Origin of the sequence: Myceligenerans crystallogenes, from assembly GCF_039529775.1 — a bacterium.
GTDB lineage: Bacteria > Actinomycetota > Actinomycetes > Actinomycetales > Cellulomonadaceae > Myceligenerans > Myceligenerans crystallogenes.
Genome location: NZ_BAAANL010000010.1, coordinates 1 through 57,286 on the forward strand (window position 1 = coordinate 1; position 57,286 = coordinate 57,286).

The 57,286-nt window shown below is 73.7% G+C and carries 51 protein-coding genes (1 of these 51 cut by a window edge); 25 read left to right on the forward strand and 26 right to left on the reverse strand.

The features are described from left to right. Positions 1–238 precede the first annotated feature (238 nt). From gatC to ABD208_RS18935, 4 genes are read left to right on the forward strand one after another with little or no spacing between them, the layout of a single operon-like run. A complete protein-coding gene (gatC, locus tag ABD208_RS18920) occupies positions 239–535 on the forward strand; it encodes an Asp-tRNA(Asn)/Glu-tRNA(Gln) amidotransferase subunit GatC (RefSeq protein ID WP_344106037.1) in 297 nt (98 codons plus the stop codon). Between the two features lie 3 nt (positions 536–538). Beyond that, complete coding sequence (gene gatA / locus ABD208_RS18925; protein WP_344106038.1) at positions 539–2,068, forward strand: Asp-tRNA(Asn)/Glu-tRNA(Gln) amidotransferase subunit GatA; 1,530 nt, start codon at positions 539–541, stop codon at positions 2,066–2,068. Then, complete coding sequence (gene gatB, locus ABD208_RS18930; RefSeq protein WP_344106041.1) at positions 2,065–3,576, forward strand: Asp-tRNA(Asn)/Glu-tRNA(Gln) amidotransferase subunit GatB; 1,512 nt, start codon at positions 2,065–2,067, stop codon at positions 3,574–3,576. The genes gatA and gatB overlap by 4 nt, the downstream gene beginning before the upstream one ends. Further along, entirely contained in the window at positions 3,573–4,151 is a 579-nt protein-coding gene (locus ABD208_RS18935; RefSeq protein WP_344106043.1) for a GNAT family N-acetyltransferase, read from the forward strand. Before gatB ends, ABD208_RS18935 begins: the two co-directional genes overlap by 4 nt. Before the next feature lie 96 nt (positions 4,152–4,247). Here the strand turns inward: ABD208_RS18935 and ABD208_RS18940 are convergent, their stop codons facing one another. From ABD208_RS18940 to ABD208_RS18955, 4 genes are all read right to left on the reverse strand, one after another. Beyond that, positions 4,248–4,781: a DoxX family protein gene (locus ABD208_RS18940; RefSeq protein ID WP_344106045.1), complete on the reverse strand. Its 534-nt coding sequence runs from the start codon at positions 4,779–4,781 to the stop codon at positions 4,248–4,250. Between the two features lie 64 nt (positions 4,782–4,845). Beyond that, the gene (locus ABD208_RS18945; RefSeq protein WP_344106047.1) at positions 4,846–5,658 is read right to left on the reverse strand and encodes an energy-coupling factor transporter transmembrane component T family protein; all 813 of its coding nucleotides are present in this window, start codon (positions 5,656–5,658) and stop codon (positions 4,846–4,848) included. Then, the gene (locus ABD208_RS18950) at positions 5,655–7,592 is read right to left on the reverse strand and encodes an ABC transporter ATP-binding protein (RefSeq protein ID WP_344106049.1); all 1,938 of its coding nucleotides are present in this window, start codon (positions 7,590–7,592) and stop codon (positions 5,655–5,657) included. The genes ABD208_RS18945 and ABD208_RS18950 overlap by 4 nt, the downstream gene beginning before the upstream one ends. Continuing rightward, entirely contained in the window at positions 7,589–8,191 is a 603-nt protein-coding gene (locus ABD208_RS18955; RefSeq protein ID WP_344106052.1) for an ECF transporter S component, read from the reverse strand. Before ABD208_RS18955 ends, ABD208_RS18950 begins: the two co-directional genes overlap by 4 nt. Positions 8,192–8,346: 155 nt before the next feature. Between ABD208_RS18955 and ilvD the strand changes: the two genes are divergently transcribed. Beyond that, on the forward strand, positions 8,347–10,203 hold the full coding sequence (gene ilvD / locus ABD208_RS18960) for a dihydroxy-acid dehydratase (protein WP_344106054.1): 1,857 nt from the start codon (positions 8,347–8,349) through the stop codon (positions 10,201–10,203). A 15-nt stretch (positions 10,204–10,218) separates the two neighbouring features. Here ilvD and ABD208_RS18965 read toward each other — a convergent pair whose 3' ends face one another. From ABD208_RS18965 to ABD208_RS18985, 5 genes are all read right to left on the reverse strand, one after another. Then, complete coding sequence (locus tag ABD208_RS18965; protein ID WP_344106056.1) at positions 10,219–11,313, reverse strand: ABC transporter ATP-binding protein; 1,095 nt, start codon at positions 11,311–11,313, stop codon at positions 10,219–10,221. Further along, complete coding sequence (locus ABD208_RS18970) at positions 11,310–12,137, reverse strand: ABC transporter permease (RefSeq protein ID WP_344106058.1); 828 nt, start codon at positions 12,135–12,137, stop codon at positions 11,310–11,312. Before ABD208_RS18970 ends, ABD208_RS18965 begins: the two co-directional genes overlap by 4 nt. Continuing rightward, positions 12,134–12,928: an ABC transporter permease gene (locus tag ABD208_RS18975; RefSeq protein WP_344106060.1), complete on the reverse strand. Its 795-nt coding sequence runs from the start codon at positions 12,926–12,928 to the stop codon at positions 12,134–12,136. Before ABD208_RS18975 ends, ABD208_RS18970 begins: the two co-directional genes overlap by 4 nt. A 37-nt stretch (positions 12,929–12,965) precedes the next feature. Next, positions 12,966–14,369 carry a cytochrome P450 gene (locus tag ABD208_RS18980; RefSeq protein ID WP_344106063.1) on the reverse strand — a complete coding sequence of 468 codons (1,404 nt, stop codon included), beginning with the start codon at positions 14,367–14,369 and terminating at the stop codon, positions 12,966–12,968. A gap of 172 nt (positions 14,370–14,541) precedes the next feature. Next, positions 14,542–15,396 (reverse strand): SDR family oxidoreductase, encoded by an 855-nt coding sequence (locus tag ABD208_RS18985; protein WP_344106066.1) that lies wholly within the window; start codon positions 15,394–15,396, stop codon positions 14,542–14,544. Between the two features lie 103 nt (positions 15,397–15,499). On the opposite strand from ABD208_RS18985, the gene ABD208_RS18990 reads away from it, so the two are divergent. The 12 genes from ABD208_RS18990 (at position 15,500) to ilvC (ending at position 28,521) form a co-directional block, all read left to right on the forward strand. Next, entirely contained in the window at positions 15,500–15,859 is a 360-nt protein-coding gene (locus ABD208_RS18990; protein WP_425561133.1) for a winged helix-turn-helix transcriptional regulator, read from the forward strand. 117 nt (positions 15,860–15,976) lie between these two features. Further along, positions 15,977–17,098 carry a 3-oxoacyl-ACP synthase III family protein gene (locus tag ABD208_RS18995; protein WP_344106068.1) on the forward strand — a complete coding sequence of 374 codons (1,122 nt, stop codon included), beginning with the start codon at positions 15,977–15,979 and terminating at the stop codon, positions 17,096–17,098. Then, a complete protein-coding gene (locus ABD208_RS19000) occupies positions 17,092–17,892 on the forward strand; it encodes a glycosyltransferase family 2 protein (RefSeq protein WP_344106070.1) in 801 nt (266 codons plus the stop codon). Before ABD208_RS18995 ends, ABD208_RS19000 begins: the two co-directional genes overlap by 7 nt. 104 nt (positions 17,893–17,996) lie before the next feature. Beyond that, complete coding sequence (locus tag ABD208_RS19005) at positions 17,997–19,247, forward strand: cytochrome P450 (RefSeq protein WP_344106072.1); 1,251 nt, start codon at positions 17,997–17,999, stop codon at positions 19,245–19,247. A gap of 42 nt (positions 19,248–19,289) precedes the next feature. Continuing rightward, positions 19,290–19,844, forward strand: a complete 555-nt coding sequence (yidD, locus tag ABD208_RS19010; protein ID WP_344106075.1) for a membrane protein insertion efficiency factor YidD — start codon at positions 19,290–19,292, stop codon at positions 19,842–19,844. A 128-nt stretch (positions 19,845–19,972) separates the two neighbouring features. Beyond that, positions 19,973–21,928 (forward strand): class I adenylate-forming enzyme family protein, encoded by a 1,956-nt coding sequence (locus ABD208_RS19015; RefSeq protein ID WP_344106078.1) that lies wholly within the window; start codon positions 19,973–19,975, stop codon positions 21,926–21,928. 169 nt (positions 21,929–22,097) lie between these two features. Further along, on the forward strand, positions 22,098–23,087 hold the full coding sequence (locus tag ABD208_RS19020; protein WP_344106080.1) for an NAD-dependent epimerase/dehydratase family protein: 990 nt from the start codon (positions 22,098–22,100) through the stop codon (positions 23,085–23,087). A 20-nt stretch (positions 23,088–23,107) separates the two neighbouring features. Further along, entirely contained in the window at positions 23,108–23,794 is a 687-nt protein-coding gene (locus ABD208_RS19025; RefSeq protein ID WP_344106083.1) for a RibD family protein, read from the forward strand. Between the two features lie 116 nt (positions 23,795–23,910). Next, on the forward strand, positions 23,911–24,669 hold the full coding sequence (locus ABD208_RS19030) for a hypothetical protein (protein WP_344106085.1): 759 nt from the start codon (positions 23,911–23,913) through the stop codon (positions 24,667–24,669). A 265-nt stretch (positions 24,670–24,934) separates the two neighbouring features. Continuing rightward, entirely contained in the window at positions 24,935–26,776 is a 1,842-nt protein-coding gene (locus ABD208_RS19035) for an acetolactate synthase large subunit (protein WP_344106087.1), read from the forward strand. 7 nt (positions 26,777–26,783) lie between these two features. Continuing rightward, on the forward strand, positions 26,784–27,308 hold the full coding sequence (gene ilvN / locus ABD208_RS19040; protein ID WP_344106089.1) for an acetolactate synthase small subunit: 525 nt from the start codon (positions 26,784–26,786) through the stop codon (positions 27,306–27,308). A 184-nt stretch (positions 27,309–27,492) separates the two neighbouring features. Next, entirely contained in the window at positions 27,493–28,521 is a 1,029-nt protein-coding gene (gene ilvC, locus ABD208_RS19045; RefSeq protein WP_344106091.1) for a ketol-acid reductoisomerase, read from the forward strand. A 36-nt stretch (positions 28,522–28,557) separates the two neighbouring features. On the opposite strand, the gene ABD208_RS19050 is transcribed toward ilvC, so the two are convergent. Continuing rightward, positions 28,558–29,544, reverse strand: a complete 987-nt coding sequence (locus tag ABD208_RS19050) for a DMT family transporter (RefSeq protein WP_344106093.1) — start codon at positions 29,542–29,544, stop codon at positions 28,558–28,560. A 126-nt stretch (positions 29,545–29,670) separates the two neighbouring features. On the opposite strand from ABD208_RS19050, the gene ABD208_RS19055 reads away from it, so the two are divergent. From ABD208_RS19055 to ABD208_RS19070, 4 genes are all read left to right on the forward strand, one after another. Then, positions 29,671–30,402 carry an ASCH domain-containing protein gene (locus tag ABD208_RS19055; protein WP_344106095.1) on the forward strand — a complete coding sequence of 244 codons (732 nt, stop codon included), beginning with the start codon at positions 29,671–29,673 and terminating at the stop codon, positions 30,400–30,402. A gap of 224 nt (positions 30,403–30,626) precedes the next feature. Beyond that, a complete protein-coding gene (locus ABD208_RS19060; RefSeq protein WP_344106097.1) occupies positions 30,627–31,205 on the forward strand; it encodes a PadR family transcriptional regulator in 579 nt (192 codons plus the stop codon). Next, positions 31,202–31,918 carry an ABC transporter ATP-binding protein gene (locus tag ABD208_RS19065; protein ID WP_344106099.1) on the forward strand — a complete coding sequence of 239 codons (717 nt, stop codon included), beginning with the start codon at positions 31,202–31,204 and terminating at the stop codon, positions 31,916–31,918. The genes ABD208_RS19060 and ABD208_RS19065 overlap by 4 nt, the downstream gene beginning before the upstream one ends. Next, positions 31,915–34,620: an FtsX-like permease family protein gene (locus ABD208_RS19070; protein ID WP_344106101.1), complete on the forward strand. Its 2,706-nt coding sequence runs from the start codon at positions 31,915–31,917 to the stop codon at positions 34,618–34,620. The genes ABD208_RS19065 and ABD208_RS19070 overlap by 4 nt, the downstream gene beginning before the upstream one ends. A gap of 159 nt (positions 34,621–34,779) precedes the next feature. Here the strand turns inward: ABD208_RS19070 and ABD208_RS19075 are convergent, their stop codons facing one another. From ABD208_RS19075 to ABD208_RS19115, 9 genes are all read right to left on the reverse strand, one after another. Next, positions 34,780–35,913: a branched-chain amino acid aminotransferase gene (locus ABD208_RS19075; RefSeq protein ID WP_344106103.1), complete on the reverse strand. Its 1,134-nt coding sequence runs from the start codon at positions 35,911–35,913 to the stop codon at positions 34,780–34,782. 114 nt (positions 35,914–36,027) lie between these two features. Then, the gene (locus ABD208_RS19080) at positions 36,028–37,092 is read right to left on the reverse strand and encodes a 3-isopropylmalate dehydrogenase (RefSeq protein WP_344106105.1); all 1,065 of its coding nucleotides are present in this window, start codon (positions 37,090–37,092) and stop codon (positions 36,028–36,030) included. Between the two features lie 62 nt (positions 37,093–37,154). Beyond that, entirely contained in the window at positions 37,155–38,555 is a 1,401-nt protein-coding gene (locus ABD208_RS19085) for an alkaline phosphatase family protein (RefSeq protein ID WP_344106107.1), read from the reverse strand. Further along, positions 38,552–39,787 carry a metabolite traffic protein EboE gene (gene eboE / locus ABD208_RS19090; protein ID WP_344106109.1) on the reverse strand — a complete coding sequence of 412 codons (1,236 nt, stop codon included), beginning with the start codon at positions 39,785–39,787 and terminating at the stop codon, positions 38,552–38,554. The genes ABD208_RS19085 and eboE overlap by 4 nt, the downstream gene beginning before the upstream one ends. A gap of 9 nt (positions 39,788–39,796) precedes the next feature. Further along, complete coding sequence (locus ABD208_RS19095; protein ID WP_344106111.1) at positions 39,797–40,675, reverse strand: TatD family hydrolase; 879 nt, start codon at positions 40,673–40,675, stop codon at positions 39,797–39,799. Between the two features lie 2 nt (positions 40,676–40,677). Next, positions 40,678–41,490, reverse strand: a complete 813-nt coding sequence (locus ABD208_RS19100; protein WP_344106113.1) for an EboA domain-containing protein — start codon at positions 41,488–41,490, stop codon at positions 40,678–40,680. Continuing rightward, complete coding sequence (locus ABD208_RS19105; protein WP_344106115.1) at positions 41,487–42,344, reverse strand: sugar phosphate isomerase/epimerase family protein; 858 nt, start codon at positions 42,342–42,344, stop codon at positions 41,487–41,489. The genes ABD208_RS19100 and ABD208_RS19105 overlap by 4 nt, the downstream gene beginning before the upstream one ends. Further along, positions 42,341–43,351, reverse strand: coding sequence for an SCO3242 family prenyltransferase (locus tag ABD208_RS19110; RefSeq protein ID WP_344106117.1), 1,011 nt, complete (start codon positions 43,349–43,351; stop codon positions 42,341–42,343). Before ABD208_RS19110 ends, ABD208_RS19105 begins: the two co-directional genes overlap by 4 nt. Beyond that, on the reverse strand, positions 43,348–44,610 hold the full coding sequence (locus ABD208_RS19115; RefSeq protein ID WP_344106120.1) for an inositol-3-phosphate synthase: 1,263 nt from the start codon (positions 44,608–44,610) through the stop codon (positions 43,348–43,350). The genes ABD208_RS19110 and ABD208_RS19115 overlap by 4 nt, the downstream gene beginning before the upstream one ends. 344 nt (positions 44,611–44,954) lie before the next feature. Between ABD208_RS19115 and cimA the strand changes: the two genes are divergently transcribed. Further along, entirely contained in the window at positions 44,955–46,661 is a 1,707-nt protein-coding gene (gene cimA, locus ABD208_RS19120) for a citramalate synthase (RefSeq protein ID WP_344106123.1), read from the forward strand. Between the two features lie 51 nt (positions 46,662–46,712). Here cimA and ABD208_RS19125 read toward each other — a convergent pair whose 3' ends face one another. Next, on the reverse strand, positions 46,713–47,603 hold the full coding sequence (locus ABD208_RS19125) for a MurR/RpiR family transcriptional regulator (protein ID WP_344106125.1): 891 nt from the start codon (positions 47,601–47,603) through the stop codon (positions 46,713–46,715). Between the two features lie 36 nt (positions 47,604–47,639). Next, a complete protein-coding gene (locus ABD208_RS19130; RefSeq protein WP_344106127.1) occupies positions 47,640–48,803 on the reverse strand; it encodes an N-acetylglucosamine kinase in 1,164 nt (387 codons plus the stop codon). A gap of 301 nt (positions 48,804–49,104) precedes the next feature. Here ABD208_RS19130 and murQ point away from each other — a divergent pair, with 301 nt between their 5' ends. Together murQ and ybaK are read left to right on the forward strand one after the other, a co-directional pair. Next, positions 49,105–50,043, forward strand: coding sequence for an N-acetylmuramic acid 6-phosphate etherase (gene murQ / locus ABD208_RS19135; protein WP_344106129.1), 939 nt, complete (start codon positions 49,105–49,107; stop codon positions 50,041–50,043). Positions 50,044–50,098: 55 nt separating this feature from the next. Further along, entirely contained in the window at positions 50,099–50,590 is a 492-nt protein-coding gene (gene ybaK / locus ABD208_RS19140; RefSeq protein WP_344106131.1) for a Cys-tRNA(Pro) deacylase, read from the forward strand. A gap of 19 nt (positions 50,591–50,609) precedes the next feature. Here the strand turns inward: ybaK and ABD208_RS19145 are convergent, their stop codons facing one another. Continuing rightward, complete coding sequence (locus ABD208_RS19145; RefSeq protein WP_344106133.1) at positions 50,610–51,383, reverse strand: YggS family pyridoxal phosphate-dependent enzyme; 774 nt, start codon at positions 51,381–51,383, stop codon at positions 50,610–50,612. Positions 51,384–51,517: 134 nt separating this feature from the next. Here ABD208_RS19145 and ABD208_RS19150 point away from each other — a divergent pair, with 134 nt between their 5' ends. Then, a complete protein-coding gene (locus ABD208_RS19150; RefSeq protein ID WP_344106135.1) occupies positions 51,518–51,934 on the forward strand; it encodes a YccF domain-containing protein in 417 nt (138 codons plus the stop codon). 34 nt (positions 51,935–51,968) lie between these two features. Here the strand turns inward: ABD208_RS19150 and ABD208_RS19155 are convergent, their stop codons facing one another. The 4 genes from ABD208_RS19155 to ABD208_RS19170 form a co-directional block, all read right to left on the reverse strand. Beyond that, the gene (locus ABD208_RS19155; RefSeq protein WP_344106137.1) at positions 51,969–54,653 is read right to left on the reverse strand and encodes a DEAD/DEAH box helicase; all 2,685 of its coding nucleotides are present in this window, start codon (positions 54,651–54,653) and stop codon (positions 51,969–51,971) included. A gap of 39 nt (positions 54,654–54,692) precedes the next feature. Beyond that, the gene (locus ABD208_RS19160) at positions 54,693–55,508 is read right to left on the reverse strand and encodes a phosphotransferase (protein WP_344106272.1); all 816 of its coding nucleotides are present in this window, start codon (positions 55,506–55,508) and stop codon (positions 54,693–54,695) included. Positions 55,509–55,695: 187 nt separating this feature from the next. Further along, positions 55,696–56,460, reverse strand: coding sequence for a lytic polysaccharide monooxygenase (locus tag ABD208_RS19165; RefSeq protein ID WP_344106139.1), 765 nt, complete (start codon positions 56,458–56,460; stop codon positions 55,696–55,698). A gap of 134 nt (positions 56,461–56,594) precedes the next feature. Beyond that, positions 56,595–57,286, reverse strand: partial view of a class I SAM-dependent methyltransferase gene (locus ABD208_RS19170; protein ID WP_344106141.1) — the 3' portion only. The gene runs 220 nt beyond the window's last position; 692 of the gene's 912 nt are visible here — the last part of the coding sequence; its start codon lies beyond the right edge, outside the window; its stop codon occupies positions 56,595–56,597.

Genomic DNA, 57,286 nt, shown 5'->3' on the forward strand with positions numbered 1-57,286 from the left:
GGGAGAGTAGGACGCCGCCGGACTTCTTTTCAGACAGGAACCCCCTTGAGCCCACCAGCCCAAGGGGGTTCCTGCATTCCCGCACACCGCAAGCCCCCGAGCCACCCGGCCCGAGGGCTTTCTCCGTTCCCGGGACACGCGTCGCCTTGGTCGGCGTAGGCCGGGACCCCGCCACCACGGGCAGAATCCCGCCGTTCCGCGAGCGTCGTCGGCTCCCACCGGCACTAGACTGGCGTCTATGTCCACCATCTCCCGAGACGAGGTCGCGCGCGTCGCCGGCCTGGCCCGGATCGACCTGCGTCCTGACGAGGTCGACCGTCTCGCCGGTGAGCTCGACGTGATCGTCGAGTCGATCGCCCGCGTCAGCCAGGTCGCCACCGCCGATGTGCCCGCGACCAGCCACCCGCTCCCGCTCACCAACGTGTTCCGCGACGACGTCCCGCAGCAGCCGCTCTCGCAGCAGGACGTCCTGGCTTCGGCACCGGAGCAGGAGGACGGCCGGTTCCTCGTCCCGCAGATCCTCGGGGAGGAATGAGAGATGACCAGTGACATCACGCGCCTGAGCGCGGCGGAGCTCGCCGCCGCCCTCGCGGACGGCTCCGTCACCAGCGTCGAGGCCACGCAGGCCCACCTGGACCGCATCGCCGCCGTCGACGGCGACCTGAACTCCTTCCTGCACGTCAGCGACGCCGACGCCCTCGCCACGGCGGCCGAGGTCGACGCCCGGCGGGCCGCCGGCGAGGACCTGCACGTCCTGGCCGGCGTCCCGATCGCGGTGAAGGACGTCGTCGTCACCAAGGGCATGCCGACCACCGCGGGGTCGAAGATCCTGGAGGGCTGGATCCCGCCGTACGACGCGACGCTCGTCGAGCGCCTCAAGGCGGCCGGCCTGCCCATCCTCGGCAAGACCAACATGGACGAGTTCGCCATGGGCTCCTCCACCGAGCACTCGGCCTACGGCAACACGAGGAACCCGTGGGACCTGGAGCGCATCCCCGGCGGCTCCGGCGGCGGGTCCGCCGCCGCGGTCGCGGCGTTCGAGGCGCCGCTCGCGATCGGCACGGACACCGGCGGTTCGATCCGCCAGCCCGGCGCCGTCACCGGCACCGTCGGCGTGAAGCCGACCTACGGCGGGGTCTCCCGCTACGGGCTCATCGCCATGGCGAGCAGCCTCGACCAGGCGGGCCCCGTCACCCGCACGGTGGCCGACGCCGCCCTGCTCCACGAGCTCATCGGCGGCCACGACCCGCGTGACTCCACCTCGATCGACGAGCCGATGCCCGGCCTCGTCGAGGCCGCCCGCCAGGGTGCCGCCGGCGACCTGTCCGGCCTGCGGGTGGGCGTCGTCAAGGAGCTCTCGGGCGAGGGCTACCAGGCGGGCGTGAGCGCCCGCTTCGAGGAGTCGCTCGAGCAGCTGCGGAGCCTGGGCGCCGAGATCGTCGAGGTCTCCTGTCCGCACTTCACCTACGCCCTGGACGCGTACTACCTGATCATGCCGTCGGAGGCGTCGAGCAACCTCGCCAAGTTCGACGGCATGCGGTTCGGCCTGCGCGTCGAGCCGGCCGACGGCCCGGTCACCGCCGAGCGCGTCATGGCCGCCACCCGCGGCGCCGGGTTCGGCGACGAGGTCAAGCGCCGCATCATCCTCGGCACCTACGCGCTCAGCGCCGGGTACTACGACGCCTACTACGGCAGCGCCCAGAAGATCCGCACGCTGATCCAGCGCGACTTCGACGCGGCGTTCACCCGGGCGGACGTCCTTGTCTCGCCGACGGCGCCCACCACGGCCTTCAAGTTCGGCGAGAAGTTGGACGACCCGCTGGCGATGTACCTGAACGACGTCGCGACGATCCCGGCCAACCTCGCCGGCGTGCCGGGCATGTCCGTGCCGAACGGCCTGTCCGACGACGGTCTCCCGGTCGGGTTCCAGATCCTGGCCCCCGCCAAGGCGGACGACCGCATGTACCGGGTGGGCGCCGCCCTCGAGGCCGCGCTCGAGAAGACCTGGGGCGCGCCTCTCCTGACCAGGGCCCCTGAGCTGAAGACGATGACGGAGCTGAGCCGATGACCGCCGCAACGACGACCGACCTCGTGGCCTACGACGACGCCGTCCGCCGGTACGACCCGGTGCTCGGCATCGAGGTGCACGTCGAGCTCGGCACGAGGACCAAGATGTTCTGCGCGGCCGAGGTCGAGTTCGGCGGCGAGCCGAACACGCAGACCACGCCCGTCTCGATGGGCCTGCCGGGTGCGCTGCCCGTCGTCAACGGCAAGGCCGTCGAGTACGCGATCCGCATCGGCCTCGCGCTGAACTGCCGGATCGCGGAGTCCTGCCGGTTCGCGCGGAAGAACTACTTCTACCCCGACGTCCCGAAGAACTTCCAGACCTCCCAGTACGACGAGCCCATCGCCTACGACGGCTGGATCGACGTCGAGCTGGAGGACGGCGAGGTCTTCCGCGTCGAGATCGAGCGCGCCCACATGGAGGAGGACGCGGGCAAGAACACGCACGTCGGCGGTTCGACCGGCCGGATCCACGGTGCCGAGTACAGCCTCGTCGACTACAACCGTGCGGGCATCCCGCTGGTGGAGATCGTGACCCGCCCGATCGAGGGTGCGGGCGAGCGCGCCCCCGAGGTCGCCCGCGCGTACGTGCAGACCCTGCGCGACATCTTCCGCGCGCTGGACGTGTCCGAGGCCCGCATGGAGCGCGGCAACGTCCGCGCGGACGTGAACCTCTCCCTGCGTCCCACCCCGGAGTCGCCGCTGGGCACCCGCACCGAGACGAAGAACGTCAACTCGTTCCGCTCGGTCGAGCGGTCCGTGCGGTACGAGATCTCGCGGCAGGCCGCGGTGCTGGACGCCGGCGACATCGTCGTCCAGGAGACGCGGCACTGGCACGAGGACACCGGCATCACGACGTCGGGCCGCGTGAAGTCGGACGCCGAGGACTACCGCTACTTCCCCGAGCCGGACCTCGTGCCGGTCGCCCCGAGCCGCGATTGGATCGAGGAGATCCGGTCGTCGCTGCCGGAGATGCCGGTCGCGCGGCGCCGCCGGCTGCAGGGCGAGTGGGGCTACGCCGACGCCGAGATGCGCGATGTCGTCAACGCCGGCGCGCTCGACCTCATCGAGGCCACCGTCGCGGGCGGCACCACGCCCGCCGGGGCCCGCAAGTGGTGGATGGGCGAGCTGGCCCGCCGCGCCAAGCAGGACGAGGTGTCCCTCGAGTCGCTGTCCGTCACGCCCGCGCAGATCGCCGAGCTCGAGCAGCTCATCGCGGACGGCAAGATCAACGACAAGCTGGCGCGCCAGGTGCTCGAGGGCGTGCTCGCGGGCGAGGGCGACCCGGGCGCCGTCGTCGACGCGCGCGGCCTCGCGGTCGTGTCCGACGACGGCGCGCTGCTGGCCGCCGTCGACGAGGCGCTGGCCGCGCAGCCCGACGTCGCCGAGAAGGTGCGGGGCGGGAACCAGGGCCCGGTCGGCGCGATCATCGGCGCGGTGATGAAGACGACCAAGGGGCAGGCGGACGCGAAGCGCGTGCGTGAGCTCATCCTGGAGCGGATCGGTCAGTGACCAGGGGCCCGGTGCTGCAGGGCGAGCTGGTGCGCCTGCGGCCGATGGAGGCACGGGACGCGGCGCGCCTGTGGGAGGCGGTCCAGGACCCGGAGGGCCGCCGCCTGACGGGGACCACCCGGCCTCTCGGGCGCGAGGAGATCGACGAGTGGGCGGCGACGGTCGCGGGGCGGCCGGGGCGGTTCGACTGGGCGATCGTCCCCGCGGCGACCCGCAACGGGGTGCCGGTCAGCGACGAGCTGATCGGCGAGATCGTGCTGAACGACGTCGACGACGCCGCGCGGTCGGCGACCCTGCGGCTCCAGATGCTGCCCAACTACCGTGGCCGGGGCTACGGCCGGGAGGCCATCGAGGGGGTGCTCCGGTTCGCCTTCGCGGGCGTGCCGGACCACCCCGGCCCGGGCCTGCACCGCGTGAGCCTGCACGTGCTGAGCATCAACCCGCGGGCGAAGGCGCTGTACGAGTCGCTGGGCTTCCGCGAGGAGGGGCGCCTCCGGGACGTGTACCCGGACGGTGGCACCTGGGCCGACGCCCATGTCATGAGCATCCTGGAGGACGAGTTCACGGTGTCGTAGACGCCGGTGCCTCGAGGCCGGGCGGCACGACGGCGGCATGTCATCCCGTCGTCGTGCCGCCCGGCCCCGGACCGCGGTCCCGGGCCGGCCCTCGGATCAGCGGAGCCAGGTGCGGGTGCCGGGGATCGGGGAGTTCGCCCAGGCGCGGCCGAGGCCCCAGGTGTCGCCGGCGTTGGTGACCGCGAAGGTGACGACCAGCGCGAGGTAGATCACGTGGTTGTCGACGATCGGGTTGGTCGAGCCCGCGGCGAACGGCCAGGCCGCGAGCCACAGCAGGAGCATGATGAGCCCGCCGGCGAACGCCGCGACGCGCAGGCCGATACCGAGGATGAGGGCGACGCCCGTCCCGAACATGCCAAGGATGAACAGGACGTCGCTCACCGGGCCGGCGAGGCCCGCGAAGAGCCCGGCGAGCGGGCCCTCGATGTGGCTGAGATATCCGGCGGCGGGGGACTGGCCCGCCACCCATGCGCCCTCCGGCGGCGTGGCGTAACCGAGCCCGAACGTCTTGTCGAGTGCCGGCCACAGGAAGACGAAGCCGAGGAGGATGCGGCACACCGCGAGCAGCCGTGCAGCGGTGCCGCTGACGGTGATGTCACCGCTGATGGGAGCGATCTCAGTTTTGGTCATGGGCGGCAGCTTAGGGGGTCAATGAGGTCATATCGGCAGGCCGCGAAACGTTTACGCGGCACTTTCAGGCAGGTCGCACGTCCGGGACAGACAACGGCAGCCAAAGCGCCGCCGCGATGAGGGCCCACGTCACCGCGACGAGCACGATGTCGCCGCCGCGGAACGGCAGCAGGATCCGCTCCGTGCGGGCCGGGTGGGCACCGAACGCGCGGGCGTCCATCGCCAGCGCCACACGTTCGGCATGGCGCAGCGCGCCCGCCAGGAGCGGCACCAGGTAGCCGGTCCCGCGCCGGATCGCGGCCAGCGGGCCGCGGCCGCGCGCGGTGCCGCGCACGCGATGGGCGGCCCGGATCTGGGCGAGCTCGCGGGAGAACCGCGGCACGAACCGGAACGAGGCCAGCGCCGTGTACCCGATCCGGTACGGCACGCGGAGGTTCTGCACGGCGGCGCGGACGACGTCGGGCCCGGTCGACGCGACCCCGGGGACCAGCGCGAGGGCGAGGACGGCGCCGAGCCGCAGGGAGATCGCGAGTCCCGCGAGCCAGGTGCCCAGGCGGTACTCGAACGGGCCGGCGGCCAGGAGCAGGGGCGTGCCGGCGACGTCGTCGGCCGGCGTCCACAGGCCGAGCGTGAGCGAGGCGAACAGCGTGAACAGCACCGGCCCGGCGAACACCAGGACCCGGTGGCGCGTGGGCACCCGGACGCCGGCGGCGACGGCGAGGGTCGCGAGCACGAGCAGCGCACAGGGCGTGGCCGGGCCGGGTGCGGTGAACGCCACGACGATGCCCGGGGCGACGGCGGCTGCCACCGCGAGCGGGTTGGCGCGCTGGAGCAGCCGCGGGCGCTCGACGCGCGCGTACGGGCTGGTGGCGGTCATGCGCGGGCTCCCGGGTTCGGGTGACGGGCGGCGTCAGGCTCGGGCAGGGTTGCGACGCCGGCCGTCGGCGGGCCTGCGGTGCCGGGGTCCGCCAGGGCTGTGGCGTCCGGCTCGGTGTGGCCCGCGGGGTCAGGCCCCGGTAGGTCCGCGAGGCGGGTGACGCCGGACCACCGGGTGCCGTGCAGGGCCTCGGCGAGCGGCGGGCGGCGCAGCCCGGCGTCGTCGAGCGTGCCCGACGCGATGACCTGCGCGGCGGGGCCGTGAGCGGCGACGCGGCCCCCGGCCAGGACCAGGACGTGGGTGGCGTGCTCCGCCACGAGCTGCAGGTCGTGCGTCGCGACGACGACGGCGGTTCCCGCGGCCACGAGGTCGTCCAGGAGGGTGAGCAGTTCCGCGGCCCGCTCCCGGTCCTGGCCGAAGGTCGGCTCGTCGAGCACGAGGATCCGGGCCCCGCCGATCAGCGCCGTGCCCACCGACAGCCGGCGCTTCTGCCCGCCCGACAGCAGGAACGGGTGCGCGGCGCGATGGGTGCGCAGGCCGAACCGGCCGAGCATGTCGTCCACCCGGGCGTCGGTCCCGGCGCGGTCCAGGCCGCGCAGCTCGAGCGCGTGGGCGAGCTCCTCGGCGACCGTGTGCCGGACGAACTGGTGCTCCGGGTTCTGGAAGACGTAACCGACGCGGGACGCGAGGTCCCGCAGGTCCGCGCGGGCCGGATCGAGCCCGGCGACGCGCACGGCGCCAGGAGGTGGTGGCTCGACGCCGGCGATCGCCCGCAGCAGCGTGGACTTCCCGGCCCCGTTCACGCCGACGACGGCGTGCAGTTCCCCGGCCCGCACGCGCAGCGACACCCGGTCGAGGACGACGGTGCCCGTGGCCTCCCGCCGGCGCCGGGTCAGCCCGTGCCCGCCGCGCCGCACGACGAGGTCGTCGACCTGCACGACCGGTGGCGCGGCGTCCGGCTCCGGCGTTCCGGCGATGCCGGCTGCCGGGGCCGAGGAGGTCTCGGACCAAGGTTCCGGGTCGGCGTCCTCGCCGGTGAGCAGCGCGTTGAGCTCGCCGGGCGTCAGCGGCAGCGGGGACGACGGCGGGAGCACGCCCGCGTCCCGGAGCCGGCGGCCGGCGAGGGTCGCCGTCGGGAGCCAGACGCCGAGCTCGGCCAGCTCGTCGGCGTGGCCCGCCAGGATGTCCCGTGCCGGGCCGTCGAGGACCACCCGCCCGCGGCGGTCCAGGGCGACCACGCGGGTGACCAGGTCCGCGCAGGCGTCGAGGTTGTGCTCGACGAGCAGCACGGCGCGGTCGCCGTCGGCCACGACCTCGGTGAGGGTCGCGTAGAACTCCTCGATGCCGGCGGGATCGAGGTTCGCCGTCGGCTCGTCCAGGACCAGCACGGGCGACGCCTGCGCGAGCGCGCACGCGACCGCGAGCCGTTGCCGGCCGCCGCCGGACAGGATGCCCGGGTCGTCGTCGCGGCGCTCCCAGAGGCCCACGCGGCGTAGCGCGTCCTCGGCGCGGCGCAGGATCTCGTCCGGCGCCAGGAGCAGGTTCTCCGGCCCGAAGCAGACCTCGTCCAGCACCGAGCCGGTGACGACGCTCGCGTCCGGGTCCTGGAACACCATGGCCACGTGCTCCGCGAGCCGGCCCACCGGCGTCGTCGTCGCGTCGAGATGGTCGGGTCCGACGACGACGGCGCCGCGCAGCTCCGCGGGGACGGACTGCGGCACCAGGCCGTTCAGGGTGAGCGCGAAGGTCGACTTGCCGCAGCCCGACGGGCCGAGCAGCAGCACCACCTCGCCGGCCGAGAGCGTCAGCGAGACGGCGGCCGGGGTGAAGCCGGCGTGGCCCTGATGGCGCACGCCGACGTCGTCGGCCCTGATCAGAACCGTGCCGGACGGCCCCGTCCGGACCGGGCCGCTCGTGGCCGGCCGCGTGCTCACGCCTCGGTGACCGTGACGACCGTGTCCGTGCTGCGGCGGCCCAGGCCCTGCCGCTCGAGCTGCCGCGCCACGTTCTGCGCGAGCAGGGTCACCGCGACGGCCACGACGACGGCGCCCGCCAGCGAGATCACGACGCCCCAGGGGTAGAACCCGGCGGGCAGGAACGCGGAGCCGTCCGTGTTCACCGCCGTCACGAGGGTCGCGAAGTAGGCGGCGCTCGCCACCACGAGCGCCACGACCGAGCCGGTGCGCACGTACCCGTCGGACCAGCGGCGGTACAGCGTGACCAGGAACGGCAGCTCGATGATGATCCCGGCGGCCAGGAAGTTCACCAGCATCGCGAACCCGTTGGGCGTGACGAGGTTGACCACCCCCGCGAAGACCATGGTCAGCAGGCCGACGCCGGGCGCGCGGAACAGCGCGAGCGAGATCAGGGCGGGCAGGGCCCAGATGCCCAGGCTGATCGTGTACAGCGTGTAGGCGAACCAGGTCTGCGGCAGGAGCAGCAGGCTCCAGTTGAGCGCCGCGATGACGATGCCGCCGGCCGCGCCGATGGCGGCGCAGCTGAGCAAGAGGCGGGTGGAGTGCCGTGTGGCCATGTCGTGCTCCTGGAGGGGGTGCCGGGACGTGCAGTGTGGCGGCGCCGGAACGGCGCCGCGCTGTGAGGGCAGCCTAACCTTATGGCAGGGTGCTCCGGGCGTCCGCACTGTGGCCGCGGCTTCCGAGGGATGGACGGCGGACGTAGTGTGGGTTCATGAGTCGTCCGCTGCGCTCCCGTACCTCCACGCACGGCAGGAACATGGCCGGTGCCCGCGCCCTCTGGCGCGCCACCGGCATGGGTTCCGAGGACTTCGGCAAGCCGATCATCGCGATCGCGAACTCGTACACGCAGTTCGTGCCGGGTCACGTGCACCTCAAGGACATGGGCGACCTCGTCGCGGGCGCGATCCGCGAGGCGGGTGGCGTCGCCAAGGAGTTCAACACGATCGCCGTCGACGACGGCATCGCGATGGGCCACGGCGGCATGCTCTACTCGCTCCCGAGCCGCGACCTGATCGCCGACTCGGTCGAGTACATGGTCAACGCGCACACGGCCGACGCGATCGTGTGCATCTCGAACTGCGACAAGATCACCCCGGGCATGCTCAACGCGGCGTTGCGGCTGAACATCCCGGCGATCTTCGTCTCCGGCGGCCCGATGGAGGCCGGCAAGGCGGTCGTGGCCGACGGCGTCGCCAGGACGCACCTGAACCTGATCAACGCGATCAACTACTCGGCCGACGAGAACGTCGACGACCAGGCCCTCGGCCTGGTCGAGGAGAACGCCTGCCCGACATGCGGCTCGTGCTCGGGCATGTTCACCGCGAACTCGATGAACTGCCTCACCGAGGCGCTCGGGCTGTCGCTGCCGGGCAACGGTTCCACGCTCGCGACGCACTCGGCCCGCAAGGAGCTGTTCCTGGAGGCCGGCCGCACGATCGTCGACCTGACGCGCCGGTTCTACGACGGCGAGGACGACACCGCGGCCCCGCGCGGCATCGCCACCAAGAACGCCTTCATGAACGCGATGGCGCTCGACGTCGCGATGGGCGGCTCCACCAACACGGTGCTGCACATCCTTGCCGCGGCCCAGGAGGCCGAGATCGACTTCACGCTGGCGGACATCGAGGAGCTCAGCCGCCGCGTGCCGTGCCTGAGCAAGGTGGCGCCCAACCACCCGGACTACCACATGGAGGACGTGCACCGGGCGGGCGGCATCCCCGCGCTGCTCGGCGAGCTGGACCGGGCGGGGCTGCTGTCCCGCGAGGTCACCACCGTGCACACCCCGACCATGCGGGAGTGGCTGGACGACTGGGACATCCGCAGCGGCAAGGCGACCGAGCAGGCCAAGGCCCTGTTCCACGCCGCGCCCGGCGGCGTGCGCACCACGAAGGCGTTCTCGACGTCGAACGTCTGGGAGTCGCTGGACACGGACGCGGCCGGCGGCTGCATCCGCGACGTCGAGCACGCGTACACGGTCGAGGGCGGCCTGGCGGTGCTGCGCGGCAACATCGCGCCGGACGGCGCCGTGTTCAAGACGGCCGGGGTGGACCCCGACGTGTTCCGGTTCACCGGGCGCGCGCTGGTGTGCGAGTCGCAGGAAGAGGCCGTCGAGAAGATCCTGTCGAAGCAGGTCGAGCCGGGGCACGTCGTCGTCGTGCGGTACGAGGGGCCCGCCGGCGGGCCGGGCATGCAGGAGATGCTGTACCCGACCTCGTACATCAAGGGGCGGGGCCTGGGCAAGCAGGTCGCGCTCATCACGGACGGGCGGTTCTCCGGCGGGTCCAGCGGCATCTCCGTGGGGCACGTGTCCCCGGAGGCCGCCGCGGGCGGCACGATCGGGCTGGTCGAGGACGGCGACGAGATCTCGATCGACGTCGAGGCGCGGTCCCTCGTGCTGAACGTGCCGGACGACGTCCTGGCCGAGCGCCGCGCGAAGATGGAGTCGTCGGAGCGGCCCTGGCAGCCCGTCGCGCGCGACCGGTACGTGTCGGCCGCCCTCAAGGCGTACGCGGCGCTGGCCACGAGCGCCGACAAGGGCGCGGTCCGCGACCTGTCGAAGCTGGGCTGACCGCGGTCCGGGGCCTCAGTTCCCGGGGGAGCCGGCGCCTCGCTCGTAGATGCGGCGCACCACGTCCTCGATGTCCGGCTCCGCGATGGTGAGGTCCAGCACCTCGGCGTGTTCGGCGACCGAGGCAAGCACGCGGGCCGCCGTCGTCGTCCCCGGGTCGAACGCGAGGTGCTGGCGGAGGCCGTCGCCCTCGCTGGCGAGGTGCCGCGCGCCCGGGACCGTGAGATCCGGGCACGGCTCCGCGAGGTCCACGACGAGGACTCGTTCGGCCCCGACCGTCCGGCTCAGGCCGTCCAGGGTCCCGTCGTAGGCCAGCGTGCCGTGGTCCACCACGAGGATCCGGTCGCACAGCCGCTCGACGTCGCCCATGTCGTGCGTCGTGAGCAGCAGCGTCGTGCCGTGCTCGCGCCGCTCGCGGATCAGGAACTCGCGCAGCCGCTGCTTGGACAGCACGTCCAGCCCGATGGTCGGCTCGTCGAGGATCAGCAGCTCCGGGCGGTGCAGCAGCGCGGCGGCCACCTCGGCCCGCATCCGCTGCCCGAGCGACAGCTGCCGGACGGGCGTGGCGAGGTAGCTGCCCATGTCGAGCATGCCGACGAGCTCCGCGGTCCGCGCCCGTTCCTCGTCCCGCGGCAGCGAGTGGATGGCCGCCAGGATGCCGAACGACTCCCGGACCGGAAGGTCCCACCACAGCTGCGAGCGCTGCCCGAACACCACCCCGATCCGCCGCGCGAGCCGCCGGCGATCCTGCACGGGCCGCAGCCCGCACGTCAGCACCTCGCCGCCGGTCGGCACGAGGATCCCCGCCAGCATCTTGATCGTGGTGGACTTCCCGGCGCCGTTGGCGCCGATGTACCCGACCGCCTCCCCACGCGTCACGGACCAGGTCATGTGGTCGACGGCGGTCACCCGCCGCACCTTCGGCCCGTTCCGCACGCGGAAGTCGCGCGTCAGGTCACGCACCTCGATGATCGTGTCCGACGACGGACCGTGGCCCGCCGGCCCGGATCGCGCGGTCTCCGGCCGTGTCGTGCCCGACGACGACGGGCGGCCCGTCGATCCAGGCTCTTCGACTCCCCGCCGGTCCGTGTCCGGCGTCGTTCCGTTCATCCTCCGCCTCCCTGGTAGTGCCGTATCCCGAAGCGCCACGCGAGCAGCGCCGTCGTCCACGCCCACAGCGCCGCGACCGGCGCGAACCAGCCCAGCCACGCGGGGAGCCATTCCGCACCCGGTTCCCCGAGCAGGAGCATCGCCGGGAGGTACGCGCAGAACGCCATCGGGAAGACGAACCCGAAGATCACCGTGACGCTGCGCAGCCACACCGTGGCGGGCTGGGTGGACGCGTGCCGCCCGCCGTAGACGAACGCGTTGGTCACCTCGTGCGCGTTGAGCAGGAAGAACTGCAGGCCGCCCGCCGTGACGAAGTTCGCCCCGAAGATCGCGACCCCGCACACGAGGGAGATCACGAGCAGCGGGACCGAGGTCGCGCCCCAGTCGATGTCGTTCGCCACGAGCGCCCAGGCGAGGACGACGACGGCGAGCGACGCGCGGCCGATCCGTCTCAGGCTGATGTCCATGGTCACGACCTGGGCGAGCAGCGGCTGCGGGCGGAGGTAGAAGACGTCGACCTGGCCCTCGCGCACGAGCACGGCGAGCTCGTCCACGTGCCCGAACACCATGTCCGCGAGGGAGTACGCGAGCTCCGACAGGGCGAACACGAGCAGCGCCTGCCTCAGGTCGAGCCCGCCGAGGGTGCCGTTCGCGGCCGAGAAGAGCACGAGCACCTCCGCCACCTCGGTCAGGCCGACGACCGCCGTGCCGACCAGGTCCGCCCGGAAGCTGGTGCGGTACGAGCGCTGCGCCCGGATCCGGGAGGCCAGCACGGCGCGGTAGGGCTGCGACGCCTCGCGCAGTCCGCTGAGGGTCCGGTTCATCCGCCCTGCACCTCCAGCCTGCGCCGCCCGAGCCGGGTGGTGACCTGCCCCGCCGCGAGCACCACGACCAGCCAGCCGGCCTGCGCGGCGAGCAGCCCGGCGGCGGCGGCCCCCGTCGTGCGGCCGCTGAGGACGTCGATCGGGAACATCATCACGGCGGGGAACGGCGTCGCGAGGGCGACGGCGACCAGCCAGTCCGGGAACAGCCAGATCGGCGTGATGAGCCCGGTGAGCAACCCGGCCACGCCCATGTACAGGATCTGCAGCCCGCGCACCTCGACCAGCCAGAACGCCGCCGTGGCGACCAGGTAGCCGAGCGCGTGCGACAGCGTGATCCCGAGCAGCAGGCTGACGGCGCCGAGCGCGTACGGCAGCACCTCGGCCGGCATCGTCATCCCCACCAGGAGCACCCCGACGGCCACGCTCGGCAGCCCGCGCGGGATCAGCGCGAAGAGCCCCCGCCCGACGTCGTCGGCGATGCTCGCGAACTGCACGTCCACGGGCCGGAGGAAGTCGACGGCGATGTCCCCGGACTTGATGCGCCGGGCCGTTCCGGCGAGCGAGTAGATGTTGACGGACCCGAGCACGCCCTGGCTGAGCCACGCGTAGGCCGCCATCGTCCCGGCGGTGTAGCCGGCGACGGCGCCGCCGTGCCCGTCCACGAGTGCGAGCAGGATCCCGGACTTGAGCAGCCCGAACGTCGCGTTCGCGAGCAGTCCTGCGAACGCGGCGGGTAGGTAACGGGTCTGGGTCCGGAACCCGGCGGCGAGGATGCGGGCGTAGACACGCACAAGCCCAGGACCCTACCGGGCCGGGGCCCTCGGGCGGTTACCGGGAGACCACAAGCTTCTCGTAGCCGGGGACGATGACCTCGCGCGAGGCCTCGCGGCGGACGACGCGGAGCGGGCCTGCCGGGGCGCCGTCCGGGGTGGTCCACAGGGTGCGCAGGAGCGCGGCGACCTCCGCCTTGGCGAGGGCCGCGCCCAGGCAGAGGTGGCGGCCCGCGCCGAACCAGAGCTGGCGGGTCTCGCGGACGTACTCGCGGTCGATCCGGAACGGGCCCGCCGCCGCGTTCGCCGACCAGACCAGGAGCATGATGCGGTCGCCGGTGCGCAGGCGGGCGCCGCCGATCTCGACGTCGGCCGACACGCCGCGGCCGATGACCGACGCCGGGCTGGTGACGCGCAGGCCCTCGCGGACCACGGCGTCCCAGGGACCGTCGGACGGCGGGTGGGGGCCGGGCGCCGCGCCCGCCGGCGAGCCCGCGGCGCCGGGCCGCGACTCCTGAGCGCCCAGCGCGGCGAGCAGCCGGTGCTGCTCGCCCGTGTCGGCCAGCAGCGCCGTCGTGCGCATCATGGCGCTCGCAGAGGTCTCCGTGCCCGCGACCATGAGGAGGCTCGCCAGGCCCGTCGCCTCCTCCAGCGTCAGGCCGAGCTCGCGGGCGCGGCCGAGCAGCCGGGACGGCGGCGCGGTGCGGAAGGCGTACGGGACCCCGGCGGTGAGCTCGTCGGTGATGAGCTTGGCCTCGGCGATCTTCTCGGGCGGCAGGGTGGTGGAACCCTCGGTGCCCAGGGCGAGCTTCGCCAGGCGCTCGCCGGTGCGGAAGGCCGCGAGCGCGCCGTCGTCGTCGGGCCACGAGCGGACGGGGCCCGAGGGGGCGGCGCCTGAGGGGACGACGACGCCGTCGCCCCAGGGCGGGGCGTCCGGCCCGGCGCCCGGGGCGACGGCGTCGCCGGGGCGGCCGGACTGCGGGCCGTCCGGCGCCGGGATGCCCAGCAGCTCGATCATCATGCGGCCCACCAGGACGCGGGACGTATGCGCGACGTCGACCGGCTCGCCCGCCGCGAGGCGCTCGCCGGCGTCGCGGAGCGTGGGGCCCCAGGTCCCGGCCACGAGGGCGCCGGCGGTGCGCTCGGTGAACAGGTCGCGGGCGCGGGTGCGCAGGTCGTGGTGGCCGGGGCCGTCGAACAGGTCGCGCACCCATTCGCCGAGGATCTGCGCCCACAGGTCGCCGACGCCGCCCTCGCCGACCATCGTGAACGACCGGTGGTCCTTGAGCACCTCGCGCGCGACCACGGGATCCCCGGTCACCCAGCCGATGCCGGGCACCTTGCGGATCGCGGGCCCGGGCAGGCGCGCGAGCCCCTGCCCGGCGAGCAGCAGCCCGGCCATCCCGGGCCGTGCCCGCCAGAGCAGGCCGATCTCATGACGCGTGGTGGGCAGCAGGTGCATGCGACGAGTCTGCCGGGTTCGCGGGGCGCGAGTACAGCGCCCGGGCGGGCCGCCACCCGCGACCCCGGATCGTGTCCGCGACCCGCCGCACCCCGGGCCGGGTCGGTGCGGCGGAGCCCGGACACGATCCGGAGCGGTGGAGCGGCCAGGGGCAGGCGAGCGCGGTCGAGGGTCAGACGAGGGTTGCCAGGGCGTCCGGGAGGGTCGCCGTCGGGCGGCCCAGGAGGACGGAGAGGTCGTGGGTGCCGCCTTCGAGGGCGCCCTCGCGGATGTTGCCGTCGACGGCGACGACGAAGCCGGCGGTTCCTTCGTCGAGACCGGCGGCGGTCAGCCGGGCCAGGTGCTCCTCGGCGGAGAGCTGCTCGACCGTCACCTCGCGGCCCAGCACCGTGCCGAGCGCCGCGCCGAACTCGGCGAACGTCCACGCCTCGTCGCCGCCCAGCTCGATCGTGCGGCCACGGTGCTCCTCGGTCGTCAGGACGACGGCCGCCGCCTCGGCCAGCTCGGACCGCAGGGCGCTCGCGACCCGGCCGTCGCCGGCGCTGGTCAGCAGGACGCCGGTCTCGCGGACCTGGGCCACGGTCGCGGCGTAGTTCTCGAGGTACCAGTTGTTGCGCAGGATCGTCGCGGTCAGGCCGCTGTCGGCCAGCAGCCGTTCCGTCGCGGCGTGCTCGGGCACGATGACGAGCGACGTGTCGTCCGCCCGGGGCGCGCTCGTGTACACGAGGTGGCCGACGCCGGCCTTGGCCGCCGCGGTGATCACCACGGCGTGCTGCGCGACCCGCTTGCCCAGCTCGTTGCCCGAGACCAGGAGGACCTGGTCCGCGCCCTCGACCGCGGAGGCGACCGAGGCGTCGTCGTCGTAGTCCAGGGGGACGACGGCGACGCCGCGAGCGGACAGCGAGGCGAGTTCGTGCGGGCGCCGGGTACCGGCGCGGAGCTCACCCGGGGCGACACCCCGTGCGAGCAGGGCCTCGATCGTGAGGCGGCCGAAGTGGCCCGACGCGCCGGTGACAAGTGTGGTCATGGGAGAGGTTCCTTACCGGTAGGGGATCAGTCTCCCAGCCGAACCCGGCCGCCGCACGGTAACTTCCCGGTCGCAGGTACCCACTTTCGCGTAGGGTACTGGCGTGAAGGTAAGTCTTGAGGCCATGCGCGCGAGCGATCCCGAGTTCCTGACGGCCGACTGCCCGCATCGGCTGCTCCTGGACCACGTCACCAGCAAATGGGGCGTGCTGATCGTGGCCGCCCTCGCGGACGGCACGATGCGCTGGGGGGAGCTGCGCCGCGCCGTCGACGGCATCAGCGAGAAGATGCTCGCCACGACATTGCGGACCTTCGAGGCCGATGGTCTCGTCTCCCGCCACGCCTACCCCGAGATCCCGCCGCGCGTCGAGTACACGCTCACACCGCTCGGCCAGGAGCTCGCCGAGGCGATGGGACCCCTCATGGAATGGGTGGGGACGAACGCCGCGATCGTGGGCCGCTGACCGGTGCGCCGGCGGCCGGCCGCCGCCCTCCCGCGCGCGACGAGGGCGGCCGGCCGGCGTGGTGTTCGCCCGCTACTTTTCTGGGCACTGCCGGTGTCCGCGGTTACGGTGTGCCAGATGACGCAAGAACTCACGGCCGCCGTCGCGCCGACCGCCGTCGTACCCGAGCCCCCGCAGCCCGTCGCGCGGCTGGCCGGGGTGGCCGTGCACCTGCCCGGCGACGTACGCGAGGTCGCCGGCGCCGAACGGGAGCTGCACCGGCGCAATCCCGGTGCCGTACCCCGGGCCCCGATGGTCGCGCGGCTGACGGGGGTGCGGCGGATCCACGTCGCGGCCGACGACGAGCAGGCGTCCGACCTCGCCGTCGCCGCGTCGCGGAAGGCGCTTCTGGATGCGGGCCTGACGGCGTCGGACCTGGACCTGCTGATCTTCGCCTCGGCGTCGCAGGACATGGTGGAGCCCGCGACGTCGCACATCGTGGCCGCCAAGCTCGGCGCGACCTGCCCCGTGATGGACGTGAAGAACGCCTGCAACTCCGTGCTGAACGGGATCGAGGTGGCCGACGCGCTCATCGGCACCGGGCGGTACCGGCGGGTGCTGGTCGCGTGCGGCGAGATGCCGAGCCGCGCCGTGCGGCACGACATCCCGGACCGGGAGACGTACGCGCTGTCGGTGCCGGGGTACACGATGTCCGACGCCGGTGCCGCGGTGCTCGTCGAGTCGACGGCGCTGCCCGCCGCGGACGACGTCAGCGCGCTCGACGCGGAGCTCGCCACGCTGACGGCCGCGCCGTCCGGGATCCTCTCCTCGGCGTTCTCCGCCGCGTCGCGGCACTGGGACGTCGGGATGCTGCCCGGGGGCGGGACCGCGCACCCGCGCGACGTCGAGCGGAGCTACTTCGAGATCGACGGGACACGGCTGCGCGAGGCGTTCGACGAGCTGGGGCCCGACGTCGCCCTCGAGGCGCTCGCGAAGGCCGGCCTCACCTGGGACGACGTCGCGTTCGTGGCAGTCCACCAGGTCGCCGTCGCGTACCTGGACGACGTCGCGGCGAGCCTCGGGGTGCCGCGCGAGCGGATGCTCGTGACCGTGGCCGACCACGGCAACGTGGCCTCGGCGACGCTGCCGCTGCAGTTGTGCCTGGCGCGGGAGTCCGGGCGGGTCCGGCGCGGGGACGTCGTGCTGCTGTTCGGGCTCGCCGGCGGGGTCAGCATGGGTGCGATGGTGGTGAGGTGGTGAACACGGCACGGCGCGAGGCGGACGCGGGCACGGCGCGGCTCGCCGTCGTCGTCCCCGCGCTGAACGAGGCGCACGACGCCGGGATCGCGCGGACGCTCGAGGCGCTGCACGCGCAGGAGGACGACGACTTCGACCTCGTCGTGGTGGACAACGGGTCCACGGACGGTACCGGGGACCTGGTGCGGAAGGTGATCGCGGGGTCCGGGCGGTCCGGGCGGTGGCGGGTCGTGGACGAGGCGCAGAAGGGGACGGGCGCGGCCGCCGACACGGGGATGCGGGTCGCGATCGCGGGCGGCGCCGGGCTGCTGGCGCGGACCGACGCCGACTGCCTGCCGCCGCCCGGCTGGACGCGCGTGGTGCGGGCGGCGTTCGCGACGGGAGATGAGCTGATCGCGGGGCGGCTCGTGCCGCGCACCGACGACCGGCCGGTGTCCCGCCGGCAGACCGCGGTGCTGAACGGCGCGCTGTGGCTGGCGAGCACCTTCGGGAAGATCCGGCCCGGGAACCAGGACGAGGGGTACCGGGGGCCGTACGTCATGGCCCCCGGCTGCAACATGGCGATCACCGCGGACCTGTACCAGCGCGCGGGCGGCTTCCCGCGCACCCGCATCGAGGACGTGCACGAGGACCGCGCGCTGGTCAACGCGGTGCGGCGGCTGACGTCGTCGTACGGCGAGCACCCCGAGGTGTGGGTGCGGGCCTCCACGCGGCGCGTGCACGCGTGGGGCCTGCTGCGGACCCTGGGCTGGTACGCCGACCACCGCTACCGCCCCGCGGTGGTGGACATCCGGTGACGGCCCCGGGGCAGGTCCCGTCGGCCCCTGGGGGGAGCACGAGGTTCCCGTCCGCCACCACGAGGTTGCGTCGCATCGGCCCAGGAGCGACGGACGGCAAGGTCGTGGGGCGGACGGGAACCTCGTGGGCCTCGCCCGAGGCGCTGTGGGAGGAGCGGGTGCAGCGGGGGGCGCATCCCGTGGCGTACCCGGCGATCCGGGGGCTGCGGGGGAGGGCCGTCGTGCGGGTGCCGCGGGTGGGGGTCGTGGTGAACGACGCCGCCGTGGCGCGCGAGGTGCTGCTGGACACCGAGCGGTTCTCGAAGGTCGGGCCCGGGTCGCCGTCGGACCTGTGGACGCCGGTGCTCGGGCCGTCCGTGCTGCTGAACATGGAGGGCGCGGAGCACGCCGCGATGCGGCGGGCGCTCGGGCCGATCTTCTCGCCGCGGGCGGTGCGCGAGCTGGTCGACGCCGGGCGCGAGCCGGGCGGGCCGCTCGACGAGCTGGCCCTGCGGCTGGACAAGGGGGAGACCGTCGATCTGGCGGCGACGGTCGCGGCGCAGGCCGGGGCCGTGATCTGCGGGCTCGTGGGGCTGCCGCCCACGGACGCGGCGGTGCGGGAGTCGATGGCGGCGGCGCAGGCGGTGACCGGGATGGTGCGGCTGCACCGGCGCCGGCTCACCGCCGCGCAGGCGAGGCACGCCCGGGGTGTGCTGGAGGGGCTGACGGCGCCCGCCCGGATGGCGTACCGGGCCGGCGACGAGGGGACGGTCCCGGGACGGATGCGCGCGCTGGGACTCTCGGAGCGTGAGGCGATGGGCGCGGTGGGGGCGTTCGTGCTGACGGGGACGGAGACGATCCAGTCGTTCGTGCCGCGGCTGCTCGCGATCGCCCACGACACGGGGTGGATGGACCGCCTGCTGGGGGTGCCGGGGCCGGGTGCGGCGACCGGTCCGGCGGCGGCGAACGGCGGCGGAGACTCCGATCTGCGGCGGCGGATGGTCGAGGAAGGGCTCCGGGTGACCGTGCCGACGCCCGCGATGCTGCGGTCTGTGGTGGCCGGCGCCGAGGTCGGCGGGGAACGGGTCAGGCCGGGGGATCGTGTCGTGATCGCGACCGTGAACTGCTGCCGGGCCGAGGGCGGGTTCGATCCGGACCGGGCGATCAGCGCTGGTGTCCGGCACCTCTGGTTCGGCGCGGGGCCGCACTTCTGCCTGGGTATGCCGCTCGCGATGGCGCAGGTGAACGCGGTGCTGGACGCGCTCGCCCCGGTCGCCGCGGCCGGTGGCACGCCGGTGGTGGGACGACGGCGCGTGGCCCGCGGCGTGCTCGTGCCCGCGTACCGGGAGCTGGCGATCACCCTGGCCCGGACCTGAGTTCTCGGCCGGGACCGCCCGCGCCGGCCTAGGATCCGGGCCGTGGACTGCGATCTCGGCTGCGACGGCTGCGGCGACAACGACGGCTGCGGGGGCGGCGGGCGGGGCTCGGGCTCCCGCGGGTGCTGGTGGGACCTGCTGAGCGGCTGCGACGCGTGCGACCTCCTGCCCGACCGGAAGGACAAGAAGCGCGGACGGCGTCGGCGTCGGACCGGGTCCCACGAGACCTTCGACCGGACGGCGGCGGCGTACGCGGCGGCGGACCTCGTCGACCGCGTGGCCCTGGCCGCGCCGCCCGGGGGCGCGGCACCGCCGCCGCCGGTGCGCTGGTGGTCCGTGCCGCGGCTCGCGGGGATGGCCGCGATCCGGCTGTACCAGAGGTGGATCTCGCCGCGGCTGCCCACGCGCTGCCGGTACACGCCCACCTGCAGCGCCTACGGACTCCAGGCCGTGCGCACGTACGGGCTGGTCACGGGGTCCCGCCTGGCGCTGGGCCGCATCCGGCGCTGCACGCGCCACATTCCGCACGGGACCCGCGATCTGCTGCCGCGCCCGTCGCCGGTCGTGCGAGCGGGGAACGTCCCGGCGCTCACCTGAGAGGCCGTCCGAGAAGGGTGGCCCGGCTTCCGGCCGCTTCCGGCCTGCCGCCGACCATGTCATCTGGGTCGATGGCAACGATTCCGTCGACCGGCATGACATGGTCGGCGCCCTAGTAGGTTTGTGGTGTGGCGGAGGATCTGTTCGTCGATGAGTTGATCGAAGCCGTCCGTGAGGGGCGGATCGATCCCGCGGGCGTCGCGATGCGGTGGTTCGGCGACCCGTATCCGGGGGCACGGGGGAGCCGCCGGGGCGCGCGGGTCCGGGACGAGGTGACGTTCCGGGACCTCGCCGACCGGGTCGGGCGTACCGCCGCCGGGCTGTCGGCCGCCGGGATGGTGCCCAGCGACCGGGTCCTGTTCAGCATCCGCCCGCGCCCCGAGGGGATCGTGCTGATCCTGGCGGCGCTGCGGATCGGGGGAGTCATCGTCTTCGTGGATCCCGGTTCCACGCCGGAGCTCTTCGAGGCGCGGCTCGCGGCGGCGAACCCGCGGTGGGCGGCGACCGAGGCGCTGCTGTACGCGGCGTCGTCGGGCCCGCTGTCCCGGATCGCCCGGTCGCGCGGCCTGCTGCTGCCGGCCTACGGCCGGCTCCCGGTGCGGCACCTGTACTCCGGGTCGTGGCTGCCGGGCGTGCCGCGCGGTGCGCTGCGGGTCGCCCGGCTCGGGCCGACGACGCCGGGCGGGCGAGGGGCCGAGCTCGGCGGAGACCGGAGCGGGCCGCGACCCGCACCCGGCGGTCGGCAGGCCGGGCCGGATCTTGGCACGGAACAGGGTGGGAACCCGGCCGGGCCGGATCTTGGCACGGAACAGGGCGGGAACCCGGCGGGGCCCGATCTCGGCACGGAACTGGGCGGGAACCCGGCGGGGCCCGATCTCGGCGCGGAGCAGGCCGGCCGGGGCGATGAGCCGGCCCGTTCCCGGGACGGCGACCGGGAGGCGCTCGTCGTGTTCACCTCGGGGACGACGTCGGACCCGAAGGCCGTGGTGCACACGACGTCGTCGCTCGGCGGCATGCTCGAGCTGTTCGGCCGGCTCGGCGAGCTGCGGCCCGGGCAGCGCGCGCACACCGACCAGATGTTCCTGGGCCTCCCGGCGATGCTCGCGGGCGGGACCTGGGAGATCCCCGCGCGCACGCCCGCCGCCGACCCTGCGGCCTTCGCCCGGGGCGTGGCGGGCGCGGACTCGTCCTTCGCCGTTCCCGCGGACGTCACCGCGCTGCTCGACGTCGTCGAGGCAGGGCGCGCCGACGGTCACGGATCCGCGCCGTTCGTGGCCGGGAACGCCGCGGCGACGCGGGCCCCGGACCCTTCGGCGGCCGGCCCGCGGATCATGGCGGTCGGTGCCGCCCCCGTCACCCCGGCGCTCATGGAGCGCGCCACGCGCCTGGTCCCGGGCACCCGCTGGATCTGCGTCTACGGCGCCACGGAGATGCTCCCGGCCGCCGTGGTCGACGGGACGGCGAAGGTCGCGGCGGGCGCGGCGTCGTCGGGCGATCTCGTCGGCACGCCGCTGCGCGGCGTCACCGCGCGGATCGATGCCCCGGACGACGACGGCGTCGGCGAGCTGGTCCTCGCCGGCCCCTCGCTCATGGCCGGCTACCTCGCCGACCGCGACGCCGGGCGCCCGCGCGCGGCGGAGCACCGTACCGGTGACCTGGCGCGGCTCGACGACCAGGGCCGTCTCGTCCTGGTCGGCCGGACGCGGGACATGATCATCCGCGGCACGGTGAACATCTACCCCGGCCTGTTCGAGCCGCGCCTGCGTGCGCTGCCCGGTGTCGCGGACGCCCTCCTGATCGGCCTCCCGCAGGTGGACGGCGACGAGAAGGTCGCCCTGGTTCTGGTCCCGGACCCCGCCCCGGCGGCGTCGGACCCGGCACGCGATGCCGGGCGGACGCCGTCGGGCGGCGTGCGGATCACGACCGATACCGCCCTGACCCGGGCGACTGCCCCGCGGCTCGCGGGGATCCTCGACCACGGCGCCCTCCCGGACCTGATCGTCGAGGCGTCGCACGTCCCGCTCGCGGGACGTTCGCGGAAGCCCGACCGCGCGGCCCTGGCCGCGGCGATCACGACCGCCTGAGCCGCCGGACGGGCTCGGCGCCCGAACGGGCCGCGAGCGCGTCCGGGACCGACGTGGCGCGAGCAGCGTCCCCGGGCCGCGGATCGGGCGCCTCGGTGAGACGGGATCGTCACCTGCGGGCGGTACGGTTCGGACTGCAGATTCGTCCGCGCGAGCCGAGGGGGAGCGTATGCGGGTGGTGGTGACCGGGGCGTCCGGGTTCGTGGGGGGCGCCGTCGTGCGTGACCTGGCCGGGCGCGGGCACGAGGTCGTCGCCTGCTCGCGGCGGGTGCCCGCCGCGCTGCCCGACGGCGTGCGGCACGTGGCCTGGGACCTGCGGGACGGGCCGTTGACCGGGCGGGCGCACCCGGGGGACGTGGACGTCGTCGTGCACTGCGCGGCGGCCGTCGGGGACGGCGGATCGCAGGCGGCGGCGTGGGTGGTGAACGTCGAGGGGACGCGCGCGGTGCGCGCGACGTTCGAGAAGGCGCGGTTCGTGCACGTGTCGTCGGGGAGCGTCTACGACCCGACGACGCCGAGCGTGCGGATCCGGGAGGACCAGGGGCCGACGGCGCGGGCCGGCGCGTGGCGGATCCGCTACCTCAACGCCTACGGGGCCACGAAGGCGGCGGCCGAGCGGTGGCTCGCGGCGAGCGCCTCCGAGCCCGATCGCGGGCCGGTCGTGGTGCTCCGGCCGCACGCGATCTACGGGCCGGGGGACACGACGCTGCTGCCGCGGCTGGAGTCCGTGCTGGTGGCGGACCGGTGGCTGCCGCTGCCGGGCGGGGGCGCGACCATGCACCACCTGACGCACGTGGACACGCTCGCCGCCGCCGTGAACGCCGCCCTGGAGGCCGAGATCGCGCCGGAGGTCGCGGCGGGGGTCCCGCTGGTCGCCAACGTGGCCGACGCCGAGCCCGTACGGCTCAAGCCGATCGTCGAACTGCTCATGCTGGCGCGGGGGCGGCACGTCCAGGTGGTGCCGCTGCCGGAGCGCACGGTGCGGCGGGCGGCGGTGCTGGCCGAGCGGGTCGCGTCCTGGACCGGGAGGGAACCGCGGCTGTCGCGGTACGCGCTGAGCCACCTGGCGATGGAGCGGACGTACGACCTGACGGTGCTGCGCGAGCGGCTCGGCGTCGAGCCGCCGGAGACGTCGGTCATGGGGGCCGGGTCCTGGTGAGGGGGGTGCCGGCGACGAGGATGACGCGACGACCGTACGTGCTGCTCTCCGCGGCCGCGTCGCTCGACGGGTACATCGACGACAGCAGCGCGGACCGGCTGCTGCTGTCGAACGAGGAGGACCTCGACCGGGTCGACGAGGTGCGCGCCGGCGTCGACGCGATCCTGGTCGGGGCGAACACGATCCGGGCCGACGACCCGCGGCTCGTGGTGCGCTCCGGGGAACGGCGGGCCGGGCGGGTCGCGGACGGCAGGCCCGCCACTCCCGTGAAGGTCACCGTCACGACGGCGGGCGACCTCGATCCCGGGGCGCGGTTCTTCACGGGCGACGGCGACAAGATCGTCTACACCGCCGGCGCCGCCGCACCGGGCCTTGCCCGGCTGGCCGAGGTCGCGACCGTCGTGTCCCTGGGCGCGGAGGTCACGCCGGACAAGCTCCTGGAAGATCTCGCCGGCCGCGGGATCGGCCGGCTCATGGTCGAGGGCGGCGGCGCGATCCACACGATGTTCCTCACCGCCGGGCTCGTCGACGAGCTCCAGCTCGTCTACGCCCCGTTCTTCGTCGGCGACCCGGACGCCCCGCGATTCGTCCGGCCGGGGACGTTCCCGCAGGACGCCGGCCACCCCATGACCCTCGCCGAGACCCGGGCCATCGGGAACTGCGTCCTCCTCCGCTACCTGACGAACCCCTTGACTGCCACTGGCTGAACTCCAGCCGTTGACCAAGGATCAGTAGCACCGCAGTGCCGCAGATCCGGGATTCGAATGGATTCGAACTGCTACTGACCCCAGTGAGCAGGGGTGTGTAAATCCGAGGGGGGATCGTGCGGGGCGTATTCAAGGAACTTCAGCGGTTTGCCGGGCGGGCACGTGGGTGGTGGGTCGCGGGTCTGCTGCTTGTGGCCGTCGTCGTGCTGCTCGGGGTCATGGTGCTCGACGACGACGGGCGCACCCTGGCCGAGCGGGTCGCCGACGGCGGGTTCGCGAGCGGGGCGCTCGCGTTCGTGATGCCCGCGGCGATCGCCGGGATCGTGCTCGTCGCCGGAGCGAGCGGGGAGCTGCGGGCGATGCTCGCCGTCGAACCGCGGCGCGAGGTCGTCTACCGGACGAAGGTCTCCGCCGCGGCGCTCGTCGTCGTGCCCGCCGTGGCGGCGGCGTACCTGCTGTACGCGGGCGGGGCCTGGGGCGTGCACGCCGCGGCGGGCATGCCGGCCGACGGCGCCGGGCCGGACACGGCCGGACTCGCCGCGGAACTCGCCTGGACCGGGCTCCGCGTCCTGGCGCTCGCGGCCGCCGCGGGGGCGCTCGGCGGCGCGCTGGGCACGATGATCGGGCGCTGGCCCGTGGCGACGCTCGTGCTGTGCATCGCCCTGGCCACGATCGAGCGGGTGTGCCGCGGACTGGACGCGCCGGAGTGGTCCCTGACGATGAACGCGCGGGCGTGGCTCGCGGGGCCGCACGCCGTCGCCCTGACGCCCGGCGGGGCCGGGCCCTGGTGGATGGGGGGACTGGTCGTCCTGGGTGTCGTGGCCGTGGCGGTGGTCGTCGGGTCGCTCGTCTTCCGGCGTCGGGAACTGCGCTGAGGAGCAGACCCGGCCCGGCTGTGCCCACGCGTATCTCGGATCGTGGGATCTTCCGACCGGTAGGTGACACCGGGGGCGAAGAGGCGTAACGTGCATGACGTGCAGACGATCCTCGTAGTACTTCCCGAGCGCGCCGACTGAGGCCACTCGCAGGCTTCGTCAGCGCGCTCACCCCTCGCCTGTCGTCCACGGACGACCGAGGGGTTTCTTGTTGTCCGGATAACTCGCAGGCCCCCTCCCAGGGCGCGACGGCAGGAGATCGATCATGACCGCCACACCGACACCGGCCCAGCTCGCGGCGCGCGCCGAGGCGCGTGAGCAGGTTCGCGCGGACCTCCGTGCGAAGGCTGTCACCGTCGAGGAGGTGACCGGCGCGCAGTCCCTCGTCCGGTCCCTCGAGGAGGTAGGCGTCGAGACGGTCTTCGGGATTCCCGGCGGCGCGATCCTGCCCACCTACGACCCGCTGATGGACTCCGAGCGGCTGCGCCACATCCTGGTGCGGCACGAGCAGGGCGGCGGGCACGCGGCGTCGGGCTACGCGCACGCGACCGGCAAGGTGGGCGTGACGATGGCGACGTCGGGCCCGGGGGCGACGAACCTGGTCACGCCGCTGGCCGACGCGCACATGGACTCCATCCCGATGGTCGCGATCACCGGCCAGGTGGCCGAGGCCGCGATCGGGACGGACGCGTTCCAGGAGGCGGACATCGTGGGCATCACGATGCCCATCACGAAGCACTCGTTCCTCGTGACGAACCCCGACGACATCCCGCGCACGATCGCCGAGGCGTTCCACATCGCCTCGACCGGCCGTCCGGGCCCGGTGCTGGTCGACGTCGCGAAGTCCGCGATGCAGGCGCGCACCGAGTTCTCCTGGCCGCAGGAGCTGAACCTGCCGGGCTACCACCCGGTGACCAAGCCGCACGCGAAGCAGATCCGCGAGGCCGCCAAGCTGCTCGCCACGGCGCGCCGGCCGGTGCTGTACGTGGGCGGCGGCATCGTGCGGTCCGGGGCGTCGGAGCTGCTGCGCCAGCTGGTGGACCTGTCGGGCGCGCCGGTCATCACCACGCTGATGGCCCGCGGCGCCGTGCCGGACTCGCACCCGCAGAACCTCGGCATGCCCGGCATGCACGGTACGGTCCCGGCCGTGGCCGCGCTGCAGAAGGCGGACCTGATCTTCGCGCTCGGCGCGCGGTTCGACGACCGCGTGACGGGCAAGCTGTCCTCGTTCGCGCCGCGGGCCGCCGTCATCCACGCGGACATCGACCCGGCGGAGATCGGCAAGAACCGCGCCGTCGACGTGCCGATCGTGGGGGACCTGCGCGAGGTGATCGCCGACCTGCTGCCGGAGCTCGCCAAGGAGCACGAGGCGCACGGCAAGCCGGATCTCGAGGGCTGGTGGCGTCAGGTGGACGGCTGGCGCGAGACCTACCCCCTGGGGTACACGGGCACCGACGACGGTCACCTCGCCCCGCAGCACGTCATCCAGCGGCTCGGCGAGCTCGTCGGCCCGGACGCGATCTACGCGGGCGGCGTCGGCCAGCACCAGATGTGGGCCGCGCAGTTCATCCGCTACGAGAAGCCGCGCACGTGGATCAACTCCGGCGGCCTGGGCACGATGGGCTACTCCGTGCCCGCCGCGATGGGCGCGAAGGTGGGGCAGCCCGACGCCGAGGTGTGGGCGATCGACGGCGACGGCTGCTTCCAGATGACCAACCAGGAGCTCGCGACCTGCACGATCAACGACATCCCGATCAAGGTCGCGATCATCAACAACTCGTCGCTCGGCATGGTGCGGCAGTGGCAGACGCTGTTCTACAACGAGCGCTACTCCAACACCGACCTGCACACCGGCCACGACACGGTGCGCATCCCGGACTTCGTGAAGCTCGCGGAGGCGTACGGCTGCGCGGGCATCCGGGTCGAGAAGGAGTCTGAGGTCGACGCCGCGATCAAGCAGGCGCGGGAGATCGACGACCGGCCGGTGGTGGTGGACTTCACCGTCTCGCGTGACGCGATGGTGTGGCCCATGGTCGCGGCGGGCGTGAGCAACGACGACATCCAGTACGCGCGCGGCATCTCGCCGGCGTGGGACCGTGAGGACTGAGAAGATCATGAGCCGTCACACCCTTTCCGTCCTGGTGGAGAACAAGCCCGGCGTGCTCACGCGCGTCGCGGGCCTGTTCGCCCGCCGTGCGTTCAACATCCACTCCCTCGCGGTGGGGCCCACGGAACACGAGGAGATCTCCCGCATCACCGTCGTGGTGGACGTGGACGAACACCCGCTGGAGCAGGTGACCAAGCAGCTCAACAAGCTGGTGCACGTCATCAAGATCGTGGAGCTCGACCCCGAGGTCTCCGTCCAGCGCGAGCTGCTGCTCGTCAAGGTGCGGGCCGACGCCGCGAGCCGGTCCGGGGTGCTCGAGGTGGTCGAGCTGTTCCGGGCGCACGTCGTCGACGTCACGCCGGACTCCGTGGTCATCGAGGCCACAGGCACGAGCGCCAAGCTCAACGCCCTGCTGGCGGCGCTGGAACCGCACGGCGTGCGCGAGATCGTCAAGTCCGGGACGCTGGCGATCGGCCGCGGGCCGCGGTCGATCACGGACCGCGCGCTGGAGCGCGTGGTCCGGTCCGCATGAGACCGTCGTGAGCGGAGGGCGGGGGCCGGCGAACGAGGCCCCCGCCCGCAGCGGATCGACGGGCTCAGGCGGCGAACCAACTCGGCCTGACCTGGGCGCACGCCTTTTCCGTGAGACCGGCGTGCGGCCGGGCCCGCGGCGCACAAGACTTCTGACCATCCGAACCGAACAAGGAGCATGAACCGTGGCTGAGCTGTTCTACGACGACGACGCCGACCTGTCGATCATCCAGCAGAAGAAGGTGGCGGTGATCGGCTACGGCAGCCAGGGTCACGCGCACTCGCTGAACCTGCGCGACTCCGGCGTCGACGTCACCGTCGGCCTGCGCGAGGGCTCCTCCTCGCGGGCCAAGGCCGAGGACCAGGGCCTCGCGGTCGCCTCGGTCGCCGACGCGGTCCGGGAGGCCGACGTCGTCGTCATCCTCGCGCCGGACCAGGTCCAGCGCCACGTCTACGCGGACGAGATCGCGCCGAACCTCAAGGAGGGCGCGGCCCTCGTCTTCGGGCACGGCTTCAACATCCGCTTCGGCTACATCAAGCCCGAGGCCGGGCACGACGTCCTCATGGTCGCCCCGAAGGGCCCCGGCCACCTGGTGCGCCGCGAGTACGTGGACGGCCGCGGCGTCCCGGTGATCGTCGCCGTGGAGCAGGACGCGTCCGGTTCCGCCTGGGACCTGGCGCTCTCCTACGCCAAGGCGATCGGCGGCCTGCGCGCGGCCGGCATCAGGACGACCTTCACCGAGGAGACCGAGACCGACCTGTTCGGCGAGCAGGCCGTCCTGTGCGGTGGCGCGTCGCAGCTGGTCCAGTACGGTTTCGAGACGCTGACCGAGGCCGGCTACCAGCCGGAGGTCGCGTACTTCGAGGTGCTGCACGAGCTGAAGCTGATCGTCGACCTCATGGTCGAGGGCGGCATCGCGAAGCAGCGCTGGAGCGTCTCCGACACGGCCGAGTACGGCGACTACGTCTCCGGCCCGCGCGTGATCTCGCCCGAGGTCAAGGAGAACATGAAGGCCGTCCTCGGCGACATCCGGTCCGGTGCGTTCGCCGACCGCTTCATCAAGGACCAGGACGCCGGCGCCCCCGAGTTCAAGGAGCTCCGCGCCAAGGGCGAGCAGCACCCCATCGAGGAGACGGGCCGCGAGCTCCGCAAGATGTTCGCGTGGATCAAGCCCTCGGACACGGACTACGTCGAGGGTTCGGCCGCGCGCTGACCCTGAGCAGCGCAACCACGCACGGCCGTGAGGTGATCACCTCGCGGCCGTGCGGCGTTCGAAGGCGAGGGGGATCGTGATCGCGATCAGGGTGAGGGCCGCGCCCGCGTAGGTGAGGGGGCCCGGCGGGGCCGCGTCGGGGGAGATGACGTCCAGGGCCAGGGCGCCGGTGATCTGGCCCGCGATCATTGCGAGGGTCAGGACCAGGACGCCGATCCGGTGCACGATCGCCGCCGAGATCGCGATGAAGGCGACGCCGATCAGGCCGCCCGTGTACAGCAGCGGGTTCGCGGGGAGGGCGCCGTCGGGGACGCCGTCGAACAGCATCGAGATGCCGAGCGCCACCACGAGCGCCGTCGTGCCCACGACGAAGTTGACGAACGTGGCGGCCAGGACGTCGCCCGCCGCCGCGCGGACGCGGCCGTTGACGGCCTGCTGCCAGGCGGAGCCCACGCCGGCCAGGAGGGGCAGTACGGCCAGCGCCAGGGCCGACGGCGCCCGGGCGTCGTCGGCCATCGCGACCCCGACCGCGACGACCGTCAGGATCGGGCCGACCGCGCGCGGGATCGTCACCAGGCGGACGCCGCCCGGGCCGACGCCGAACCGGTCCACGGCGAGCGAGCCGATCGACTGGCCCGTCACGAACGCGACGATGAACACCGCCACGCCGAGCGAGCCGACGGCGAGGCCCTGGCTCGCCACGAAGAAGCCGCCCGCCGCGCCGCCGAGGGCCTGCCAGGGGCGCAGCGCGCCGTCGCGCAGGGCGGCGGCGAGCCGGCGCAGTCCCGCGCGGCCGCGGCGGGAGAACGCCATGGCGACCGAGAGCAGTACGAGCCCGGTCCCGAACGAGATGACCGCGGCGAGGAACCCGCTGTCCACATGGCCCGCGAGCGTGCCGTTGACCCGGCTCTGCACGGCGGACCCGACGCCGCCCGCGACCGCCAGGACGACGGCGATCACGACGGCCGGATCGATTCGGGAACGGGTGGCGCGCCCGGTGGACGCCGGAGAGGTGGGGGACACGTCGTCGAGCCTACGGACGCGCGAGGTTCCGCGGCACCGCGAGCGGCGTCCGATCGGTCACACCCGGCCCCGCCGCTCCCGGCGATCCACTGGTCATGATCTTCGTCTCTGCGGCAGGATGGGCACGTGAGCGACGAGACGCGTGAACCCGGGACGAACGACGTGGCCGAGCCCCTGGACGGGGCCGGCACCGCGACCGCCGGGGAGGCCGCCGGCAAGGCGGTCGTGGACGAGGCGGCTGCCGACGAGACGGCCGGCGGCGACGAGGACCTGCCTGACGAGCTCGCCGAGGACGACGAGGACGACGACTTCGACCCCGCCGCCGTCGACCCCGGCGACTTCGCCTACGACTCCGACGAGGACGACGACGTCGCGGCCGCCGTCCAGGACTTCTGGGAGATGGTGCGGCCCTACGCCGGGATGGCCAAGACGGGCGTCGTGACCGGCGTGCTCGCCTCGGAGACGGTGCCGCCGCCCGCGTGGGCGTTCGGCGAGGACCCGCAGCAGGCCGACGACCTGCTCGACCTGGTGCTGGACGGCACGAAGACGGCGACGTCGTCGGCCGCCTGGGACTACGAGGACGCGGGTGAGCCGCTGCCGGAGGCCGGCGAGCTGTCGATCCTGCTCGACGGCTCGGGCCAGCCGCGCGCGCTGATCCGCTCGACGAGCGTGGAGATCCTCCCGTTCGACGAGATCGACGACGACATCGCCGAGGCCGAGGGGGAGGGCGACGCCACGCTGGAGTCCTGGCGCGCCGACCACGAGTCGTTCTTCCGCCGGTACCTGAGCGAGGGGCGCGAGTTCGCGCCGGACATGCCGATCGTGGTGGAGCGCTTCGAGGTGCTGTACCCGAGCTGATCCGGGTCCGGAGCGCGCCGGTCAGGGGATCGGCCGCTTCCGGAGCCGCCGCGGGCGCGCCGTACGGCCGTGTCGAATCATTTCGTCACGGCCGGGCGGTGCGCCCTTCGTGTGCCTGGGCGCGGTGACCCCCGTCCGCCGGCGACCCGGTCGTTGACACCCTCGGTAGTTACCGGGTAAGCATGCCTCGTGCATACTTACCGAGTAACCATCGGAGGTGGTCCATGTCCGTCCGTCAGGGCTTTCTCGCGCTGCTCAGCGAGCGACCCATGCACGGCTACCAGCTCCGCCAGGAGTTCGAGCGCCGTACCGGCGGCACGTGGCCGCTCAACATCGGCCAGGCCTACACGACCCTCGGCCGCCTGCACCGCGATGGTCTCGTCGAGCCCCTCCCCGGCGAGGCCGTGTCCGACGACGCCGCCCGGCCGGCCGAGGTCTTCCGGCTCACCGACGCCGGGCGCGCGGCCGCCACGAGCTGGTGGGGCACGCCCGTCCCGCGCGGCAGGGCCGAACGGGACGAGCTCGCGATGAAGGTCGCCCTCGCCGTGACGGCGCCCGGGGTCGACGTCGCCGTCGTCGTCCAGGAGCAGCGGGCCGAGACGATGCGCGCGCTGCGCGCGCTGACCCGGGCCAAGCGGGAGATCGATGCCGCCGCCGAACCCGCGCGGGCCCTCGTGGTCGACGCGCAGATCTTCGCCGCCGAGGCGGAGGCGCGCTGGCTCGACCATGTCGAGGCGGCGGAGAGCGCCCGCGGAGCCAGGAACACCGAACCCAGGAACGTGAAGGAAGGGGGCGCGCGATGAGCGTCGTGCTGGAGATGACGGGCGTGGTCCGGGTCCACGGGCAGGGAGCGGGTGAGGTCGTCGCGCTGGCCGGGGTGTCGCTCACCGTGCGCGAAGGTGAGCTGGTCGCCGTGATGGGGCCGTCGGGGTCCGGCAAGTCGACGCTGCTGAACGTGGCGGGCGGGCTGGACACGGCGACGTCGGGCAGCGTGCAGGTGTGCGGGCGGGAGATCGCCTGGCTCGGCGCGGCGGAACGCGCGGAGGTGCGACGGCAGGACGTGGGGTACGTGTTCCAGGACCTGAACCTGGTGCCCGCGCTGACGGCCGCGGAGAACGTGGCGCTGCCGCTGGAGCTGGACGGCGTGCGCGCGGGGGTGGCTCGCGAGCGGGCGATCGCCGCGCTGGTACTGGTGGGGCTGGAATCCGCGCGGGATCGTTTTCCGGAGGATCTGTCGGGCGGTCAGCAGCAGCGGGTCGCGATCGCGCGGGCGCTGGTGGGGCGGCGGCAGCTCGTCCTCGCCGACGAACCGACGGGGGCGCTGGACTCCGTGACCGGCGACGCCGTGATGCGGCTGCTGCGCGACCGGATCGACGCCGGGGCGGCCGGGCTGCTCGTCACCCACGACGCACGCCATGCCGCGTGGGCGGACCGGACGATCCACCTGCGGGACGGGCGGATCCTGAGGTCCGACGGCGCCGGGGAGCCGGCGGACCTGATGGAGGCGGACGCGTGAGCGGGGCGATCGCACGAGCCGTGGCGCACCGGCGGCTGGGGATGCGACTGGCGCGGCGGGATGCGCGGCGGCATCTCGGGCGGACCGTTCTCGTGGTGCTGATGGTGGCCCTGACGGTGGGGGCCGGGAGCTTCGTGGTGACGGCGCTTGCGTCCAACGAGGTGTACGGGCCCGGTGACATCGAGGCCGAGCTCGGACCGGAACTTCAGGCGAAGATCGAAGGGGTGGGTGGCCGGGTCGCACAGGAACCGCCGGCCGTCGACGGGCGGATGGGCCGCGAGAGCAGCGGACCCAGGTCGACCTCGTACACCGAGCTCGAACGCAGCATCTCGGCGGCTCTCCCGGACGGCACCAGGATGAGCCGGATGCTGGAGGGCGAGGTGCTGATCCACCGTGAGGGGGTTCCGATCCGGAACGCCGCGGTCCAGGCCGACCTCCAGGATCCCGCGGTCGCCGCGCGCTTCCCGCTCTTCGACGGGCGGTACCCCGCGGCCGGGAGCGAGGTGATGGTCACCAGCTACCAGGCCCGGCTGGGCTACGAGATCGGCGACACGATCGAGGTGGAGGTCGCCGGAGACCTCTCGCCGGCAACGATCGTCGGCGTGACGGGTCTGATCCGTGACGCGCAGGAGGACACCGCCGTCCTGTTCGGCGAGCCGGGACCGCTGACCCCGCCGAGGGAGGTCGAGCGGAGGAGCTCGGACCACCCCCTGTGGTACGTGTCTGGCGACAGCCCTGTGACCTGGTCGGACGTCGAAGCGTTGAACGACGCAGGGGCTTTCGTCACGAGCCGGCATGTCCTGGGCACCATGACCGGGCACGACGACGAATCCGGGGTTCTCGGATCGGACCCCCGGCTCGACAGGGAGACCCTCGCCGTCACCGTGGCGATGATCATCGTCGGAGTTCTCGAGGCGATCTGGCTGATCGGCCCCGCGTTCGCCATCGGCGCGAGGCGCGACACGCGGTCCCTCGCCCTGCTGGCGGTGAACGGTGCACCCGCCTCCGCCCTGCGCACCGTGATGCTCGCGCGCGCAGTCCTCGCGGGGGCGATCGGCGCCGTCGTCGGCGTCGGGCTCGGCATCGCGGCCACCCTGCTGCTGATCGCCGTGGCGCCTGGCACCGTGTCCGTGCTCGAGATCCCCTGGGCCGGCGTCGCGGTGCTTGCCCTGATCGGCGTCGGCCTTGCCGTGGCCGCCGCATGGCCACCGGCACGGCGCGCGGCGAACGCCGACGTCGCCGAGGTCCTGTCGGGTCGGCGACCGGCCGGCGCCGCGAGCCCGGTTCCGACGGTCATCGGCTCGGTCGCGGCTGTCGGTGGCATCTGCCTGGCTGTCGCGTCCGGGCTGGCCCATCAGGTGATCGGCATCAGCGCCGGCATCGTCGTCACGGCCCTGGGACTTGTCCTGGCGTGCGGAGGGATCGTGGGCCTGCTCGGCCGGTTCGCCGTCCGCGCCCCGTGGACCTGGCGCTTCGCGTTGCGCGACGCCTCGCGCCAGCGTGGCCGGACAGTCCCGGCCATCGCCGCGGTGATCGTCGCGGTGGCCGTCGCGGCGACCGCGCTGACGACGTTCGCCGGGTCCCGGGCGTCGATGCTCAGGGGGAACATCCCGCAGGCGGCCGAAGGGGCCCTCGTGATGAAAGCGGCCGGGTTCGGACAGGTCATCGACGAGGACGCGGCCGCGAAGCTCTCGGATGTCGTCGCACGGTCGTTCCCGGACGCGGGACCGATGATTCCGGTCCGGATCCCCGTCAACAGCGACGGCCTCTCCATCAGCGTCTATGTCCACGAGGCACAACGACTCAACTTCTACGGGGACGAGAGCCCCGCGACCAAGCTCACCGTCACGGATGGTGACGACCCTGGCCTCCTGCGCGCGCTGGGCGTACCGGAACGGCACCACGCCGCGATCCGCACGGCACTGTCCCAGGGCCGGGTGGTCGCGCCGCGTCATCACGTCTTCGAGGACGGCACCATCCGCGTGAACATCGGCCGGTACGACGAGCGCGACGGAATCATGGTGGATGCCGGTGGCCCTACCGGCGTCCCGCTCCCCGCGACGGCGATCGGAGACGTCGGCGAGGTCGTCGGCAACCTGCCGTTGATCCCACCCTCGTTGATCGGTGAGCTGGGAGCGACGGGTACCGGAGTCGGCGCCTACATCGCCATGGCCGATATCCCTTCCGACCTTGCCAACGCTCAGGGAGCACTGCTGCTGCAGCACCTCGCTGCCGCGGGGCTCAGGCCTGACGGCGAGGACGCCACCGTCAAGGCGGATGACGTCCATATCGGGGCGACGGTCGAGGGATCCCACATCCCGGCGGACAACGGATGGTTCACCATCCTGGTGATCGCTGCTGCCGCCCTCTTCCTCGCGCTCACCGGCACCTGGTCGGCGGTGGCCCTGTCCGCGATCGACTCCCGGCCCGATCTGGCTGCGCTCGCCGCGATCGGCGCCACGCCGTCCGCCCGGAAACGGGTCGTGGCCGCCCAGGCGGGGGCCATATCCGTCACCGGAACGCTGCTCGGAGTTCTCGCGGGCATCCCGCTCGGGCTCGCGTTCGAGCTGAACTCGGACCTCCCCCTCGTCGTCCCGTGGGGTCAGGTCGCCCTCCTGGTCCTGGCGGTCCCGGTCCTGGCGATCTCCGCCGCCTGGCTCGTCACCCGTTCCCGGGTGCCCCTCACCCGCCGCCGCGGGTGAAGCGACCACGAGGCTGGCTTCCCGGGCACGAGGTCGGCGTCCGCGCGACTCGCGCGATGCGCCGCAACCTCGTGGTCGTGAGGCCAACCTCGTGGTCGGCGTCAGGCGGCGTCAGCCCCCCGCCCGGGAGTTCCTGGGCGGGGGCTGATCAGGAGAAGGTCAGGCCAGGCGGCGCATCCAGCCGTGGCGGTCCTCCGCGCGGCCGTACTGGATGTCGGTCAGCTCGGTGCGGAGCGCCATCGTCAGCTCGCCCGAGCCGCCGTCGCCCACCGTGACGTCGAAGTCCGACGACGCGAACCGCCCGATCGGCGTCACGACCGCCGCCGTGCCGCACGCGAAGAACTCCTTGACCTGCCCGGACGCCAGGCCGTCCACGAGCTCGGCCGCGGGGATGCGCCGCTCGACGACCTCGTGGCCGCGGTCGGCCGCGAGCTGCAGCACCGACCTGCGCGTGATGCCCTCCAGGATGGAGCCGAGCTGCGGCGTGTGCAGCGAGCCGTCCTCCATGACCAGGAAGACGTTCATCCCGCCGAGTTCCTCGAGGTAGGTGCTCGTCGCGCTGTCCAGGAAGCACACCTGGTCGAAGCCCTTGGCCTGGGCCTCCTGCTGCGGCAGCAGGCTGGCCGCGTAGTTGCCGCCGAACTTCGCGTCGCCCGTGCCGCCGGGCGCGCCGGCCCGGTGGTAGGTGTCCGACAGGTAGATCGACACCGGCTTGACGCCGCTGGCGAAGTACGGCCCCACTGGCGAGGCGATGACGAGGTGCTCCACCACGTTCGCCGCCCGCACCCCGAGGAACGCCTCGCTCGCGAACATGAACGGCCGCAGGTACAGCGAGGAGTCCTCGCCGTCCGGCACCCAGTCGAGATCGGTCCGCACGAGCGCGACGAGCGAGGCCAGGAAGTCCTCCTCGGGCAGCGCCGGCAGCGCCAGCCGGTGCGCCGACCGCGCGTACCGCTGCGCGTTCTGCTCGGGCCGGAAACCCCAGACGGAGCCGTCGGCGTGCTTGTACGCCTTCATGCCCTCGAAGATCTCCTGGGCGTAGTGCAGCACGGCGGTGGCCGGGTCGAGCTGCAGCGGGCCGTAGGGCTCGACGCGGCGGTCCGTCCAGCCGTCGGCGGCGCGCCAGGTGACGCGGGCCATGTGGTCGGTGAAGACGGTGCCGAACTTGGGTGCGGCGAGGAGGGCTGCGCGCTCCTGCGCGGGCTTCGGCGCTTCGTTGCGCCGGACCTCGTAGCGGGCCACGAGATCGTCGAGCTCCGCCGGGAGGGTGTGCTGGTGGGACATAGTGGTCATGATCAGAAGCCTTTCACCGGATGAAGTCAGTGTTCCATGCCCGGCCGGTGAAGGGGACCTGTCCTGTGAGGACACACCCTGCGGCCGGGCGACGAGCCCGGCCGTGGGGTTGTGCTACCCCGCGACCCGGGCCGCGATGTCGGCGCCGATCTGCGCCGTGGTGCGTACGGAGGACGTCGTCGCCCGCTCCACGAGGTCCGCGGAGACGGCCGCCTGGACCGCGGCGGACTCCTCCGCGCGGCCCAGGTGGTCCAGCAGCAGCCCGACCGACAGGATCGTCGCGGTGGGGTCGGCCTTGCCGGTCCCCGCGATGTCCGGGGCGGAGCCGTGCACCGGCTCGAACATCGACGGCGCGGTGCGGTCCGGGTTGATGTTGGCGGACGCCGCCAGCCCGATCCCGCCCGTGATCGCCGCGGCCTGGTCCGTGAGGATGTCGCCGAACAGGTTGTCGGTGACGATCACGTCGAACCGGCTCGGGTTCGTCGTCAGGAAGATCGTGGCCGCGTCCACGTGCAGGTAGTCCGTGGTGACGTCCGGGAACTCCGCGTTGACGGCCTCGACCGTGCGGCGCCAGAGGTGGCCGGCGTGCACCAGCACGTTGTGCTTGTGCACGAGCGTGAGGTGCTTGCGCTCGCGCTTCGCGGCGCGCGCGAAGGCGTCGCGCACCACGCGCTCCACGCCGAACGCGGTGTTCACCGATACCTCGGTCGCGATCTCCGCGGGCGTGCCGACGCGCAGCGCGCCGCCGTTGCCGGTGTACGGGCCCTCGGTGCCCTCGCGGACGACGACGAAGTCCACCTCGCCGGGCTCGGCGAGCGGGCTCCTCACGCCCGGGAAGAGCTTGGACGGGCGCAGGTTCACGTAGTGGTCCAGCGTGAAGCGGAGCTTGAGCAGCAGGCCGCGCTCCAGCACGCCGCTCGGGACGGTCGGGTCGCCGATGGCGCCCAGCAGGATCGCGTCGTGCTGCTTGATCCGCCCCAGGTCCTCGTCGGTGAGGGTGTCGCCCGTGGCGTGCCAGCGGCGCGCGCCCAGGTCGAACTCCGTCGTGCCGACCTTGGTGCCGCTCGGCGCCAGCACCGCGTCGAGGACCTTCAGGCCCTGCTCCACGACTTCGGTGCCGATGCCGTCCCCGGCCACGACTGCGAGATTGATCTGCTGGTCCGTACCGTTCTCCGCCATGAAGGGAGCCTAGCGCGAGACTCGCGGGAAATGAGACGCGAGTCTCGCGACGTGGGACGGTTTCACCGGACTCCCTGCAGCTCCAGCACCAGATCCCGCACCGCCGCGGCGGGCACGAGACCGGCGTCGTCGGCGACCTGCCGGGCGACCACGGCGGGCACGTCCGGGTCGGAGCACAGCACCAGCGGGGTGTCGGCGGCCGAGTCCGGCAGCCGCCCGTGCGAGCCGCGCACCCAGGTCGCGTCCAGCGGCGTCGTGCTCATCGCGTACCGCAGGCCGAGCTGCTTGCGCACGAGGTTCAGGCCGGCGCGTGCCTTCGAGAACCGGTCGGCCGGGTCGAAGAACAGCTCCGCCGGGTCGTAGCCGGGCTTGCGGTGGATGTCCACGCCGCGGGCGAACTCCGGGGCCCGGTCGTCCCGCAGCCAGTAGTAGTAGGTGAACCAGGCGTCCGGCTCGGCCACGACCACCAGCTCGCCCGATCGCTCGTGGTCCAGGCCGTAGGCCGCCTGCGCCGCGCGGTCCAGCACCTCGTCCACGCCGGGCTCGTCCCGCAGCAGCGCCGCCACGCGCGGCACGTCCGCCGGGTCCGCCACGTAGACATGCGCCACCTGGTGGTCGGCGACGGCGAACGCCCGCGACGTCCACGGGTCCAGCAGCTCGCGGCCCTGCTGGGCGTACACCTCCAGCAGGCCCTCGCGCCGCAGCAGCCGGTTCAGGTGGACGGGCCGCGACACCGGCCCGATCCCGTACTCCGAGACCGCCACGACCGTCACGCCGTCGGCCTCCGCCTGGTCCAGGAGGGGCGTCAGCGCCACGTCGAGGTCGGCCGCGGCGCGGTCGGCCTCGGGGGACTCGGGGCCGAACCGTTGCAGGTCGTAGTCCAGGTGCGGCACGTACGCCAGGGTCAGGTCGGCCGCGCGGGTGGTGAGCAGGTGCCGGGTGGCCGACACGATCCACCGCGTCGAGTCGATCGACGCCGTCGGCCCCCAGTACCGGAACAGCGGGAAGTCGCCGAACGCGCCGGTCAGCTCGTCGTGCAGCGCGGCCGGGCGGACGTACGCGTCCGGGGACTTGCGCCCGTCCGCGTGGTAGACGGGCCGGGGAGTCACCGTGACCTGCGTGGTCATCCCCATCGCGTACCACCAGCAGACGTTCACGGCGTGGTAGCCGGGTTCGGCCCGGCGGGCCGTCTCCCACAGCTTCTCCCCGCCCACCAGCCGGTTGTGCTGCCGCCAGAGATGGATCTCGCCCAGGTCGCGGAAGTACCAGCCGTTCCCGACGATGCCGTGGTCGCGCGGCGCGAGCCCCGTCAGCATCGTCGACTGCACGGTGCACGTCACCGCGGGCAGCACCGTGCCGAGCCGCGAGGACCAGCCCCCGCGCGCCAGCCGGGTCAGCCGCGGCATGTGCGCCAGGGCGCGTTCGGTCAGCCCGACGACGTCGAGCAGCAGGACCTGCCTCATCCGACGATCTCCTTCTCCCGTGCGTCCGTCAGGTGCTCGCGCGCCCATCGCAGCTCCGCGGCGATGCCCGCCACGAGGCCGTCGTCGTCCCCGCCGGGGCCGCCCGTGCCGCCGGGGCCACCAGGGCCGGTGAGGCCCGGGCCCGCGGCTCCCGCGGGCAGCACCGTCCAGGTGTACGTCTCCACGTCCAGGTGCGCCTCGTCGCCGTGCGGGGTGGCGCGCACCGCGGCGACCGCCTCGCGCAGCACGCCGGTGGTCGCCGCCAGCGGCGGCTCCGGCCGGGCGTGCAGCGGCACGTGGAAGTGCACGCGCCACGGTCCCTCGCCCGGCAGGCCCGGGCGCCCGGGGGCGGTGCCGAGCGCCTCGCCGAGGTCGTCGGCCGCCAGCACGGTGCCCGACGGCGTCCGCTCCCGCACCTGGTGCAGGTACCGCGGTTCGGCGAACCGGGCGACGGCGGCGCGCGACTTCGCCCGTCCCGGCTCGTCCACGTGGAGGGCCGCGGAGGCCTGCACCTTCACGACCCGCAGCCCCGCGTCCGCGATCCGCCGGACGGCGCCGGCCGGGTCCGCGAAGGACACCGCCAGATGGCACGTGTCCAGGCAGACGCCGACGTGCTCCGGGTCGATCCGCCGCTCGGCCGGTCCGGCGGGGTCCGTCCGCGCGGCGAGCCAGCCGACGACGTCGTCCACGGTGTCGAGCACGCAGCCGGGCTCGGGCTCCACGGCGATCCGCACGACCTTCCCGGTCCGGTCGGCCAGGTCCCGCAGGTCACGGGACAGGGTGGCCAGGGCCCGGGCCGACTCGTCGTCGTCGGCGGGCGTCCACGGCGCGCGCCAGGCGAGCGGCAGGGTCGAGATCGACCCGGCGGCGTCGTCGGGCAGGAGTGCGGCGAGCACGCGCGCGCAGGCCTGCGTGTACTGCAGGCGGGCGCGCTCCGCCCAGGTCGGGCGGTAGACGGACCGGCCCACCACCTCGCTGTGGAAGCCGCCGTACGGGAACGCGTTGAGGGTGCGGACCTCGAGGCCGAGGTCCGCGAGGGTGCCGCGCAGCCGGGCGACGTCGGACGCCGACCCGTCGAGCCCGAGCGCGACCCGCGCGGGCAGCCACAGCCCCACGCCGAGCACGTCCAGCCCGGCGGCCTCGCGCACCGGCCCGGCGTACGCGGCCAGCTGGGCGAGCACGCCGTCCAGGTCCTCGGCGGGGTGCACGTTGGTGCAGTAGGACAGATGCATCGTCGCCCCCTAGGCCCGCACGCCGCGCAGCACGGACGAGCCCTCGAACTCCACGCCGGGCGCGGGCGGTGCGCCGGCCACGAACCCCGGCACCGGGTCGAGCACGAGGTTCCCCGACTGCCCGTAGAACGCGGCCGGGTTGCGCCACAGGACCTGGTCGACGTCGTCGTCCGTGAACCCGGCGGCGAGCATCTCGCGGCCCGTGCGGGCCGTCTTCAGCGGGTCGGAGCGGCCCCAGTCGGCGGCGGAGTTCACGATCATCCGCGCGGTGCCGTACTCGCGCAGCAGCGCGACGGTGCGGCGCTCGTCCATCTTGGTGTCCGGGTAGACGGAGAACCCGGCCCACATCCCGGCGTCGTGCACCAGGGCGACCGTGGTCTCGTTGAGGTGGTCCACGAGCACCCGTTCGGGCGGCAGCCCCGACTCGCGCACGACGTCGAGCGTGCGGCGCGTGCCCGCGAGCTTGTCGCGGTGCGGCGTGTGCACCAGGACCGGCAGGTCCGCGTCGCGGGCCATCGCGAGCTGGGCGGCGAACACCTCGTCCTCGGCGGGCGTCATCGAGTCGTAGCCCACCTCGCCGACCGCGACCACGCCGTCCTTGAGCAGGTAGCGCGGGATCTCGGCGAGGACGTCGCGGCAGCGCGGGTCGTTCGCCTCCTTCGGGTTGAGCGCGATCGCGGCGTGGTGCCGGATCCCGAACTGGGCGGCGCGGAACCTCTCCCAGCCCACGAGGGAGTCGAAGTAGTCGGTGAACGAGGCGGCGGACGTGCGGGGCTGCCCGAGCCAGAAGGCGGGCTCGACGACGGCGCGGACGCCCGCGGCGTACATGGCCTCGTAGTCGTCGGTGGTGCGGCTGGTCATGTGGATGTGCGGGTCCAGGATGCGCATGCTCACTCCTTCGTGGTGCGGGGCGCGGGGGAGTTCGTGGTGGTGCTCGTGCCGGCGGGCGGGACCGCCCCGGCGGGCAGCCCGCCGAGCAGCCGGGCGAGGTCGGGCGGGACGTCGCGGCCGGCGGCGCGGCGCTCGGCGGCCAGGTCGCGGGCCATGCGGGCGAGCTCGGCGTCGGCCCGCTCGGCGAGGTGCGCGACGGCGTCCAGCGGCACGCCCAGGAACACGAGCTTCAGCACGGCGTGCCGCCAGGTGTGCGCGTCCAGGTGGCGCCCGCCGAACGGCCCGGCGCCCGCCGCGACGAGGCTGGTGTCGTTCGCGCGCAGGGCGTCCTCGGCGAGCGGGATGCCCGCGGTGACCAGCGGTTCGGGGAGGGTGCCGCGCACGGCGAGCGCGTCGAGGCCGCGGAGCACGCCGCGCCGTTCGGCGGTGTCGCCCTCGTCGTAGAGCGTCGTGAGCAGGGCGGCGAGCTCCGGGGCGGCGATCGCGGACGTGGTGATCTCACCGGTGGCGACCGTCGCGAGCGCGACGACGAGGGCCGCGCGGGCGGCGTCGTCGGCCGTGCCGTGGACGACGCCGGACGGGTCGGCGACGGGGTGCAGCGGCCCGCGCCCGGCGCGGCGCCCGGCGAGCGCGAAGCGGCGGGGGAGCGCCGCCGGATCCGCGGCGACGGCGTCGCGTGCCGCGTCGAGCCAGTCCGGGTCGCGCAGGAACGGGCGCAGCGCCGCGGGATCCAGTGCCAGGGCATGGGCGCGGGCCGGGCCGGGCGGGTCCTGGGCGCGGGAGGCCGCGCCGCCGGTCGGGACGTCGGTCACGGGGAGACCTCCTTCCAGGCCCGGTGCAGGGCCTCGATCGACGCGGTGACCAGGCCGGGCGCGGCATGGGAGTGCCGCGGCAACTCGACGGCGGCGACACCCCGGTAACCGATGTCCGCCAGCGTCGCGAGCGTGGCGGGCAGGTCGAGGTCCCCCTCGCCGAACGGGCGGTGCTCGTGGTGGGTGCGGGGCATGTCGTCGAGCTGCACGTTGCGCAGCACGGGCGCGGCGGCGCGCAGGGCGGCCTCCACGCCGCCGGGTTCGACGACGAGGCAGTGCCCGACGTCGACGGTGAGCCCCAGGCCGGGCGGATCGCCCAGGTCGCGGCGCAACCGCAGCGCGTCCTCGACCGTCTCGACGAGCATCCCGGGCTCCGGCTCCAGCGCCAGCGGCACGCCGCGCGCCGCCGCGTGCTCCAGGAGCACCGGCAGCCTGCCGAGCAGCCGGGCCCGGCCCTCGGCGGGCCGGTCGCCGTCCGTCAGGACGCCCGAGAAGAACGACACGCAGTGCGCGCCGAGCTCGGCCGCCACCTCGATGGCCCGGACCAGATAGCGCATCCGGGGCTCTGCCTCGCGGTCCACGAGGGCGGGCCGGTGCTTGCGCGCCGGGTCCAGGAGGTAGCGGGTGCCGGTCTCGACGACGACCCCGGCCCCGGCGCCGCCGCGCATCGCCGCGAGCCGCGCGACGGCGTCCCGCACGGCGGCCGGCGGCGCCGACAGGGGATCCAGGTGGGGGAAGCCGACGGTCAGCGCGACGGCGTCGTACCCGGCGGCGTCGAGCAGCGCGAGGGCGTCCGGCAGCGGGTGGTCGCCCAGCCCGTTGGTGCCGTAGCCGAGCAGGAACGGCGGCCTCATGTGATGCTCACCTGCCTGCTGCCCCGGGCCCGGCCCCGCAGGCGCAGCAGGTGCCCGGCCGCGGCCACCCCGCCCAGCGCCAGGGCCGTCACCGGGCGGCCGGAGCGCGCGGCCCAGGTCGCCTGCAGGGGGATCATCGCCTGCAGCCCCGCGCGGGTGGCGGAGCGCGCGGCGCCCGCCGTCGGCGCCGCAGCGGCCCGGAGCTGGCCCGGCAGGCAGGAGGCGGCGTACGCGACGGCCGCGAGGGCGGCCGCCGCGCGCGCGGGACGTCCGGCCGCGAGGGCGGTCGCCGCGCGTGCGGCATGCCCGGCCACGGCGGGCGCGGCCCCCGGGCCACCCGTCGCCTCGGCACGCCCGGCGGGCGCGGTCACGACGGGCAGGAGCGCCCCCGCGAGGGTCACGCCCGCGACCGACGCCGCCACGGCCGTCGTCGTCCCCCGGACCTCGCCGCGGGACAGCACCGTGACCGCCGCGGTGTGCGCGGCCACGCCGGACGCGGCCGGGAGGGCCGCGCGGAGGCTGCCGGTCGTGGCGCCGAGCAGCACGTCCAGGCCGCGGCACGCGGCCATCGCGGCCGGGCCGAGCACGGGATGGTGCTTGAGCACCGTGTCGTAGGCCCAGACCCCGGCCGCGATCCCGGAGGCGACGACGGCGCCGCGGCGCCCGGTCGCCAGCCCGGCGGCGGCGATCCCCGCGCCGGTCAGCACGGCTCCCGTGACCAGCGCCGCGCGTGGCGTGACGCGTCCCGACGGAATCGGCCGCTCGGGTCGCTCGACGGCGTCCAGGTCGCGGTCCGCCCAGTCGTTGAGCGCCATCCCGGCCAGGTACAGGCACGACGACGCCGCCGGGAGCAGCAGGAAGCGCGCCCTGCCCGGCCCGCGGGAGACGCCCGGGACGGGCGTCGTCGTCCCGCGGCCCAGGGCCGCCGCCCGCCCGGCGAGCGTGTCGCCGACGACGGTCAGCACGGCCGGGAGCCGGACCAGCTCCGCGAGGTCCGACGGCGTCACCGGGCCGCCTCGTGCGCCGCGCCGCCTCGGGCGCCGTCCGTCGCGCGCACCTTGGCGGCCGTGTCGCGCAGCCAGTCCACCAGCGCGCGATCCTGCGCCGCGGCGTCGTGGACGTCCGAGCCCCACGGATCCTTGAAGAAGAACCCGAGCTCGGGCACGGGACCCGCGAGGCCCGCCGCGTCCGCGAGGGCGAGCAGCCGCGTCAGGTCGAGCACCAGGGGAGCGGCGAGCACGGAGTCGTAGGCGCTCCACGTGGTCTGCAGGGTGAGCCGCGAGCCGAGGAACCCCTCGGCGTGCACGTGGTCCCACGCGACCTTCACCTCGCCGAGGTCGGGCACGTTGTCGATGTGCAGCGGCGTCGTGGCGGTGCCGGTGAGGGCGCGCAGCCCGCGCGACTTGCTGCTCAGCTTCGAGCCGACGGCGTCCGGGTCGGCGAGCGTGGCGCCGTCACCCCCGCCCAGCAGGTTCGCGCCCGCCCAGGACAGGACCCGCAGGTTGCGCGCCGCGAACGCGGGCGCCAGCACGGTCCGCAGCCAGGTCTGGCCGGTCTTGCCGTCCTGCCCCGCGACCGGGACGCCGCGCTCGGCCGCCAGGCGGGCCAGGGCGGGCAGCGCGACGCTCGCGCTCGGCGTGAAGGCGGCGTAGGGCGCGCCCGCGAGGATCGCCGCGTAGCCGTAGAGGGACGACGCCGGCAGCGGGGCCCGGTCCGGGTCCGCGAGCGCGGCGAGGAGCAGCCCGGGGTCGTCGTGCTCCGGGGCCGGCTCGGGCAGCGGCTCGGTCGACGCGACGTCGACGACGACGACCCGCTCCAGGCCGTGGCGCTCGCGGAAGGCGACGATGTCGGCCGCGAGGCGCTCGGCGACGGCCTGGCCGCTGCCCTCCGGGCGGGCGGGGTCGTGACCGGGCCGGACCTCGGCGTCGGCGGCCTCGAGGGCGTCCCGCGTGAGCGTGACCAGGTGGGCGGGGATCATGCGTGCGTCGGCCAGGGCCTCGGCCCGCTTGGGCAGGGGGTGGTGGGACACGTCGTGACCGCCCACGACGATGCCGTCGAAGTCCGGGAGGGCGGCGTGGCCGGGGAGGGCGGCGACGTCGTCGCGCGCGGTGACGCAGCCGGTCGGTGCGGCGTGACCGCCCGCGAGGGCGGCGAGGCCCAGCACGGCGGTCGTGGCCACCGAGCCGCGCGCCCCGATCAGCCAGAGGCCGGTGGTCGGGCGCCCGCTGCGGGCGGAGGTGGTGCTGTCGGCGTCGGCATGCTCCATGGAGTGCTCCCCGGATCGTCGCTGACCGGGGCAGCGCCGCCCCGGCAGGGTCACGCTAGCCGGACTTGTGTCGAAGATCAATCAAAAGTAGCGATCAAATCCGCACAAGAGGCGGGTGAGGTCGGCGGAAGCCGGTGAGCGGCGGCCCGCGCGTCCCATATCCCGGTGGGTCGCTACCGCCCTGCCCCGACCTGTGGCAGCATGGCCCGCATGACACCGTGGATCACCCTGCGCTCGGCGATCATCATTGCCTAGCGCGTCCGGCAGCCACCATGCTGGACGCGCAGACCTTCCGTACCCGGAGGGTCTTTTTTGTTGCCCGTACGGACGGAAGAGACCTACGCATGACCGCCACACCGTTCCACGCCGTCGACGTGCCGTTCCACGCCGGCGTGCCGTTCCATGTCTATGACACGACCCTGCGCGACGGTGCCCAGCAGGAGGGCATGAACTTGTCCGTCACGGACAAGCTCGCCATCGCCGCGCAGCTGGACGAACTCGGGGTCGGTTTCATCGAAGGCGGCTGGCCGGGTGCCGTACCCAAGGACACGGACTTCTTCGCGCGCGCCGCGAAGGAACTCACGCTGCGCAACGCGGTGCTCGCCGCGTTCGGCGCGACGCGCAAGGCCGGGCTGCGCGCCGGCAACGACCCGCAGGTCCGCGCGCTGCTCGACGCCGGGACGCCCGTCGTCACCCTCGTCGCCAAGTCCGACGTGCGCCACGTCGAGCGCGCGCTGCGGACCACCCGCGAGGAGAACCTCGCGATGATCTCCGACACGGTGAGCTTCCTGGCGGGCGAGGGCCGGCGCGTCGTCCTCGACGCGGAGCACTTCTTCGACGGCTACCGGTACGACGCCGCCTACGCCCTGTCGGCCATCCGCGCCGCGCACGACGCGGGCGCCGAGGTGCTGTGCCTCTGCGACACGAACGGCGGCATGATCCCCAGCTGGGTCTCCGGCATCGTCTCGGAGGTGGTGGAGGCGCTGGGCGGCAGCGCCGTCGTCGGGCGGACCGGCGACGACGGGCGCCCGGCCGGGCCGGTCATCGGCATGCACGCCCACAACGACTCGGGCTGCGCCGTGGCCAACACCCTGGCCGCCGTCGAGGCGGGCGCCACCCACATCCAGGGCTGCGTCAACGGCTACGGCGAGCGCACAGGCAACGCCGACCTCATCGCGGTCACGGCCAACCTGCAGCTCAAGCTCGGGATGGACCTCGTGGGCGAGCACGGCCTGCGCGAGGCGACCCGGATCGCCCACGCGATCAGCGAGGTCACCAACATCTCCCCGTTCGCCCGCCAGCCCTACGTGGGCCAGAGCGCCTTCACGCACAAGGCGGGCCTGCACGCCAGCGCGATCCGCGTGGACCCCGACCTGTACCAGCACATGGACCCCAAGGACGTCGGCAACGACATGCGCATGCTGGTCAGCGACATGGCCGGCCGCGCCTCCGTCGAGCTCAAGGGCCGCGAGCTCGGCTTCGACCTCTCGGACCGCAAGGATGTCCTGGCGGCCGTCACCGACCGCGTCAAGCACGACGAGGCCCGCGGTTACACGTACGAGGCCGCGGACGCCTCCTTCGAGCTGGTGCTGCGCGACGAGCTCGGCGAGCTCCCCAGGTACTTCGAGACCCAGTCCTGGCGCACCATCGTCGAGACCGTCCCCGACGGCCACACCCCCGCCGACGTCTACGGCCCGGAGGCGGAGGCCTTCGCCGAGGCCACGGTCAAGATGACGGTCGGCGCCGAGCGCATCGTGGCCACGGGCGAGGGCAACGGCCCGGTGGACGCGCTCGACCGCGCCGTGCGCCAGGCGCTGACCCCGGTCTACCCGGAGCTCGAGCGCTTCGAGCTCATCGACTTCAAGGTCCGCATCCTCGACAACGAGCAGGGCACGGACGCGCGGACCCGGGTCCTGGTGGAGACGTCCGACGGCGAACGCAGCTGGTCCACGGTCGGCGTGGGCCCCAACGTCATCGAGGCCGCCTGGGAAGCCACCACGGGCGCTTACGTCTACGGCCTCATCAAGGCCGGGGTGGCCCCCGCGAGGTGAGCGCGAGCGTGAGGTGGTGCCCGCGACGGCGGGCATCACCTCACGGTCAGGTCAGTCGTTGCGGGAGGTCCGGCCGAACGCCATGCGCTGGCCGGCCACGGCCTCCGCCGTCAGCTTGATCGCTTCCTGGCTCTTGTCGTACGTCCGCTGCGCGACCCGCACGAACAGGAAGTCCACGATGGTCAGCTGCGCGATGCGCGAGGCCATGGCGCCCGCGCGGAACTTCGTCTCCCGGGCCGTCGTGGCGAGCACGAGGTCGGAGACCTTGCCGATCGGCGCGTCCGGGTAGTTCGTGATGGCGGCCGTGATCGCGCCGCGCCCGCGCGCCAGCTCGAGGGCGGTGTTCGTCGCCGTCGTCTGCCCGCTGTGCGAGATGCCGATCGCGACCGAACCCGGGTCGAGGACCGCGGCCGAGGACTGCTGCAGGTCGGCGTCGGGCGAGCAGAACGCGATCCGGCCGATGCGCTGCAGCTTGATCGCGAAGTCCAGCGCGGCGATGTGCGAGGCGCCCACACCGTAGATCGCCAGCTGGGGCGCCACCGCGATCGCCTCGGCGAGCTTGTCGATCACCTCGCGGTCCACCGTGCGGGCGGTGTCCTCGATGGTGCGGGCCTCGTGGAACGCGATCTTGCTGACGACGTCGTCGACGCCGTCGGTCTGCGTGAGCTCGCCCTGGGCGATGCCGGAGCGCTCCAGCTCGAGGTCCCGGCGGCTCGTGGCCTGGGCGAGGTCGATCCGGAACTCCGGGTATCCCGCGTAGCCGATGGCGCGGCAGAACCGCACCACCGTGGCCTGGGAGGTGTCCGCCTCACCGGCGAGCTCGGTGATCGTGGAGGCCACGACCAGGCTCGGGTTCTCCAGCACCGTCTCGGCGACCCGAGCCTCCGCCGGGCGGAGCGTCGGGAGCGAGCGGCGGAGCTTGACGAGCACATCACCGGTCATCGGCGGTATCTCCAGAGGTCGTCGGACCGGGGTTGGTCACGTCATCCCCGGTGTGTTGGGTAGGACGTCCGGCAGTTCGGTGGCGCTGAACTGCGAGGTCGCCATGGAGCTGAACATATCGGCGCCGGCGTCGGAGTGCTCGGTGGTGGTGTGCCGCCCGTCGACCCTGACCGTCAGCCACGGACGGTATCCCACCACAGAGGAGGCGTCGTTGGCGAGCTTTCGCGCCAGGACCTTGGCGCCGTCGAGCGGCGAACCGTCCGACGGCACGAGCCGGACACCCGGGCGTTCCAGCATGAGGTTCTCGTACAGCGACTCCGTCAGCGGCGACGGGCGGTGCGCGAGCCGGCCCGTGATCGACGCGAGCTGCGGGATCTCCGGGCTGAGGGCGGTGGCGAGCGTGGCCGCGAGGTGGCGCCCGGCCTCGGTGAGGATGGTGTTGGCGATCGGGTCGCCGTCCTCCGCGGCCGCCATGACTGCGGGGGCGAACGACGCGAGCTTCGCGGCCCGGTCGTTGCTCATGTACAGCTGGGCGGGCCAGCTCGGCACGGGGCCGAGCTTCTGGACCGCCACGTTCAGCAGCCGCTGGGACCCGCCGCGCGGGCGTCCGTCGTGGGCCGCGGTGGCGGCGCGCAGCGCCTCCGAGCCGACCCAGACCCCGGCACCGAGGTCACCGAGCAGGTGTCCCCAGCCGTCGGCCCGGCGCCAGCGGCCGTTCTGGTCGAAGGAGAAGGCGACGGCGCCCGTGCCGACCGACAGCACGGCTCCCGGGCGGCCGCGGAGGGCGCCCATGTGCGCGGTCAGGGCGTCGCCGGCGACGGCGGTGCGGTTCGTGCGCAGCATCGAGCCCATGACGTCGTGGATCTCGGCCGTGCTGGGAACCACCGAGGTCAGGCCCGTCGCGCCGACTGCGGCGGCGTGCACGACGGGAGGTGACTCGAAGTGGTACTCGGCGTTCTTCACCCAGTAGAGAAAGGTCTCGCACAGGCCCCGGACGACCTGGGCGGCGTTGCTGCCCTCGGGCCCGATCTTGACGGGGTCGCCCTCCAGGGTGAATGAGATCGAATCGCCCGTGCCGGGATGCCGGGCTCCCATGAGCTCGGCGCTCAGACGTGAGCCACTTCCGCCCACGTCCATCGCGACGATCCAGCCGGCGTTGCCGCCCACAGCTGTCCCGTCCCCTCCGGTGTCAGTCTGCACCGATCTATTCTGACATGATCTTTCCCCAAGATAGTGCAAAGAGTCGCGGAAATATTCGCATATTACTGAGGGAAATATCCGGCATGGCGAGACGTGCTAAGGGGCGCGGGATCCGCAGGGCGGCGCGGCTCGCGGGGTATCCGTGTGACAGTTGCCGTGTCACGTTTTCGTAACGGTGGCGACCTCAGGTTGGGGCGTCGCGCGCCGTGAAGGTAATCTTCGCAAGTGGTGGTAAGTCGGGTAACTGCATTTCACGCGGTCCGATGCCGAGCGGAAACTGGTGTGACAGGAGAGGGACCGAGTGATCGCCGATACAGGTTACGAACGGACGGAGTCGATCCCGCCGGTGCGGGTGTCCTCACCCACGGAGGAGCGCAACCCGCGCACGCGTGACATCGACCTCGTCTCCACGCCCGAGCTCGTCGCGATGATCTCCGACGAGGACGCGCGCATCGTCGACGCGGTGCGGGCGCAGCACCCGCAGATCGTCGCCGCGATCGACCTCGCCGTCGACGCGATCCTCGCCGGGGGCCGCGTGCACTACGCCGGGGCCGGGACGTCGGGCCGGATGGCCTTCATGGACGCCGCCGAGCTGCTGCCGACCTTCGGCGTCGGCGAGGAGATGTTCGTCGCGCACATCGCGGGCGGCGCCGGCGCGTTCGCGCGTTCGGTCGAGGGCGCCGAGGACGACGTCGCCGCCGGGCGCGCGGTCCTCGAGGGCGGCTCCCGGCACGACGTCGTCGTCGGCATCGCCGCGAGCGGGCGCACGCCCTACGTGCGGGGCGCGTTCGAGGCCGCGCGCGAGCTCGGCGCGGCCACCGTGCTGATCGCGTCGAACCCGGTCGCGCCGCTCGCGGCGCTGGCCGACGTCGCCGTCCTCGTGGACACCGGGCCCGAGGCGATCACGGGCTCCACCCGGATGAAGGCCGGGACGGCGCAGAAGCTCGTGCTGAACACGCTGTCGACGGCGGTCATGGTGCGCCTCGGCAAGACCTACTCGAACTTCATGGTCGAGGTGGTCGCCACGAACGAGAAGCTCCGCGGACGGCTGGTGCGGCTGCTGGAGCAGGCGACCGGCCACGAGACCGAGAAGTGCGAGCGGGCGCTGCGCGAGGTCGGCGGCGACCTGCGGGTCGCGCTGGTGACGCTGCTGGTGGGCGTGGACGCGACGGCCGCTCGCGCCGCGCTGGAGGCCCCGGGGGTGCGCGGGGTACGAGGGGCCCTGGACCACCTGCGCTGAGCTGCCGGGCGGTCCGGGCATCGCTCCCGGTCGCGGCAGCGGGGAGAATGCGGTCGTGGCGAAGAAGAAGAGTGGTGGCGCGACGCCCGCCGTCGTCGTCCTGGAGAAGGCGGCCGTCGCGCACACCCTGCACGCGTACGAGCACGACCCCGCGCGGGAGGATTTCGGCACCGAGGCCGTCGACGCGCTGGGGCTGCCCGCCGAGCGGGTGTTCAAGACGCTCCTGGCGGACGTCGACGGCGCCCTGGCCGTCGCGGTGGTCCCGGTGGACCGGATGCTGGACCTCAAGGCGCTCGCGCGGGCGGTCGGCGCGAAGAAGGCCGCGATGGCCGACGTCGCGCGCGCGGAGCGCGCGACCGGGTACGTGGCGGGCGGCATCTCGCCGCTCGGGCAGAAGCAGCGGCACGTGACGGTGCTCGACGAGTCGGCCACGGCGTTCGACGTCGTCTACGTCTCGGGCGGACGCCGCGGGCTGGACATCGGGCTCGCGCCGGCGGACCTGCTGCGGCTGACGAACGGCACGGCCGCGGCGATCGCGCGCGGCTGAAAGAAGTGGGTCGCCCAGGTCAGGGTGTGGGGCGCGCGCCGAAGATCGCGGTGCCGACGCGCACGATGGTGGCGCCCTCGGCGATCGCGAGGTCCAGGTCCGCGGACATGCCCATCGACAGCTCGCGGGCGTCCGCCGTGCCCGGGGCGCCGGAGGCCAGCACCTCGTCGCGGATCTCGCGCAGGCGCGCGAAACCGGCGCGGATCGCGGCGTCGCCGGCCCGCTCGCCGTGGGGCGTCAGGCGCGCGCCGATCGTCATGAAGCCGGTCAGGCGCAGGCCCGGGAGGGCGGCGACGTCGCGCGCGAGCGCGCCGGCGGCCTCCGGCACGACGCCGGACTTCGACTCCTCGCCCGACACGTTGACCTGCACCATCACGTCGAGCGGGGCGTCGTCGCCCGTGCGGCGGGCGGAGAGCGCCTCGGCCAGCCGGAGGTCGTCGACGGTCTCGATGCCGGTCACTGTCGGCAGCATCTGGTTGATCTTGTTGCGCTGCAGGTGCCCGATCATGTGCACCTCCAGCACCCCGGCGGCGACCCGGCCCGCCAGGTCGGGCGCCTTCGCGACGAGCTCCTGGACCCGGTTCTCGCCGATCAGGCCGACGCCCGCGTCGACGGCGGCGAGGACGGCGCCGGCCTCCTGGGTCTTGGTCGCGACCAGCAGCCGGACGTCGCCGGGCGCACGGCCCGCCGCGCGGGCGGCGTCGGCGACCCGGGAACGGACCGCGGCGACGCGGTCCGCGATGCGTCCCGCGTCGGGACCGGCAGGGCTGTCCGGGGCGGTGGAGGTCGGCACGCCCCGAGTCTACGGACGACGACGCCGCCGGGCGGGTGCCCGTTCACACCGGGGACGGATCAGGGGAGATCCGGGACAGGACCAGGGCGATACCCGGTTATGTGCCCCGGACGAAGTGCGACAGAATCGGCGGCATGCTTCGGACGCTGCTGAACATCATCTGGCTCATCTTCGCGGGCCTCGGGCTCTTCCTCGGGTACATGCTCGCGGGGATCATCTGCTGCATCCTGATCGTCACGATCCCCTTCGGCATCGCGTCCTTCCGGATCGCCGTCTACTCGCTGTGGCCGTTCGGCCGGGCGGTCGTGGACCGCAAGCAGTCCGGCGTCGGCGAGGTGATGTCGCTCGTGGGCAACATCATCTGGGTGATCGTGGCCGGCTGGTGGCTCGCGCTCGGGCACATCGTCACCGCGATCCCGCTGTTCGTCTCGATCATCGGCATCCCGATGGGCTGGGCGAACCTCAAGCTCATCCCCGTCTCGCTGATGCCGCTCGGCAAGGAGATCGTCGAGAGCGACGCGATCCTGCCCACCTACCAGCGCTCGGCCTGACGGCGCCGGCCCCGGCGGCGGGCCGCCGCCGGGGTCAGACCGGCCCGACGTCGAGGCCGCGGAGCACGACCTGCCCCGCCTCGTCGCTGGCGGCCAGGTCGACCACCGCGGTGATCGCCCAGTCGTGGTCGCCGTCGGCGTCGTCGATCACCTGACGCACCCACCACATGCCCTCGAAGACCTTGCCGGTCTCGGTCGTGAGGCCGCCGTCGGGGATCTCGGCGCCCGGTTCCAGGATGGTGACCAGCGACGACGCGCGCGCGGCCGGGCCGATGCCGATGGCGTCGTCGCCCTGCTCGTCGAACAGGTCGTCCAGGGCGTCGCCCCAGTCGTCCGCGGTCCAGCCGAGGGTGCCGTCCAGCTTGCCGAGCTCCTCGTACGCCTCGCGGGCCGCGAGCTCGACGCGGCGGAACATCGCGTTGCGGACCAGGCGGCGGAAGGAGCGCGGGTTGCCCGTGACGGGGCGGGCGGGTGCCTCGGCCCCCGCCTCCGCGAGCTCCCCGTCGACGACGAGGTCGGCGTCGTCGTCCACCGGATTCTGCAGCCGCTCCCACTCGTCCAGCAGCGACGAGTCGACGTTCCGCACCAGCTCGCCGAGCCACTCGATGATCTCGTGCACGTCCTCCGTGCGGTGCTCCTCGGGGACCACCTGGCGCACGGCGCGGAACGCGTCGGCGAGGTACCGCAGCACCACGCCCTCGGTGCGCTCCAGCCCGTAGGCGCTGACCAGCTCGCCGAACGTCATCGCCTTCTCGAGCATGTCGCGCACCACCGACTTGCAGGACAGCTCGGCGTCGGCGACCCACGGATTGGTCTGCTTGTACGTCGCGAACGCCGGGGCGAGCAGGTCCTCCAGCGGCTTGGGCCAGGTGACCTCCTCCAGCAGCTCCATGCGCTCGTCGTACTCGATGCCCTCGGCCTTCATCGCCCCGATGGCCTCGCCGCGCGCGGTCTTCTGCTGGCCGAACAGCACCTGGCGCGGGTCGTCGAGGGTGGCCTCGATGACGGAGACGACGTCGAGCGCGTGCGTGGGGCTCTCGACGTCCAGCAGGTCCATCGCCGCCAGCGCGAACGGGGACAGCGTCTGGTTGAGCGCGAAGTCGCGCGGCAGGTCCACCGTGAGCCGGGCGCTCGGGCGGTAGCCGGACGGCCGCGACGGGTCCGGCACGCGCACGCGTTCGACGACGCCGGCCTGGCGCAGGCTGCGGTAGATGCGGAACGCCTGGCGCACGTGGTTCGCCTGCGTGGCCTCCGTGTCGTGGTTCGCCGTGAGCAGGTGGCGCAGGGCCGCGATCGGGTCGCCGCCGGGCCGCGCGAGGACGTTCAGCACCATCGCGTGCGAGACGGTGAAGTTGGAGGTGAGCGGCTCGGGATCGGCGTCGCGCAGACGCTCGAACGTGGAGTCGGTCCAGTTGACCGCGCCCGTGGGGGCCTTCTTGCGGACGATCTTCTTCTTTTTCTTCGGGTCGTCGCCCGCCTTGAGCACCGCCTTGCGGTTCTCGATGACGTGCTCGGGCGCCATGACGAGCACCTCGCCGAGCGTGTCGTAGCCGGCGCGACCGGCCCGCCCGGCGATCTGGTGGAACTCGCGTGCGGTGAGGTGGCGCATGCGCTCGCCGTCGAACTTCACGAGGCTGGTCATCAGAACCGTGCGGATCGGCACGTTGATGCCGACGCCGAGGGTGTCCGTGCCGCACACGACCTTCAGCAGGCCCTTCTGCGTGAGGCGTTCGACCAGGCGCCGGTACTTGGGGAGCATGCCCGCGTGGTGCACGCCGATCCCCGCGCGCAGGAACTTGCCGAGGATCTTGCCGAAGCCGGTGGAGAACCGGAAGTTGCCGATCTCCCCGGCGATGGCGTCCTTCTCGTCCTTGCCCGCGATCTTCATCGACAGCAGGGCCTGCGCCCGGTCGACGGCGTCCTTCTGCGTGAAGTGCACGACGTACACCGGCGCGCGGTGGGTGGTGACCAGTTCCTCGATCGTGTCCGTGAGGGGTTCCAGGACGTAGCTGAACGTGAGGGGGACCGGGCGCTCCGCGCCCGTGACCTCGGCGACGTCCCGGCCGCTGCGCTCGCCCAGGTCCTCGCGCAGCTTGGTGGTGTCGCCCAGCGTCGCGGACATGAGGACGAACTGCGTGCCCGGCAGCTCCAGCAGCGGGACCTGCCAGGCCCAGCCGCGCTGCGAGTCGCCGTAGTAGTGGAACTCGTCCATGACGACCTGGGAGATCGCGTCCTCGCCCGCGAGCGGCGAGCCGTCGCCCCGGGTCTGGCGCAGCGCGAGGTTGGCCAGGATCTCCGCCGTGCAGCAGATGATCGGGGCGTCCGGGTTGACCGCGGAGTCGCCGGTCATCATGCCGACGTTCTTCGAGCCGAACGCCGCGACCAGGTCGAAGAACTTCTCGCTCACCAGGGCCTTCAGCGGGGCCGTGTAGTAGGTCCGGCCGCCCCTCCCGGAGCGGTGCGCCGCCAGCGCCGCGAACTGCGCGCCCATCGCGACCATCGACTTCCCCGACCCGGTGGGGGTGGCGAGGATGACGTGCGAGCCCGTCATGATCTCCAGGAGGGCCTCCTCCTGGTGGGGGTAGAGCGGCCGTCCGCCGTCGGACGCCCACGCGGAGAAGTTCTCGAACAGCACGTCGGGGTCGGGCGCCTTGCCCGTCGGGGCCGGGATGTGGGGGAGCAGGGTTCCTGCGGGGCGCGGCGTCGTCGTGGTCGTCATGATGACTGCATTGTCGCAGGCACCGCGGACCCGTGGCGGTTACCGGGGACGACGGCGCCGGCGGTGGTGCTCGACGACGTCCCAGAGGGTGCGGTAGTAGGCGACGCGCTCCGGGTCCGGGACGACGCCGTAGGCGGCGAGGAACTCCGCCTCCAGACCCGGGTCGCGGAAGCGGCGTACCACCGAGCGGGAGGCGACGGCCAGGTCGCTCCAGCGGTCGGCCACGCCGAGCTCGCCCACGTCGACGTGCGCGGCGAACGAGCCGTCGTCGTGCAGGAGCGTGTTGGGCACGCACGGGTCGCCGTGGCAGACGACGAGGCGATCCACCGGCGGCGGCTCGCCGATGCCGGCGCGCACCGCGTCCGGCAGCGCCGCCGTGCGGGACTCGGGTGTCCACAGGAACGGGCAGCTCGCGACGGGGGCGGCGTCGTGCAGCAGGCGCAGGCCCTCGGCGACGGAGCGCGTGGCGGTCCGCGGGTCGTCGCGGAACCTCGGGTCGATCGCCGAGATGCCCGCGCGCTCCTGGGTGAGCAGCCAGGCGCCGTCGTCGCCGCGCCCGGCATCGACCACCTCCGGGACCCTCGTGAAGGGCGAGACCCAGCGGAGCCGGCCGGCCTCCGCCACCGGGTCGGGGCAGGGCGCGCCCTCCGGCACCCACTTCAGGTACTGCGCCGGGCGCCCCGGTGTCGTCGCGCCGGGGGGCGGGAAGCCGGCGTCCTGCAGGCGGAAGGTGAGCCCGCCCAGGTCGTTCCGCCAGACGGGTGTGACGCTGCCCCAGCCCACGTACCAGCCGGCGAGCGCGTGAACCGCGTCCGGGATCTCGACGGGAGCGGGGTGGACACCCCGCACGACCATGGTCGGCACGCCATCATGTTGGCACGGAACGGGTGAAAAAGTGCTCCCAGTTTCAGGCCGGTCAGGGAATGGCAAAACACGCCCGGGCGGGACGTGTGCGCGGAAACCGACCTGCCGGACTCGCCGTGGATGCGCCGGGCCCCGGAATCCTCGCGAGGCAGGGCGTCGTGCCCTGCCTCGCGAGCGGTCAGCAGGCGCCCAGGTCCCGCCAGGCACCCCATTCGCCGGACTGGCCCGGGATCTCGCCCTGGGTCCACCACCTCGCCTCGTAGGTGCGGTTCTGGTACGAGACCCGCGCGCCGCCGAGGTACACCGACGTCGGGATCCAGGCCGCCGCGGCGCAGGTGCCGGGGTTGGTGGGCGGCGGGGTGGTCCCCGTGCCGCCGACGTTCACGTCGACGCACGCGTAGAACGCGTTGCCCGTGTTGGAGACGTTCCACCGGGCCAGGATCTCGTGGTTCCCGGACGGCAGGCCGCTCAGCGTGTGGCTGACGGTCGCCGGAGGCTGGGCGCCGCCGTCGTCCACGGTCTTGAACAGCCGCCCGTCGACGAAGTACTCCCACGTCGAGGTGTTGTGCCGGGCGGTCAGCGTCCAGGTGAACGTGTGCGTGCTCCCGATGGCGGCGCGCCGCCAGCCGAGGGAGTCGTCGTCGAGGTTCGTGAAGCGCGAGCCGCCGGAGCACTGCAGGGAGCCCTTCGGCGCCTCGACGCTCTGCGGCTCGTACTGGATGCCCTGGCAGTCGTGGCTCACGGCGCCGCCGGCGCACTGGGCCTGGCGGCTCGGCGGGTCGGAGACCCAGCCGTGGGCCTGGGCGGACGGCGTCGGCGCCGCCCACAGCACCGTGACGGCCAGCGCGAGCGCGGCCAGGGCGGTGAGCGCCGTACGGGCAGGTGAGTCGGCAGGCAGGCGGGCCGGCGCGAGCCGGTGCGTGGCCGGGATGGTTCCTTTCATTCCAGATCACCTCGGTCGGTGGGGTGGGGCACGGTGGCTCCGTGCCGGTTCACCTCGACCGTAGGAATCCGCTGGTACCGCCGGCATCGGGGCAACCACGTAACGCGCGGCGAAATGTGGTTTCCCCTCAGGCCTCAGACGCGCGCGAGCACCTCGCCGTGCACGATCGCGAACCAGCCGTCGGCGGACTCGGCCCAGTCCTGCCAGCCCTGGGCGAGCTGCTCGAGGGCGACGTCGTCGGCCAGCGCCGACTCCTTGGCCTGCACCGCGAAGTTCGACTCGGTGCAGCGCTGCGCCCACAGGTCGCCCCACCAGCGGCGGTCCTCGGGCGTGGCGTAGCACCAGACGCTCGCGGTGGGGACGAGGCCGGACGGCTCGAACCCGGCCTCGCGCACCCAGGACAGCAGGCGGCGCCCGGCGTCCGGCTCGAAGCCGTACGCGTGCGTGACCTCGTGGTACAGCGTGTTCCACTCGGTCAGCGCGGGGGAGCCGGGATACCAGGTCATGGCGGCGTAATCGGCGTCGCGCACGGCGATGAGACCGCCCGGCCTGGCGACGCGCTTCATCTCGCGCAGCGCGGCGACCGGCTCCGACAGGTGCTGCAGCACCTGATGGGCGTAGACGACGTCGAACGTGTTGTCCTGGAACGGCAGCGCGTAGACGTTGGCCTGCTGGAACGTCACGTTCGCGTCCGGATGGGCGGAGGCGAGCTCGCGGGCCGCCTCGAGCACGCCGCCGGCGGCGTCGACCCCGACCACCTCCACGCCGTACCGCTCGGACAGGTCGACGGTGACCGTGCCCGGCCCGCAGCCCACGTCGAGCACCC

Bases quoted from the DNA above. Each gene is read 5' to 3' on its own strand.
- ABD208_RS19025 (WP_344106083.1), top strand. From the start codon at position 23,108: ATGACGCGACGACCGTACGTGCTGCTCTCCGCGGCCGCGTCGCTCGAC.
- ABD208_RS19125 (WP_344106125.1), bottom strand. From the start codon at position 47,603: ATGACCGGTGATGTGCTCGTCAAGCTCCGCCGCTCGCTCCCGACGCTC.
- ABD208_RS19035 (WP_344106087.1), top strand. From the start codon at position 24,935: ATGACCGCCACACCGACACCGGCCCAGCTCGCGGCGCGCGCCGAGGCG.
- ABD208_RS19150 (WP_344106135.1), top strand. From the start codon at position 51,518: ATGCTTCGGACGCTGCTGAACATCATCTGGCTCATCTTCGCGGGCCTC.
- ABD208_RS19060 (WP_344106097.1), top strand. From the start codon at position 30,627: ATGTCCGTCCGTCAGGGCTTTCTCGCGCTGCTCAGCGAGCGACCCATG.
- ABD208_RS19080 (WP_344106105.1), bottom strand. From the start codon at position 37,092: ATGGCGGAGAACGGTACGGACCAGCAGATCAATCTCGCAGTCGTGGCC.
- ABD208_RS19165 (WP_344106139.1), bottom strand. From the start codon at position 56,460: ATGAAAGGAACCATCCCGGCCACGCACCGGCTCGCGCCGGCCCGCCTG.
- ilvN (WP_344106089.1), top strand. From the start codon at position 26,784: ATGAGCCGTCACACCCTTTCCGTCCTGGTGGAGAACAAGCCCGGCGTG.
- ABD208_RS18985 (WP_344106066.1), bottom strand. From the start codon at position 15,396: ATGACCACACTTGTCACCGGCGCGTCGGGCCACTTCGGCCGCCTCACG.
- ABD208_RS19085 (WP_344106107.1), bottom strand. From the start codon at position 38,555: ATGAGGCAGGTCCTGCTGCTCGACGTCGTCGGGCTGACCGAACGCGCC.
- gatC (WP_344106037.1), top strand. From the start codon at position 239: ATGTCCACCATCTCCCGAGACGAGGTCGCGCGCGTCGCCGGCCTGGCC.
- ABD208_RS18955 (WP_344106052.1), bottom strand. From the start codon at position 8,191: ATGGCCACACGGCACTCCACCCGCCTCTTGCTCAGCTGCGCCGCCATC.
- ABD208_RS19160 (WP_344106272.1), bottom strand. From the start codon at position 55,508: ATGGTCGTGCGGGGTGTCCACCCCGCTCCCGTCGAGATCCCGGACGCG.
- ABD208_RS19155 (WP_344106137.1), bottom strand. From the start codon at position 54,653: ATGACGACCACGACGACGCCGCGCCCCGCAGGAACCCTGCTCCCCCAC.
- gatB (WP_344106041.1), top strand. From the start codon at position 2,065: ATGACCGCCGCAACGACGACCGACCTCGTGGCCTACGACGACGCCGTC.
- gatA (WP_344106038.1), top strand. From the start codon at position 539: ATGACCAGTGACATCACGCGCCTGAGCGCGGCGGAGCTCGCCGCCGCC.
- ABD208_RS19115 (WP_344106120.1), bottom strand. From the start codon at position 44,610: ATGGAGCATGCCGACGCCGACAGCACCACCTCCGCCCGCAGCGGGCGC.
- ABD208_RS18980 (WP_344106063.1), bottom strand. From the start codon at position 14,369: ATGCACCTGCTGCCCACCACGCGTCATGAGATCGGCCTGCTCTGGCGG.
- ABD208_RS18965 (WP_344106056.1), bottom strand. From the start codon at position 11,313: ATGAACGGAACGACGCCGGACACGGACCGGCGGGGAGTCGAAGAGCCT.
- ABD208_RS19095 (WP_344106111.1), bottom strand. From the start codon at position 40,675: ATGCGCATCCTGGACCCGCACATCCACATGACCAGCCGCACCACCGAC.
- ABD208_RS18945 (WP_344106047.1), bottom strand. From the start codon at position 5,658: ATGACCGCCACCAGCCCGTACGCGCGCGTCGAGCGCCCGCGGCTGCTC.
- ABD208_RS19105 (WP_344106115.1), bottom strand. From the start codon at position 42,344: ATGAGGCCGCCGTTCCTGCTCGGCTACGGCACCAACGGGCTGGGCGAC.
- ABD208_RS18995 (WP_344106068.1), top strand. From the start codon at position 15,977: ATGACGCAAGAACTCACGGCCGCCGTCGCGCCGACCGCCGTCGTACCC.
- ABD208_RS19020 (WP_344106080.1), top strand. From the start codon at position 22,098: ATGCGGGTGGTGGTGACCGGGGCGTCCGGGTTCGTGGGGGGCGCCGTC.
- ABD208_RS18970 (WP_344106058.1), bottom strand. From the start codon at position 12,137: ATGAACCGGACCCTCAGCGGACTGCGCGAGGCGTCGCAGCCCTACCGC.
- ABD208_RS18940 (WP_344106045.1), bottom strand. From the start codon at position 4,781: ATGACCAAAACTGAGATCGCTCCCATCAGCGGTGACATCACCGTCAGC.
- ilvD (WP_344106054.1), top strand. From the start codon at position 8,347: ATGAGTCGTCCGCTGCGCTCCCGTACCTCCACGCACGGCAGGAACATG.
- ABD208_RS19075 (WP_344106103.1), bottom strand. From the start codon at position 35,913: ATGACCACTATGTCCCACCAGCACACCCTCCCGGCGGAGCTCGACGAT.
- cimA (WP_344106123.1), top strand. From the start codon at position 44,955: ATGACCGCCACACCGTTCCACGCCGTCGACGTGCCGTTCCACGCCGGC.
- eboE (WP_344106109.1), bottom strand. From the start codon at position 39,787: ATGCATCTGTCCTACTGCACCAACGTGCACCCCGCCGAGGACCTGGAC.
- ABD208_RS19065 (WP_344106099.1), top strand. From the start codon at position 31,202: ATGAGCGTCGTGCTGGAGATGACGGGCGTGGTCCGGGTCCACGGGCAG.